This window comes from Kitasatospora sp. NEAU-69, from assembly GCF_057158765.1.
The window spans coordinates 97,754-153,285 of sequence record NZ_JBWXUE010000021.1; the positions used below are offsets into that span (position 1 = coordinate 97,754).

General features: G+C 72.4%; 52 protein-coding genes and 2 pseudogenes (1 of these 54 cut by a window edge). 34 read left to right on the top strand and 20 right to left on the bottom strand.

The features are described 5' to 3' along the window. Nucleotides 1-93: 93 nt before the first annotated feature. The gene (locus AC060L_RS23675) at nt 94-1,608 is read right to left on the bottom strand and encodes a peptide MFS transporter (protein WP_483800885.1); all 1,515 of its coding nucleotides are present in this window, start codon (nt 1,606-1,608) and stop codon (nt 94-96) included. Nucleotides 1,609-2,053: 445 nt separating this feature from the next. Here AC060L_RS23675 and AC060L_RS23680 point away from each other — a divergent pair, with 445 nt between their 5' ends. Together AC060L_RS23680 and AC060L_RS23685 are read left to right on the top strand one after the other, a co-directional pair. Further along, nucleotides 2,054-2,728 (top strand): response regulator transcription factor, encoded by a 675-nt coding sequence (locus AC060L_RS23680; protein WP_483800886.1) that lies wholly within the window; start codon nt 2,054-2,056, stop codon nt 2,726-2,728. 17 nt (nt 2,729-2,745) lie between these two features. Further along, the gene (locus tag AC060L_RS23685; protein ID WP_483800887.1) at nt 2,746-4,011 is read left to right on the top strand and encodes an ATP-binding protein; all 1,266 of its coding nucleotides are present in this window, start codon (nt 2,746-2,748) and stop codon (nt 4,009-4,011) included. A 35-nt stretch (nt 4,012-4,046) separates the two neighbouring features. Here AC060L_RS23685 and AC060L_RS23690 read toward each other — a convergent pair whose 3' ends face one another. Continuing rightward, entirely contained in the window at nt 4,047-4,610 is a 564-nt protein-coding gene (locus tag AC060L_RS23690) for a GtrA family protein (protein ID WP_483800888.1), read from the bottom strand. Nucleotides 4,611-4,907: 297 nt separating this feature from the next. Here AC060L_RS23690 and AC060L_RS23695 point away from each other — a divergent pair, with 297 nt between their 5' ends. From AC060L_RS23695 to AC060L_RS23705, 3 genes are all read left to right on the top strand, one after another. Then, nucleotides 4,908-5,999, top strand: coding sequence for a 5-(carboxyamino)imidazole ribonucleotide synthase (locus AC060L_RS23695; protein ID WP_483800889.1), 1,092 nt, complete (start codon nt 4,908-4,910; stop codon nt 5,997-5,999). Beyond that, nucleotides 5,996-6,529, top strand: a complete 534-nt coding sequence (gene purE, locus AC060L_RS23700; protein WP_483800890.1) for a 5-(carboxyamino)imidazole ribonucleotide mutase — start codon at nt 5,996-5,998, stop codon at nt 6,527-6,529. Before AC060L_RS23695 ends, purE begins: the two co-directional genes overlap by 4 nt. 71 nt (nt 6,530-6,600) lie before the next feature. Further along, a complete protein-coding gene (locus AC060L_RS23705) occupies nt 6,601-7,791 on the top strand; it encodes a dipeptidase (RefSeq protein WP_483800891.1) in 1,191 nt (396 codons plus the stop codon). 34 nt (nt 7,792-7,825) lie between these two features. Here AC060L_RS23705 and AC060L_RS23710 read toward each other — a convergent pair whose 3' ends face one another. After that, a complete protein-coding gene (locus AC060L_RS23710) occupies nt 7,826-8,236 on the bottom strand; it encodes a CoA-binding protein (protein ID WP_483800892.1) in 411 nt (136 codons plus the stop codon). 223 nt (nt 8,237-8,459) lie between these two features. On the opposite strand from AC060L_RS23710, the gene AC060L_RS23715 reads away from it, so the two are divergent. From AC060L_RS23715 to AC060L_RS23730, 4 genes are read left to right on the top strand one after another with little or no spacing between them, the layout of a single operon-like run. Next, a complete protein-coding gene (locus tag AC060L_RS23715; protein WP_483800893.1) occupies nt 8,460-9,368 on the top strand; it encodes an ABC transporter ATP-binding protein in 909 nt (302 codons plus the stop codon). Nucleotides 9,369-9,427: 59 nt separating this feature from the next. After that, on the top strand, nt 9,428-10,189 hold the full coding sequence (locus AC060L_RS23720) for an ABC transporter permease (RefSeq protein WP_483800894.1): 762 nt from the start codon (nt 9,428-9,430) through the stop codon (nt 10,187-10,189). 44 nt (nt 10,190-10,233) lie between these two features. After that, a complete protein-coding gene (locus tag AC060L_RS23725; RefSeq protein WP_483800895.1) occupies nt 10,234-11,571 on the top strand; it encodes a sensor histidine kinase in 1,338 nt (445 codons plus the stop codon). Then, a complete protein-coding gene (locus tag AC060L_RS23730; protein ID WP_483800896.1) occupies nt 11,568-12,200 on the top strand; it encodes a response regulator in 633 nt (210 codons plus the stop codon). Before AC060L_RS23725 ends, AC060L_RS23730 begins: the two co-directional genes overlap by 4 nt. Before the next feature lie 46 nt (nt 12,201-12,246). Here AC060L_RS23730 and AC060L_RS23735 read toward each other — a convergent pair whose 3' ends face one another. After that, on the bottom strand, nt 12,247-13,593 hold the full coding sequence (locus AC060L_RS23735) for a UDP-glucose dehydrogenase family protein (RefSeq protein ID WP_483800897.1): 1,347 nt from the start codon (nt 13,591-13,593) through the stop codon (nt 12,247-12,249). A 186-nt stretch (nt 13,594-13,779) separates the two neighbouring features. On the opposite strand from AC060L_RS23735, the gene AC060L_RS23740 reads away from it, so the two are divergent. Then, complete coding sequence (locus AC060L_RS23740; RefSeq protein WP_483800898.1) at nt 13,780-14,943, top strand: acyl-CoA dehydrogenase family protein; 1,164 nt, start codon at nt 13,780-13,782, stop codon at nt 14,941-14,943. A 196-nt stretch (nt 14,944-15,139) separates the two neighbouring features. Next, nucleotides 15,140-15,832, top strand: a complete 693-nt coding sequence (locus AC060L_RS23745) for a DUF4232 domain-containing protein (protein ID WP_483800899.1) — start codon at nt 15,140-15,142, stop codon at nt 15,830-15,832. Nucleotides 15,833-15,927: 95 nt separating this feature from the next. On the opposite strand, the gene AC060L_RS23750 is transcribed toward AC060L_RS23745, so the two are convergent. Beyond that, a complete protein-coding gene (locus AC060L_RS23750; RefSeq protein WP_483800900.1) occupies nt 15,928-17,292 on the bottom strand; it encodes an LCP family protein in 1,365 nt (454 codons plus the stop codon). Nucleotides 17,293-17,463: 171 nt separating this feature from the next. Here AC060L_RS23750 and AC060L_RS23755 point away from each other — a divergent pair, with 171 nt between their 5' ends. The 5 genes from AC060L_RS23755 to AC060L_RS23775 all read left to right on the top strand — a co-directional run bounded on the left by AC060L_RS23755 (nt 17,464) and on the right by AC060L_RS23775 (nt 23,139). Continuing rightward, the gene (locus AC060L_RS23755; protein ID WP_483800950.1) at nt 17,464-17,541 is read left to right on the top strand and encodes a putative leader peptide; all 78 of its coding nucleotides are present in this window, start codon (nt 17,464-17,466) and stop codon (nt 17,539-17,541) included. Nucleotides 17,542-17,757: 216 nt separating this feature from the next. Next, the gene (gene ssuE, locus AC060L_RS23760) at nt 17,758-18,363 is read left to right on the top strand and encodes an NADPH-dependent FMN reductase (protein ID WP_483800901.1); all 606 of its coding nucleotides are present in this window, start codon (nt 17,758-17,760) and stop codon (nt 18,361-18,363) included. A 230-nt stretch (nt 18,364-18,593) separates the two neighbouring features. Beyond that, the gene (locus AC060L_RS23765; protein WP_483800902.1) at nt 18,594-19,382 is read left to right on the top strand and encodes an ABC transporter ATP-binding protein; all 789 of its coding nucleotides are present in this window, start codon (nt 18,594-18,596) and stop codon (nt 19,380-19,382) included. A gap of 47 nt (nt 19,383-19,429) precedes the next feature. After that, complete coding sequence (locus tag AC060L_RS23770) at nt 19,430-21,979, top strand: ABC transporter permease (RefSeq protein ID WP_483800903.1); 2,550 nt, start codon at nt 19,430-19,432, stop codon at nt 21,977-21,979. Nucleotides 21,980-22,101: 122 nt separating this feature from the next. Further along, entirely contained in the window at nt 22,102-23,139 is a 1,038-nt protein-coding gene (locus AC060L_RS23775; RefSeq protein WP_483800904.1) for a glycosyltransferase family 2 protein, read from the top strand. A 133-nt stretch (nt 23,140-23,272) separates the two neighbouring features. On the opposite strand, the gene AC060L_RS23780 is transcribed toward AC060L_RS23775, so the two are convergent. Together AC060L_RS23780 and AC060L_RS23785 are read right to left on the bottom strand one after the other, a co-directional pair. After that, a complete protein-coding gene (locus tag AC060L_RS23780) occupies nt 23,273-24,952 on the bottom strand; it encodes an LCP family protein (RefSeq protein WP_483800905.1) in 1,680 nt (559 codons plus the stop codon). 244 nt (nt 24,953-25,196) lie between these two features. Next, nucleotides 25,197-25,973 (bottom strand): TIGR03089 family protein, encoded by a 777-nt coding sequence (locus tag AC060L_RS23785; RefSeq protein WP_483800906.1) that lies wholly within the window; start codon nt 25,971-25,973, stop codon nt 25,197-25,199. 146 nt (nt 25,974-26,119) lie between these two features. Here AC060L_RS23785 and AC060L_RS23790 point away from each other — a divergent pair, with 146 nt between their 5' ends. Next, nucleotides 26,120-27,346, top strand: coding sequence for a peptidoglycan recognition protein family protein (locus tag AC060L_RS23790; RefSeq protein ID WP_483800907.1), 1,227 nt, complete (start codon nt 26,120-26,122; stop codon nt 27,344-27,346). 35 nt (nt 27,347-27,381) lie between these two features. Here AC060L_RS23790 and AC060L_RS23795 read toward each other — a convergent pair whose 3' ends face one another. Then, nucleotides 27,382-28,410: a saccharopine dehydrogenase family protein gene (locus tag AC060L_RS23795; RefSeq protein ID WP_483800908.1), complete on the bottom strand. Its 1,029-nt coding sequence runs from the start codon at nt 28,408-28,410 to the stop codon at nt 27,382-27,384. A 110-nt stretch (nt 28,411-28,520) separates the two neighbouring features. On the opposite strand from AC060L_RS23795, the gene AC060L_RS23800 reads away from it, so the two are divergent. Next, nucleotides 28,521-29,480 (top strand): helix-turn-helix domain-containing protein, encoded by a 960-nt coding sequence (locus AC060L_RS23800; protein WP_483800909.1) that lies wholly within the window; start codon nt 28,521-28,523, stop codon nt 29,478-29,480. On the opposite strand, the gene AC060L_RS23805 is transcribed toward AC060L_RS23800, so the two are convergent. Next, a complete protein-coding gene (locus tag AC060L_RS23805; RefSeq protein ID WP_483800910.1) occupies nt 29,473-30,405 on the bottom strand; it encodes a MerR family transcriptional regulator in 933 nt (310 codons plus the stop codon). The genes AC060L_RS23800 and AC060L_RS23805 overlap by 8 nt on opposite strands. Before the next feature lie 101 nt (nt 30,406-30,506). On the opposite strand from AC060L_RS23805, the gene AC060L_RS23810 reads away from it, so the two are divergent. The 4 genes from AC060L_RS23810 (at nt 30,507) to AC060L_RS23825 (ending at nt 35,261) form a co-directional block, all read left to right on the top strand. Next, nucleotides 30,507-32,024 (top strand): alpha/beta fold hydrolase, encoded by a 1,518-nt coding sequence (locus AC060L_RS23810; protein WP_483800911.1) that lies wholly within the window; start codon nt 30,507-30,509, stop codon nt 32,022-32,024. 44 nt (nt 32,025-32,068) lie between these two features. Further along, complete coding sequence (locus tag AC060L_RS23815) at nt 32,069-32,992, top strand: DNA-3-methyladenine glycosylase family protein (RefSeq protein WP_483800912.1); 924 nt, start codon at nt 32,069-32,071, stop codon at nt 32,990-32,992. A gap of 139 nt (nt 32,993-33,131) precedes the next feature. After that, nucleotides 33,132-33,701, top strand: a complete 570-nt coding sequence (locus AC060L_RS23820) for a GNAT family N-acetyltransferase (protein ID WP_483800913.1) — start codon at nt 33,132-33,134, stop codon at nt 33,699-33,701. Between the two features lie 57 nt (nt 33,702-33,758). Further along, nucleotides 33,759-35,261 carry a hypothetical protein gene (locus AC060L_RS23825; RefSeq protein ID WP_483800914.1) on the top strand — a complete coding sequence of 501 codons (1,503 nt, stop codon included), beginning with the start codon at nt 33,759-33,761 and terminating at the stop codon, nt 35,259-35,261. Here AC060L_RS23825 and AC060L_RS23830 read toward each other — a convergent pair. Genes AC060L_RS23830 through AC060L_RS23840 form a run of 3 tightly spaced genes read right to left on the bottom strand, consistent with a single transcriptional unit; the run spans nt 35,258 to nt 36,651 of the window. Beyond that, nucleotides 35,258-35,503: a DUF397 domain-containing protein gene (locus tag AC060L_RS23830; RefSeq protein ID WP_483800915.1), complete on the bottom strand. Its 246-nt coding sequence runs from the start codon at nt 35,501-35,503 to the stop codon at nt 35,258-35,260. The two genes, AC060L_RS23825 and AC060L_RS23830, sit on opposite strands and share 4 nt — an antisense overlap. Nucleotides 35,504-35,540: 37 nt before the next feature. Beyond that, a complete protein-coding gene (locus tag AC060L_RS23835; protein WP_483800916.1) occupies nt 35,541-35,792 on the bottom strand; it encodes a DUF397 domain-containing protein in 252 nt (83 codons plus the stop codon). Continuing rightward, on the bottom strand, nt 35,785-36,651 hold the full coding sequence (locus AC060L_RS23840; RefSeq protein ID WP_483800917.1) for a helix-turn-helix domain-containing protein: 867 nt from the start codon (nt 36,649-36,651) through the stop codon (nt 35,785-35,787). Before AC060L_RS23840 ends, AC060L_RS23835 begins: the two co-directional genes overlap by 8 nt. A 193-nt stretch (nt 36,652-36,844) precedes the next feature. On the opposite strand from AC060L_RS23840, the gene AC060L_RS23845 reads away from it, so the two are divergent. Further along, nucleotides 36,845-37,081: a hypothetical protein gene (locus AC060L_RS23845; protein WP_483800918.1), complete on the top strand. Its 237-nt coding sequence runs from the start codon at nt 36,845-36,847 to the stop codon at nt 37,079-37,081. A 302-nt stretch (nt 37,082-37,383) separates the two neighbouring features. Then, the gene (locus AC060L_RS23850; RefSeq protein ID WP_483800919.1) at nt 37,384-37,584 is read left to right on the top strand and encodes a hypothetical protein; all 201 of its coding nucleotides are present in this window, start codon (nt 37,384-37,386) and stop codon (nt 37,582-37,584) included. Between the two features lie 20 nt (nt 37,585-37,604). Here AC060L_RS23850 and AC060L_RS23855 read toward each other — a convergent pair whose 3' ends face one another. Both AC060L_RS23855 and AC060L_RS23860 read right to left on the bottom strand, forming a co-directional pair. Next, entirely contained in the window at nt 37,605-38,612 is a 1,008-nt protein-coding gene (locus tag AC060L_RS23855) for a carbon-nitrogen hydrolase family protein (protein WP_483800920.1), read from the bottom strand. Between the two features lie 241 nt (nt 38,613-38,853). After that, entirely contained in the window at nt 38,854-39,585 is a 732-nt protein-coding gene (locus AC060L_RS23860; RefSeq protein WP_483800921.1) for a GNAT family N-acetyltransferase, read from the bottom strand. A gap of 157 nt (nt 39,586-39,742) precedes the next feature. Between AC060L_RS23860 and AC060L_RS23865 the strand changes: the two genes are divergently transcribed. After that, nucleotides 39,743-40,648 carry an MBL fold metallo-hydrolase gene (locus tag AC060L_RS23865; protein WP_483800922.1) on the top strand — a complete coding sequence of 302 codons (906 nt, stop codon included), beginning with the start codon at nt 39,743-39,745 and terminating at the stop codon, nt 40,646-40,648. Between the two features lie 102 nt (nt 40,649-40,750). Continuing rightward, nucleotides 40,751-41,578 (top strand): MOSC domain-containing protein, encoded by an 828-nt coding sequence (locus AC060L_RS23870; protein ID WP_483800923.1) that lies wholly within the window; start codon nt 40,751-40,753, stop codon nt 41,576-41,578. Between the two features lie 46 nt (nt 41,579-41,624). Here the strand turns inward: AC060L_RS23870 and AC060L_RS23875 are convergent, their stop codons facing one another. After that, on the bottom strand, nt 41,625-41,987 hold the full coding sequence (locus AC060L_RS23875; RefSeq protein ID WP_483800924.1) for a hypothetical protein: 363 nt from the start codon (nt 41,985-41,987) through the stop codon (nt 41,625-41,627). A 238-nt stretch (nt 41,988-42,225) separates the two neighbouring features. Between AC060L_RS23875 and AC060L_RS23880 the strand changes: the two genes are divergently transcribed. The 3 genes and pseudogenes from AC060L_RS23880 to AC060L_RS23890 form a co-directional block, all read left to right on the top strand. Then, a complete protein-coding gene (locus tag AC060L_RS23880) occupies nt 42,226-42,459 on the top strand; it encodes an RNA polymerase subunit sigma-70 (RefSeq protein WP_483800925.1) in 234 nt (77 codons plus the stop codon). A gap of 2 nt (nt 42,460-42,461) precedes the next feature. Continuing rightward, nucleotides 42,462-42,761 (top strand): annotated as a pseudogene (locus AC060L_RS23885) (Clp protease N-terminal domain-containing protein); the annotation flags it as partial. 87 nt (nt 42,762-42,848) lie between these two features. Beyond that, a pseudogene (locus tag AC060L_RS23890) lies at nt 42,849-43,055 on the top strand (Clp protease N-terminal domain-containing protein); the annotation flags it as partial. A gap of 18 nt (nt 43,056-43,073) precedes the next feature. On the opposite strand, the gene AC060L_RS23895 reads toward AC060L_RS23890, so the two are convergent. From AC060L_RS23895 to AC060L_RS23910, 4 genes are all read right to left on the bottom strand, one after another. After that, nucleotides 43,074-43,436, bottom strand: coding sequence for a peptidase inhibitor family I36 protein (locus tag AC060L_RS23895; RefSeq protein WP_483800926.1), 363 nt, complete (start codon nt 43,434-43,436; stop codon nt 43,074-43,076). A 203-nt stretch (nt 43,437-43,639) separates the two neighbouring features. Further along, entirely contained in the window at nt 43,640-44,974 is a 1,335-nt protein-coding gene (locus AC060L_RS23900; protein WP_483800927.1) for a coenzyme F420-0:L-glutamate ligase, read from the bottom strand. Continuing rightward, nucleotides 44,971-45,930 (bottom strand): 2-phospho-L-lactate transferase, encoded by a 960-nt coding sequence (cofD, locus tag AC060L_RS23905; RefSeq protein WP_483800928.1) that lies wholly within the window; start codon nt 45,928-45,930, stop codon nt 44,971-44,973. Before cofD ends, AC060L_RS23900 begins: the two co-directional genes overlap by 4 nt. 41 nt (nt 45,931-45,971) lie before the next feature. Further along, on the bottom strand, nt 45,972-46,619 hold the full coding sequence (locus AC060L_RS23910; protein WP_483800929.1) for a cysteine dioxygenase: 648 nt from the start codon (nt 46,617-46,619) through the stop codon (nt 45,972-45,974). A 760-nt stretch (nt 46,620-47,379) separates the two neighbouring features. On the opposite strand from AC060L_RS23910, the gene AC060L_RS23915 reads away from it, so the two are divergent. The 3 genes from AC060L_RS23915 to AC060L_RS23925 all read left to right on the top strand — a co-directional run bounded on the left by AC060L_RS23915 (nt 47,380) and on the right by AC060L_RS23925 (nt 53,519). After that, the gene (locus tag AC060L_RS23915) at nt 47,380-47,649 is read left to right on the top strand and encodes a WhiB family transcriptional regulator (protein ID WP_035848588.1); all 270 of its coding nucleotides are present in this window, start codon (nt 47,380-47,382) and stop codon (nt 47,647-47,649) included. Between the two features lie 276 nt (nt 47,650-47,925). Beyond that, a complete protein-coding gene (locus AC060L_RS23920) occupies nt 47,926-51,897 on the top strand; it encodes a glycosyltransferase family 2 protein (RefSeq protein ID WP_483800930.1) in 3,972 nt (1,323 codons plus the stop codon). After that, complete coding sequence (locus AC060L_RS23925) at nt 51,894-53,519, top strand: DUF5719 family protein (protein ID WP_483800931.1); 1,626 nt, start codon at nt 51,894-51,896, stop codon at nt 53,517-53,519. Before AC060L_RS23920 ends, AC060L_RS23925 begins: the two co-directional genes overlap by 4 nt. Before the next feature lie 76 nt (nt 53,520-53,595). Here the strand turns inward: AC060L_RS23925 and AC060L_RS23930 are convergent, their stop codons facing one another. Further along, nucleotides 53,596-54,084: a metallopeptidase family protein gene (locus AC060L_RS23930; protein ID WP_483800932.1), complete on the bottom strand. Its 489-nt coding sequence runs from the start codon at nt 54,082-54,084 to the stop codon at nt 53,596-53,598. Between the two features lie 139 nt (nt 54,085-54,223). Between AC060L_RS23930 and AC060L_RS23935 the strand changes: the two genes are divergently transcribed. Further along, nucleotides 54,224-54,595 carry a DUF3499 domain-containing protein gene (locus tag AC060L_RS23935; RefSeq protein WP_483800933.1) on the top strand — a complete coding sequence of 124 codons (372 nt, stop codon included), beginning with the start codon at nt 54,224-54,226 and terminating at the stop codon, nt 54,593-54,595. Between the two features lie 263 nt (nt 54,596-54,858). Further along, nucleotides 54,859-55,532, top strand: partial view of a phosphomannomutase/phosphoglucomutase gene (locus tag AC060L_RS23940; protein ID WP_483800934.1) — the start only. Its footprint extends 715 nt past the window's final position; the window shows 674 of its 1,389 coding nt (coding positions 1-674); it begins with the start codon at nt 54,859-54,861; its stop codon lies beyond the right edge, outside the window.

A 55,532-nucleotide genomic window follows, 5' to 3' on the forward strand; every position in this document is an offset into this window, starting at 1 on the left:
TGTGGGGGGGGGGGAGCCTTGACCTTGTTACTCCGGTTCGTGGGGCAGTCACCCACTGGGTACCGGCCCGACGCATTGGATCAACAGGTCACATCAGTGCACGTTGCCCATCAGCTTGACGACCTTCTTGCGGTACATCCACAGCGCGACGCCGGCCAGGATGGCCGCCACGCCCTGCACGGCGAAGTACCAGGTGCTGTTCACGGCGTTGTCGCTCATGCCCAGCTGGATGATGGCCGCGGTGCAGTCTCCGGCGGTGACGGCGAGGAACCAGATGCCCATCATCTGGCTGGCGTACTTCGCCGGGGCCAGCTTGGTGGTGACGGACAGGCCGACCGGGGAGAGCGTCAGCTCGCCGACCGTCTGGACCAGGTAGACCAGCGCCAGCCAGAGCGGGCTGACCTTGTGGCCACCGCTGGCCGCCGCGATCGCCAGCATCATGACCAGGAACGAGGCACCGATCAGCAGCAGGCCGATGGCGAACTTCATCGTGGTGCTGGGGTTCTTGGCGCGCTGTGCCAGCCAGACCCAGAGCCAGGCGAAGACCGGGGCCAGCGCCATGATGTACAGCGGGTTCAGCGACTGGAACCAGCTGGACGGGAAGTGCCCGCCGAAGATCGACAGCTTGGTGCTCTGGTCGGCGAAGACGCTCAGCGTGGAGCCGGACTGGTCGTAGATCATCCAGAACACGGCGGCGACCACGAAGAGCCACACGAAGCCGCGGATCTTCGACTGGTCGGTCTCGTCGAGGTCCTTGTCCCGCTTGATCCGGGCGAAGACGATCACCGGGATCGCGATGCCGGCGATCGACAGCGGCCAGACCGCCCAGTCGATGGTGAAGTGGCCGGTGGCCACCACGACGCCGTAGAAGACCACGGCCGCCGCCAGCCAGAGGCCGGCCTTGCGCAGGATCGCGCTCTTCTCGACCGGGGTGATCGGCGAGTTGACGACGCTGCTCTTCGGGCTCAGGTGGCGGGTGCCGAGCAGGTACTGGCCCAGGCCCAGCGCCATGCCGATGCCGGCGAGCGCGAACCCGAGGTGCCAGTTGACGCTCTGGCCGACCGTGCCGATGACCAGCGGCGCCAGGAAGGCACCGAGGTTGATGCCCATGTAGAAGATGGTGAAGCCACCGTCACGACGCGGGTCGTTCGGGCCCTCGTAGAGGTGGCCGACCATGGTCGAGATGTTGGCCTTCAGCAGGCCGGAGCCGACCGCGATGAAGACCAGGCCGACGAAGAACGACGACTCGACCGGCACGGCCAGCAGGAAGTGGCCGATCATGATGATCGCGCCGCCGAAGGCGACCGTCTTGCGGGCGCCGAGGAAGCGGTCGGCGATCCAGCCGCCCGGCAGGGCGAGCAGGTACACCATGGCGTTGTAAACGCTGTAGATCGCGGCCGCGAGTGCGGCCTTCATGCCGAGGCCGCCGTGGGCGACGCCGGCCGTCATGTAGAGCACGAGCAGGGCCCGCATGCCGTAGAAGCTGAACCGCTCCCAGGTCTCCGTCATGAAGAGCGTGGCGAGTCCCCGGGGGTGCCCGAAGAAGGTCTTGCCGCCAGAAGGGGCGACCGGCTGTGCGCCGGCGTCCAAGGTGGTGGTTGACGCCATGAGTGATTTGTTCCTTGCCTGACTGTCTGGGACGCGGCCCCGTCCATAAGGGGGGTGGGACGGGCGCGTCCGAACGCCGGGGAGCTCCTGCTCGCTGCTCGGGCAGGTGGGGTGTCCACGGCGTGTGACACGGGGACTGGACCACTGTACGTCCGGGTTTTCACGACATGGCCGGACAAAGGACATCAAGTCGGTAACGGGCATGTAAGCCGTCGTTCACTTACCTTGCCGCAATCGATGGTACGGCGCCAATCGCTCCTTCGAAGCCAAGGTCGAACAGTGGATTCTTCGGTAGGTCCGGGCGTGTCGCCGAATGAATGCGAGATGTGACCGTTATCCGGTGACTACCGCCTGTGAACTAGTTCACACCCGCAACGCCGACGGTCGGTCACCGGGCCGCCACGCGGGACTGATCGGCCGGGCCCGGGCGGACTACCATCGCCCCATGACCTGTGTGCTGCTCGCCGAGGACGACCCGGCTATCTCGGAACCGCTGGCCCGCGCGCTGCGCCGCGAGGGCTACGAGGTGCTCGTCCGCGAGGACGGTCCCGCCGCCCTGGCGGCAGGGCTGGAGGAGGAGGTCGACCTGGTCGTCCTCGACCTCGGTCTGCCCCACATGGACGGCCTGGAGGTCTGCCGCCGGCTCCGTGCGGACGGCAAGAGCTGCCCGGTCCTCGTGCTCACCGCCCGCGCGGACGAGGTGGACACCGTGGTCGGCCTGGACGCCGGCGCCGACGACTACGTGACGAAGCCGTTCCGCCTGGCCGAACTGCTCGCCCGGGTCCGCGCCCTGCTGCGCCGCGGCAACGTCGACTCGCTCTCCACCGGCGCGCACGGCGTCCGGATCGACATCGAGTCCCATCGCGCCTGGGTCGGCGAGGAGGAACTGACCCTCTCCGCGAAGGAGTTCGAACTGCTCCGGGTGCTGGTCCGGGACGCGGGCCGGGTGGTGACCCGCGAGGACATCATGCGCCAGGTCTGGGACACCACCTGGTGGACCTCCACCAAGACCCTGGACATGCACATCTCCTGGCTGCGCAAGAAGCTCGGCGACGACGCGACCAACCCGCGCTACATCGCCACCGTCCGCGGCGTCGGCTTCCGCTTCGAGAAGAACTGAACTGAGGGCTCCACCGCGTGAAGCGCAGGATGATCAACTCGCTGCTCGGCGTGGTGCTGGTGGTCGTGGTGGTGTTCTGCGTGCCGCTCGCGCTGGTGGAGAAGCAGAGCATCGTCAACTCGGCGCAGGCCCGGGTGGACGCCGCCGCGGTGCGGCTGCTCGGGCTGGTGGAGAGCCGGCCGGCGGCCGGTGAGCCGGTGACCGGGGAGCGGATCAAGTCCCAGGTCACCGAGGGCAGCTACGCCGAGATCCGGATCCCCGGCCAGCCGCTGATCATCGCCGGCACCCGGCCGAGCGGCAGCAACCCGCTGACGGCCAGCGAGGTCGGTGCCGGCGGCGAGACCGTGACGGTCGAACAGTCCCGCTCGGACGTCGATCACGAGATCGGCAACATGCTGCTGCTGCTCGGCCTGGTCGCGCTGCTCGCCGTCCAGGCCGCGGTCGCGCTCGCCGTCTGGCAGGCCCGCCGGCTGGCCCGGCCGCTCACCGACCTCGCCGAGACCGCCGAGCGGCTCGGCTCCGGCGACCCGCGCCCGCGCGACCGCCGCTTCGGCGTGCCCGAACTCGACCGGGTGGCCGAGGTGCTGGACGCCAGCGCCGAGCGGATCGGCCGGATGCTCACCGCCGAGCGACGGCTCGCCGCCGACGCCTCGCACCAGCTGCGCACCCCGCTCACCGCGCTCTCCATGCGGCTGGAGGAGATCACCGCGCTGGCCCACCAGCCGGAGACCGTCCGCGAGGAGGCCACCATCGCGCTGCAGCAGGTCGAGCGGCTGACCGACGTGGTGCAGCGGCTGCTCACCAACCAGCGTGACGCGCACGGCCCCAGCGCGGCCGGTTTCGAGCTGGACGAGGTGATCAAGCAGCAGCGCGAGGAGTGGGCGGCGACCATGCGCAGCTCGGCGCGGCGGCTGGTGATCGAGGGGCTGGCCGGGGTCATCGCGATGGGCACCCCGGGCACGGTCTCCCAGGTGCTGGCCACGCTGATCGAGAACTCGCTGATGCACGGCGCCGGCACGGTCACGCTGCGGGTGCGGCCGTCGGGCGGCTCGGTGGTGGTCGAGGTGCAGGACGAGGGCGCGGGCGTGCCGGCCGAGCTCGGCAACCGGGTGTTCGAACGGACGGTCAGTGGCCGCAACTCCACCGGCATCGGACTCGCCGTCGCGCGGGACCTGGCCGAGGCGGACGGCGGGCGGCTGGAGCTGCTCTCGCTCAAGCCGCCGGTCTTCGCGCTCTTCCTGCCGCGCAGTGAGCGCGGCAGCAGCGGTACGGCTGACGAGTAGGGCGAGTAGTGCGAGTAGGGCCCGGCAGACGGGCTCTAGTGGTTGAGGTACTTCACCGGGTCGCCGTCGGCCAGGAACCGCTCGGCCTGGGCCACCACGACCGGGGAACCCGCCGCCGGCGCGCTCGCCTGGTGCTCGTGCTCGGCCAGCTCCGGCATCGCCTTGAACACCCAGGTGCGGTACGAGAAGAACCGGAACAGCGTGCCCAGCACGGTGCCGACCATCTTGGCGCCGTTGGTCGCGACCGTGCCGTGCAGCCCCAGCTGGTACGTGGCGATCCAGAGGGTGCCGTTCTCGATCAGCATGCCGATGGCGCTGAAGATCAGGAAGAGCGTGATCTCGCGGCGCCGCGAGGCCGCGTCGCTGTCGCGGTAGACCCAGTAGCGGTAGCCGAGGTAGTTGACCACGATCGCCACCAGGGTGCCGATCACCGAGGAGCGCACCGGCGCCCAGCCGGTGGCGTGCAGCACGGCGTTCGTGACGCCGAAGTTCACCGCCATGCCGACGAGCCCGACTATGCCGAACTTCACGACCTCACCGGAGGCGCCGCGCACGCGCTGGAGCAGGGAGGGGCGCCGGTGGGAATTGGTCACGGTCATCCGAGGAGGTCTCCTGTGCCTGGTTGCCGAGCGGGGCGCGTCCGCGCGCGGTCCGGCCGCGCGCCGCGAGTCCCCGTCCCGGCACCTGTGCGGTAGCAGTGCTCAGCGGGGTCCGACCATCCAGGCTACCGGCTTCCGTGCGGCCGTCGAGCGCCGTCGGCCGGCACACGAACGCGCAAGCCGCCCGCGCCCGTGGGCGGACCCCTCCCGACCGGCCGATATCCTGGCAACGTGAGAATTCAGGGCAGCGCCAAATTTCCCGTGGTAGGCATGATCGGCGGCGGGCAGCTCTCCCGCATGGCACACCAGGCGGGGATCCCGCTCGGCGTGCGGTTCAAGGTCCTCGCCGACACCCCGCAGGACTCGGCGGCCCAGGTGGTCGCCGACACCGTGCTCGGCGACTACCGCGATCTGGAGACGTTGCGCCGCTTCGCCGCCGACTGCGACGTGGTGACCTTCGACCACGAGCACGTGCCGACCGAGCACCTGCGCGCGCTCCAGGCCGAGGGCATCGCGGTCCGTCCGGGCCCGGACGCGCTGGTCAACGCGCAGGACAAGGGCGTGATGCGGGCCAAGCTCGACTCGATCGGTGCCCCCTGCCCGCGCCACCGCCTGGTCGCCGACCCGGCCGACGTCACCGCCTTCGCGAACGAGGGCGAGGGCTACCCCGTCGTCCTGAAGACCGTGCGCGGCGGCTACGACGGCAAGGGCGTCTGGGTGGTGGCCGACGAGGAGCAGGCGCGGGACCCGTTCCTGGCCGGCGTCCCGGTGCTGGCCGAGGAGAAGGTGGACTTCCTGCGCGAGCTCGCCGCGAACGTGGTCCGCTCGCCCAGCGGCCAGGCGGTCTCCTACCCGGTGGTGGAGAGCCTCCAGGAGAACGGCGTCTGCGCCGAGGTCACCGCCCCGGCCCCCGACCTGGACTCGGCGCTGGCCGGCGAGGCCCAGGCGCTCGCGCTGCGGATCGCCGGCGAGCTGGACATCACCGGCCACCTGGCCGTCGAGCTGTTCCAGACCCGGGACGGCCGGCTGCTGGTCAACGAGCTCGCGATGCGCCCGCACAACTCCGGCCACTGGTCGATCGACGGCGCGGTCACCTCGCAGTTCGAGAACCACCTGCGGGCGGTGCTCGACCTGCCGCTCGGCGACCCGCGCCCGCGCGCCAAGTGGACCGTGATGGTCAACGTGCTCGGCGGCGACTACCCCGACATGTACCACGCGTTCCTGCACTGCATGGCCCGTGACCCGGGCCTGCGGATCCACATGTACGGCAAGGACGTGAAGCCCGGCCGCAAGGTCGGTCACGTCACCGTCTTCGGGGACGACCTCGAAGACGTGCGCGAGCGGGCGCGGCACGCGGCCGCCTACCTGAGAGGCACGATCACCGAATGACCAGCAGCACCACGCCGCTCGTCGGCATCGCCATGGGTTCCGACTCCGACTGGTCCGTGATGGAGGCCGCCGCCCAGGCGCTCGACGAGTTCGAGGTGCCGTACGAGGTCAACGTGCTCTCCGCGCACCGGATGCCGCGCGAGATGATCGAGTACGGCGAGCAGGCGCACCGGCGCGGCCTGAAGGCGATCATCGCGGGCGCCGGCGGCGCCGCCCACCTGCCGGGCATGCTCGCCTCGGTGACCCCGCTGCCGGTGATCGGCGTCCCGGTGCCGCTGCGCTACCTGGACGGCATGGACAGCCTGCTCTCGATCGTCCAGATGCCGGCCGGCGTGCCGGTCGCCACCGTCTCGGTGGCCGGCGCCCGCAACGCCGGCCTGCTCGCGGTGCGCACGCTCGCCGCGTTCGACCCGGAACTGCTGGAGCGGATGACCGAGTTCCAGGCCGAGCTGAACGCCCAGGCGACCGAGAAGGGCAAGAAGCTGCGCGCCAAGGTCGCGGGCTCGCAGTCCTTCGGCTTCGCCAAGTAGCAGCCGCACGCGCCATGTGCGCCATGTGTGCCACGTGGTAACCGCGGTCGGGACGTAGTAACCATGGGGGCATGACTCCCGAACTTCTCGACCGCGCCCGCCTCCTGCTCGCCGAGTCGCCCGTGGTGGACGGTCACAACGACCTGCCCTGGGCGATGCGCAACCTGGTCGGCTACGACCTGGACGCCCTCGACCTGGCGGCCGATCAGCGCGACAAGCTGCACACCGACCTCGACCGGCTGCGAGCCGGCGGGGTCGGTGCGCAGTTCTGGTCCGTCTACGTCCCCTCCCGCCTCGCGGGGGACGCCGCGGTCAGCGCCACGCTGGAGCAGATCGACTTCGTCCGGGCGCTGGTCGCCCGCTTCCCGGACCGGCTGCGGCTGGCCGCCTCGGCCGACGAGCTGGAGGCCGCCCGGGTCGAGGGCAGGATCGCCTCGCTGATGGGCGCCGAGGGCGGCCACAGCATCAACTCCTCGCCGGCCACGCTGCGTGCGCTGTACGAGCTCGGCGTGCGCTACATGACGCTGACTCACAACGACAACGTGCCGTGGGCCGACTCCGCGACCGACGAGCCGGCCCACGGCGGGCTGACCAGGTTCGGCGAGGAGGTGGTCCGCGAGATGAACCGGCTCGGCATGCTGGTGGACCTCTCGCACACCTCGGCCGACACCATGCGCGCGGCGCTGCGGGTCACCGAGGCGCCGGTGATCTTCTCGCACTCCTCCTCGCGCGCGGTCTGCGCCCACCCGCGCAACATCCCGGACGACGTGCTGGCGCAGCTGCCCGCCAACGGCGGCGTCGCGATGGCCACCTTCGTGCCGCAGTTCGTGCTCGCCGACGCCTGGGAGTGGGTGGAGCGGGCCGGCAAGGCGCTGGAGGCGCGCGGCTTCCACCACCTGGCGCACACCCCGGACGCGATGGAGGTGCTGCACGCCTTCGAGGCCGAGAACCCACGCCCGATCGCGACCGTGGCCACCGTCGCCGACCACCTGGACCACATGCGCGAGGTGGCTGGCATCGACCACCTGGGCCTGGGCGGCGACTACGACGGCACGGCCTTCCTGCCGGCCGGCCTGGAGGACGTCTCCGGCTACCCGAACCTGATCGCCGAGCTGCTCGGGCGCGGCTGGTCCGAGGTCGACCTGGCGAAGCTGACCTGGGGAAACGCGGTGCGGGTGCTGCGCGACGCCGAGGGCGTGGCGCGCGAGCTGCGCCGCACCCGCCGGCCGTCGATCGCCACGCTCGCCCAGCTGGACGGCTGAGCGGCCGGCCGGCCCGGCTGGAACGCGACAGGCGCTAGAGCAGCGGGATCTCGATCGCCGGGCAGACGTCCATCACCATCGTCAGCCCGGCGGCCGTGGTCCGCTGGTAGGCGGCTTCGTCGAGCACGCCCAGCTGGAACCAGACCGCGTCCGCGCCGGCCGCCACCGCCTGGTCGGCGACCTCGCCGGCCAGCTCGCTGTTCACGAAGACGTCCACCACATCGACCTTGAACGGGATCTCGGCGAGCGAGGCGTACCCCTGCTCGCCGAGGACCGTCTCGGCCTTGGGGTGCACAGGCACGATCCGTTTGCCGTACCGCTGCAGCACCTGCGCCACGCCGTACGCCGCGCGGCGCTGGTTGGTGGAGAGGCCCACCACGGCCCAGGTGTCCCCGGTGCCGGTGAGGATCTCGCGGACGGCCGCCTTGTCCCGGTAGTCGCTCATGCCTACTCGAACCGGCCCGGCCGGCGCCGCATTCCTGGCCGGGCACCTCAGGCACTCCAGGCACCCCGGCATCAACCGATCGGTTGATGCCGGGGATCAGCCTGATCGGTCGCCACGCGAGCCTTCCGGTCGATCCGCCGCGCCGCCCCCGCGCGGGATTCTGGTGTCACAGCGAGAGAGCAGCAGGACGCGGCAGCGGGACACAGCAGAGGGGGAACCGGTCATGGCGGTCATCGAGGTCGAGCACCTGAACAAGCGGTACGGGCACGAGACGGCCGTGCACGACGTGTCGTTCCAGGTCGAGCAGGGCGAGATCTTCGGGATCCTCGGCCCGAACGGCGCCGGCAAGACCACCACCGTCGAGTGCCTGGCCGGTCTGCGCAGGCCGGACGGCGGCCGGCTCTCGGTGCTCGGCCTCGACCCGGTCCGCCGGCGCGACGCGCTGCGCCAGGTGCTCGGCGTCCAGCTCCAGGAGAGCGGCCTGCCGGACAAGCTGAAGGTCCGTGAGGCGCTCGACCTGTACGCGTCGTTCTACCGGGACCCGGCCGACCCGGTCGAGCTGATGAACCGGCTCGGTCTGGCCGACAAGGCGGACGCCCGCTACAAGAAGCTCTCCGGCGGCCAGAAGCAGCGCCTGGCGATCGCGTTGGCCATGATCGGCAACCCGAAGGCGGTGGTGCTGGACGAGCTGACCACCGGCCTGGACCCGCACGCCCGCCGCACCACCTGGGAGCTGGTCGAGCAGATCCGCGACGCCGGTGTCACCGTGCTGCTGGTCACCCACTTCATGGAGGAGGCCGAGCGGCTCTGCGACCGGGTCGCGCTGATCGACGGCGGCCGGGTGGTCGCGGTGGACACCCCGGCCGGGCTGGCCGCGCTGGCCGGCCGGCAGCAGCGGATGCGGTTCCGACCGTCGGCCCCGCTGGACGAGGAGGTGCTGCGCTCGCTGCCCGAGGTGACCGGGCTGAGCTGGCACGGGCCGGTGGTCGAGATCACCGGCACCGGGAACCTGGTGCACGTGGTCACCTCGCAGCTGGCCCGCCGGCAGATCATCGCCGCCGACCTGCGGGTCGAACAGGCCAGCCTGGACGACGCGTTCATCGCGCTGACCGCCCACACCGACGCGCACTGACCCGCCCCTTTCCACCCCGCCCTGCCCCGATCGCGCCCCACCTTCAAGGAGCTACTGACATGTCCATGCTTAGCCTGCCCGCCCTGAGCATGCCCCGCCGCGGTTTCCGCACCCTGACCGTCACCCAGGCCAAGCTGCTGCTGCGCGAGCCGGTCGCCGCGATCTGGCTCGGCCTGCCGATCGTGCTGGTGATCCTGTTCGGCAACATCCCGGCCTTCCAGACCGCGGCGGCCACGCTGGGCGGCAAGCGGGTGATCGACGTCTACGTGCCGACGCTCGCCGCGATGGTCCCGCTCTTCCTGGGCTTCACCGCACTGCCGATGACCATGGCCGCCTACCGCGAGAAGGACGTGCTGCGCAGGCTGTCGGTCAGCCCGGTGCCGGCCGCCGGCATGCTCGCCGCGCTGGTCACGGTGATCGCGGGGCTGGCCGCGGCGGGTGTCGCGGTGATCGTGGCGATCGGCGCGCTCGCCTTCCACGTCTCCACCCCGTCGAACCCGGGCGTGGTCCTCGTCTCTTTCCTGCTCGGCGGCACCGCGGTGCTGGCGCTGGGCCTGGTGGTCGCGGCGCGGGCCCGCACCGGTGGCGCCGCCAGCGCGATGGGCGTGCCGCTGATGATCCTCAACTTCTTCGCCAGCGGCCTGTACTTCCCGATCGCCCAGATGCCGCACGTGCTCCAGCGGGTCTGCGAGTTCATCCCGTTCGGCGCGGTGATGGACGCCTGGAGCGGCGAGGGGCAGCTGTGGCAGCACCTGCTCGTGCTGGCCGGCTACACCGTGGTCGCCGGCCTGGTCGCCGCGAAGACCTTCCGATGGGAGTAGGCCCGGCGGCCCCGGGACTTCCGGTCCGCGACAAGATCGCCATCATGGTCACCGTGAACCAGGACCCCAAGACTCCCGCTCCGAAGGCTCCCGTCTCCTCGGACGCTCTCCGCGGCTGGATCAACCGGTACGTCCCCTACGTCGGACTGGCTCTCTCCGCAGTCCTCTCGCTGGCCCTGAGCCCCGGAAGCGCCGGTTTCTCCACGGCGGTCCTGGGGCTTTCGGCGCTCGCCGCGCTCTGGCAGCGGCTGATGGCCGTCAGCTTCGCCGAGAGCGGGCAGCGCCGGGCCAGGGCGGTGGTCTTCTACGTCGGGCTGCTGGTGCTGATCGGCCTGCTGGTGACGCTCAGCCCCTACTTCGGCTTCTTCGCGTTCACCGGCTACCTCCAAGCGGCCGTGCTGCCCCGCAAGCTGTGGCCGCCGGCCATCGTGATCACCGCCGCGATGATCGCCACCACGCAGGTCGGCGGCGTGCAGGCGCTGCACGGCGCGACGCTGGGGCTGTATGCCGGGCTGGTGGTGGTCAACGTCGTGATCGCCGGCGCGCTCACCTACCAGAGCATCGAGGAGGACCAGCGCAGCCGCCAACGGGCCGAGCAGATCGACGAGTTGGCCGAGGTGAACCGGCGGCTGCGGGAGACCATGGCGGAGAACGCCGGCCTGCACGCGCAGTTGGTGGTGCAGGCCAGGGAGGCGGGGGTGCTGGACGAGCGGCAGCGGATGGCCGGCGAGATCCACGACACCATCGCCCAGGGCCTGACCGGCATCGTCACGCAGCTGGAGGCGGCCGAGCGCTTCGACGGCGACCCCGAGCGCCGCGCCCGGCACCGCGAACTCGCCCGCCGGCTGGCCCGGGAGAGCCTGACCGAGGCCCGCCGCTCGGTGCAGGCGCTGCGCCCCGGACCGCTGGTCGAGGCCCATCTGCCGGAGGCCGTCCAGGGCTTGGCCGAGCGCTGGGCGCAGACCTCGGGCGTGCCGGCCCAGGTGACGATCACCGGCGCGCCGTTCACGCTCTCCACCGCGCTGGAGGTGGTGCTGTTCCGGGCCGCCCAGGAGGGCCTGGCCAACATCGCCAAGCACGCCCGCGCCTCGCGCGCCGGTCTCACGCTCTCGTACACCCATGACGTGGTGCTGCTGGACGTCCTGGACGACGGCGCCGGCTTCACCCCGCCCTCCGACGACGCGAACGGGCCCACCGGCGGCGAGAGTTACGGGCTGGCGGCGATGCGCCGCCGGCTCGGCCAGGTCGGCGGCACGCTGGAGATCGAGAGCAGTCCGGGTGAGGGCACCGCGATCAGCGTCAGCGTCCCCGCCCTGCGCGCTCAGCCCACGGCCACGCCAACGGCCACGGCCGGGCCGGTTCCGGTGGAGAATGCGCTGTGACCATTCGTCTGCTGATCGTTGATGACCACCCCATCGTGCGTGACGGCCTGCGCGGCGTCTTCGAGGGCGACCCGGACTTCGAGGTCGTCGGCGAGGCCGGCGACGGCGCCGAGGGGGTGGACCGGGCGCTGGCCCTGACGCCGGACGTGGTGCTGATGGACCTGCGGATGCCCGGCACCGGCGGTGTCGAGGCGATCCGGCAACTGCGCGAGCGGGCACCGGAGCTGCGGGTGCTGGTGCTGACCACCTTCGACACCGACGGGGACGTGCTGCCCGCGATCGAGGCCGGCGCCACCGGCTACCTGCTCAAGGACGCCCCGCGCGACGAGCTGGTGCGTGCCGTGCGGGCGGCCCGGCAGGGCCAGGCCGTGCTCGCGCCGACGGTCGCGCAGAAGCTGCTCGGCCGGATGCGCGAGCCCGCGCCGGCGCCCTCCGAGCTGCTGACGGACCGCGAGCTGGAGGTGCTGCGGCTGGTCGCGGCGGGCAGCACCAACAAGGAGTCGGCCAAGCGGCTCTTCATCAGCGAGGCCACCATCAAGACCCACCTGCTGCACCTCTACGCGAAGCTGGGGGTGCGGGACCGCGCGGCGGCGGTCGCCGAGGGCTACAAGAAGGGCCTGCTGACCTGAGCCCGGTCCGTTTGGCCGTGGCAGCGGCTGCGGACCCGCCCGGTGGCTACTCGGCCGACGGGCGGCCCATCGCGCGGTACGTCCAGCCGGCCTCGCGCCAGCTCGGGCCGTCCAGCACGTTGCGCCCGTCCAGCAGCCGCCGCTCGGCGACCACCGCGCCGAGCGCGACCGGGTCCAGCTCGCGGAACTCCTGCCACTCGGTCAGGTGCAGCACCACGTGCGCACCGGCCGCCGCCTCGTACGGCGAGGCGGCGTAGGACAGGCTCGGGAACATCTTGCGGGCGTTGTCCATCGCCTTCGGGTCGTAGACCGTGACCTGGGCGCCCTGGAGCTGGATCTGGCCGGCCACGTTGAGCGCGGGCGAGTCGCGGATGTCGTCCGAGTTCGGCTTGAACGCGGCGCCGAGCACCGCCACCCGGCGGTCCAGGAAGCCGCCGCCGCACTGCTCGCGGGCCAGCTCGACCATCTTGGAGCGGCGCCGCATGTTGATCGAGTCGACCTCGCGCAGGAAGGTCAGTGCCTGGTCGGCGCCGAGCTCGCCGGCGCGGGCCATGAAGGCCCGGATGTCCTTGGGCAGGCAGCCGCCGCCGAAGCCGAGCCCGGCGTTCAGGAACCGGCCGCCGATCCGCTCGTCGTAGGAGAGCGCCTTGCTGAGCATGTTGACGTCCGCGCCGGCGCTCTCGCAGACCTCGGCCATCGCGTTGATGAAGGAGATCTTGGTGGCCAGGAACGAGTTCGCGGCGGCCTTGACCAGCTCGGCGGTCGCGAAGTCGGTGACCACGAGCGGCACGCCGTCGCCGATCGGCGACGCGTAGACCTCGCGCAGCAGCTCCTCGGCGCGGCCGCCCGGGCGCACGCCGACGACGATCCGGTCCGGGTGCAGCGTGTCGCCGACCGCGTAGCCCTCGCGCAGGAACTCCGGGTTCCAGGCGAGCTCGACGCCCTCGCCGGCCGGCGCCAGCGCGACCAGCCGCTCGGCCATCCGGGCCGCGCTGCCGACCGGGACGGTGGACTTGCCGACCACCAGCGTGGGCCGGGTCAGGTGCGGCGCCAGCGCGTCCACGGCCAGCTCGACGTACGACATGTCGGCCGCGAACTCGCCCTTCTTCTGCGGCGTGTTCACGCAGATGAAGTGCACGTCGGCGAAGTCGGCGACCTCCTGCGAGGAGCTGGTGAAGCGCAGCCGCCCGGTCGAGCCGGGGTGGCCCGCGACGTGCTTGATCAGCAGCTCGGAGAGTCCGGGCTCGTACATCGGGACCTGTCCGGCGGCCAGTGAGGCGAGCTTCTCCGGATCTATGTCCATGCCGAGCACCTCGAAGCCGAGTTCGGCGAGGCAGGCGGCGTGGGTCGCGCCGAGATAGCCGGTGCCGATCACCGAGATGCGCAGGGCCACGGACTTCCCCTTTTACGGGCGAGGGATGGGGTGCCTCCCGGCCGAGCTCGGCGCGGGCGCAGGGACCGATGGTATCCGCTGTCCCGATGTGTCACGCATGTCACGTGAGGTATAGACAGGGCACGGTCCTAGAATGAGGATCTACTTAACGGTAATTAACGTTGTTATCCAGAGGGGCAGCGCATCATGGCGGGCAGTGCAGAGTTCGACCTGTTCAAGCTCTCGGAGGAGCACGAGATGCTCCGTGAGACGGTGCGTGCGCTCGCCGAGGCCAAGATCGCCCCGTTCGCCGCCGACGTCGACGAGCACGGCCGGTTCCCGCAGGAGGCCCGGGACGCGCTGGAGGCCAACGACCTGCACGCCGTGCACGTCCCCGAGGAGTACGGCGGCGCCGGCGCCGACGCGCTCGCCACCGTCCTGGTGATCGAGGAGGTGGCCCGGGTCTGCGCGTCCTCCTCGCTGATCCCGGCCGTCAACAAGCTCGGCTCGCTGCCGGTCCAGCTCTCCGGCTCCGAGGAGCTGAAGGCCAAGTACCTGGGCGCGCTGGCCCGGGGCGAGGGCATGTTCTCGTACTGCCTCTCCGAGCCGGACGCCGGTTCCGACGCGGCCGGCATGAAGACCCGCGCGGTGCGCGACGGTGACTTCTGGGTGCTGAACGGCGTCAAGCGCTGGATCACCAACGCGGGCGTCTCCGAGTACTACACCGTGATGGCCGTCACCGACCCCGAGAAGCGCTCGAAGGGAATCTCGGCCTTCGTGGTCGAGAAGAGCGACGAGGGCGTCTCCTTCGGCGCGCCGGAGAAGAAGCTCGGCATCAAGGGCTCGCCGACCCGCGAGGTCTACCTGGACAACGTCCGGATCCCCGCCGACCGCATGATCGGCGAGGAGGGCACCGGCTTCGCGACCGCGATGAAGACGCTCGACCACACCCGCATCACCATCGCCGCCCAGGCGCTGGGCATCGCCCAGGGCGCCCTCGACTACGCCGCCGGCTACGTCAAGGAGCGCAAGCAGTTCGGCAAGCCGATCGGCGACTTCCAGGGCATCCAGTTCATGCTCGCCGACATGGCGATGAAGCTGGAAGCCGCCCGCCAGCTCACCTACGCCGCCGCCGCCAAGTCGCAGCGCGTGGACGCCGACCTGACCTTCTTCGGTGCCGCCGCGAAGTGCTTCGCCTCGGACGTCGCGATGGAGGTCACCACCGACGCCGTCCAGCTGCTCGGCGGCTACGGCTACACCCGCGACTACCCGGTCGAGCGGATGATGCGCGACGCGAAGATTACGCAGATTTATGAGGGCACCAACCAGGTCCAGCGGATCGTGATGGCGCGCAACCTGCCGTCCGCCTGACCGTTCCACCGCCTGTTGACGGCCGCCCGGCTCCACGCCGGGCGGCCGTCGGCGTTTCCGCAGGCCGGGCGACTCGTGCTGTTACCCAACCAGGACGATCAGGGGCGAACCCGGATGGCGCTCACCACCGTCGTTGACAGTGACCGGACGGGCCGACCGAGCGCCGTCCAACGAGCTGCGAGGAACGATCATGGGGATGGGCAGGGGAGCGGCGATGGCCGCCACGGTGCTGGTGCTTGGGCTGGGCGCGGCGGCCTGCAACGACGACACCTCGTCGACCTCCTCCGCCGGGGCTGCTGCCGCCACCTCACCGGCGGCAGCGGCGGCAGCAGGCGGCTCCGGTGCCTCCGGCGCGGCCCGTACGTCGGCCGCCGCACCGGCCGCCGCCGCGCCCGCCAAGTCGGTCGCGCCCGGGGTGCCGGCCTCCAGCGGCGGGAAGCTCTCCGACCGCTGCCACACCGCCGACCTGAAGGCCGACGTCCAGCTCCAGCCCGATCACCCCGGCTCCGCGATGGTGATCCTCACCAACAAGAGCTCGCGCACCTGCACGGTCTACGGCTACCTCGGCTACGGCGGCCTGCTCGCCGACAACAGCGCGGTGGTGACCGGCAGTTCGCGCGTCGCGCAGCCCGGCCAGCCGGTACAGGCGACGCTCAAGCCGGGCACCTCCGCCTTCTCCGGGCTCAAGTGGGCCTCCTGCGACAAGGGCGACGTGAGCTGCAAGGTGCTGACCGGCATCACCGTGACCCCGCCGGACGAGACCACCCAGCTGGTCGCGAACGTGCTGGGCGTCAACGGCAAGCAGGTCCAGCAGCTGACCGTCTCGCCCGCCGGGTTCACGGTCGGCTCGCTCCAGCCGTCGAACGAGGGCGTGGTCTTCACGTCCTGAGCGAACTGAGCGCACTGAGCGCAGATGCCTGAGGGCCCCGATCCGCAGCGCGGATCGGGGCCCTCAGGCATGCACGGCGATGGTCGGTGGTCGGCTCAGCCGAAGGTCGGCACCGGGGTGTCGTTCTTGATCGCGTCGAAGACCTGCTTGGCCTTCGTCGGATCCCACTTGACCGCCGACTCGCCGGTCGAGGTGTGGTAGTCGGCGTTGCCGATCGGGATCGTGATGCTCTTGCCCCCGCCGCCGCTGACGGTGCGCATCGCCTCGAAGAGCGAGCCGAGGTCGGTCAGCCCGGTGTTCTTGTCCACGATCAGCGTGTTCAGCCCGGAGCCGATCAGCGGGTACAGCTCGAACGGGTTGAGCAGCGTGGCCGGCGAGGCGGCCTGGTGGGCCAGCGCGGAGAGGAACTTCTGCTGGTTGCGCATCCGGCCGAGGTCCTGGTCGGCCATCTGGTGGCGCTGGCGCACGAAGGCGAGCGACTGGGTGCCGTTCAGCGTCTGGCAGCCGGCCTTGAGGTTGAGGCCGGAGTCGGTGTCCTGGATGTCCTTGTCGATGCACATGTGCACGCCGCCGACCGCGTCCACGATCCCGACGAAGCCGGCGAAGCCGACCTCGGCGTAGTGGTCGATGTGGATGCCGGTGTTCTGCTCCACGGTGCGGACCAGCAGCGTGCCGCCGCCGTTGTTGAAGGCCGAGTTGATCTTCGAGGTGGTGGCCGGGATGGTCCGGCCGCTGCCCGAGGTGTCCAGGTGGGCCGGGATCGGCACCCAGGAGTCGCGCGGGATGCTCATCAGCGTGTTCCCGTGCGCGCCGACGTGCAGGATCATCATCGAGTCGCTGCGCTTGCCGTCGTCCGAGCCGGTGTGCAGGTCCTGCTTCTGCGCGTCGGACAGGCCGTCACGGCTGTCCGAGCCGACGATCAGCCAGTTCGTGCCCTTGCCGGCCGCCGGCTGGCCCGGGTAGGAGGCGAGCACGTTCTCCTGGTGCAGCTGGGAGTCGGCCCAGGCATAGGTGCCGACGCCGGTGGCCAGCAGCGCGCCGACCACGCCGAGCGCGACGTACGCGAGGATGCGCCGCCGCGACCGGCGCCGGGGCTTCGCCGAGCCGGCACCGGGCGGGCGCGGCCCGGTGGGCCCACCCGGGCCGGTCGGCCCGCCCGGTCCGCCGGGACCGAGCGGCTGCACGGCGGGCTGTCCGGCCGGCTGTCCGGCAGCCGGGCCGAAGGCCGGCGGACCCGTCGGCGGAGGCGGCACCATGCCCGGCTGTGGTGCGGCCTGCGCCGCCCGGGGCGCGGGCGGCCGTCCGCCGGAGCGCCGCCCGCCGGCCCCGCGCGGGTTGAGTCCGGGCGGCAGCGGCGGCTCGGCGCCGGGGCCCGGCACACCACTGCCATCGGGCATGCCGCCCTGGCCACCACTGCCACTGCCACCGCCGCTCGACCGGCCCTGCTGCCACGTGTTCATGTCCCCGAGGATGCCCGATTCAGTGCGTCTGTCATCCTGCTGCGGCCGCCGTCGGCCTCCTTGTAGCGGACTTGGTGCAGGCGCGGCACCGTTTCGCCGCATGGTCACCGGCGGGCCACCGGGCCGGACGATCCTTGACCGCCCGGAAGCGCCCGTGCTTGCATGAGTGCCATGCACCAGCAGCGGAGTCTCACGCGTCGGCGGCACGTCGACCTGCAGCGTGTCTCCGGCTCGCTCTGTCGCGGCTGACCGCTCGCCGCCTTCCCGCTCCCAGCGCGACCCCGGCCGCACCCGGCCGAACCCGGCTCGGCCCAGCCACGCCCGCGCCCGCCGGGTGCGCCCCCGCCCCCATCGCGCTACCTGTCGCGCCCGGCGCCGCCCGTCCGCGTGCTCAGCTCGCCTGCGCTGCCTGCGCTGCCTGCCCTGCCCTGACTTGCCCGCTTCCGCTCGCCCCGAGGTGAACCCATGGCCACCGTCCTGTCCGTCTCCGGCTCCCCGTCCGCCACCTCCCGCACCACCCGCCTGCTGCGCCACGTCGACGCCCGGCTCGCCGCGTTCGGGCACCGGGTCGTCCCGTTCGACGTGCGCTCGCTGCCCGCCGAACCGCTGCTCCGCGCCGACACCCGGCACCCCGAGATAGCCCACGCGCTGGAGCTGTTCGAGCAGGCGGACGGCGTGGTGATCGGCACCCCGGTCTACAAGGCCGCCTACTCCGGCCTGCTCAAGGCGCTGCTGGACGTGCTGCCGCAGTACGCGCTGGCCGGCAAGACCGTGCTGCCGCTGGCCACCGGCGGCTCCACCGCGCACGTGCTCGCGGTGGACTACGCGCTGCGGCCCGTGCTCTCCTCGATGGGGGCCGCGCACATCACCCAGGGCTGGTTCGTGCTGGACCGGCACATCACCGCCCGCGAGGACGGCACGACCGAGCTGGAACGGGAGAGCGACGTGCTGCTCACACCCGTGGTGGACGCCTTCGCCGCCGCCCTGCCGCAGCCGGTCGCGCCACCGGCTCCGGCCACGCCGGCGCCCCTGGCGGAGCCCGTCCCGGCGGTCCCGGCGGCGCGTTGCTGACACCTCGTCAGCACGTCGGCCACCTGCCCCGTGACCCGCCCCTGAGCCGTCCCTTAGGCCCTTGGGAGGACTCCCCTAGGGGGAGGATTCGGGGGACCCGTACAACTCTGGTTGCTGCCGCTCCTCCCGGCGGATGACGATCCCTCGTCCGCCGGAGCTTAAGTTGTCCTTATCACCCTGTTGCCGCACGTCGGTGGCAGGTCGGGGGACACCAGACCAAGGAGCGACCAGTGACGACGGCACCCACGGCCGTGCAGACTTCCGAGAACCCGGGCGGCCCGGCCGCCAACGCCGCGGCGGCGCGGCAGGTGACCAAGGCGTACGGCACGGGGGAGACCCGGGTGACGGCGCTGGACGCGGTCGATGTGGACATCCAGCGCGGTCGCTTCACCGCGATCATGGGTCCGTCCGGTTCGGGCAAGTCGACACTGATGCACTGCCTGGCCGGGCTGGACACGGTGACCGAGGGTCGCATCTGGATCGGCGACACCGAGATCACCGGGCTGAAGGACAAGCAGCTGACCAAGCTGCGCCGGGACAAGATCGGCTTCATCTTCCAGGCGTTCAACCTGCTGCCGACGCTGAACGCGCTGGAGAACATCACGCTGCCGATGGACATAGCCGGCCGCAAGCCCGACCAGGCCTGGCTCGACCAGGTCGTCGAGACCGTCGGCCTGGCCGACCGGCTCAAGCACCGGCCGACCGAGCTGTCGGGCGGTCAGCAGCAGCGCGTCGCGGTGGCCCGGGCCCTGGCCGCCCGTCCGGAGATCATCTTCGGTGACGAGCCGACCGGTAACCTCGACTCGCGCTCGGGCGCCGAGGTGCTGACCTTCCTGCGCCGCTCGGTGGACGAGCTGGCGCAGACCATCGTCATGGTCACCCACGACCCGGTGGCGGCGAGCTACGCGGACCGGGTGCTCTTCCTGGCCGACGGCGTGATCGTGGACGAGATGCACGCCCCGACCGCCGACTCCGTCCTCGAACGCATGCGCCGTTTCGACGGCAAGCGCACCAGCTGAGACGGGGTCAGGACTCGATGCTGCTCAAAACCTCACTCCGGAGCTTCATGGCCCACAAGGGCCGGATGGTGCTCTCCCTGATCGCGATCGTGCTGTCGGTCGCGTTCGTCTCCGGCACGCTGGTGTTCTCCAACACCGCCACCAGCACCTTCGACAAGCTCTTCGCCGCGACCGCCTCCGACCTCTCGGTCACCCAGGCGCCGGTGAAGAAGGGCAACGACAACGGCCAGCAGCAGGACGGCGCGAAGCCGCTGACCGTGCCCGCCTCGGCGGTCCAGCAGGTCGCGGCCCAGAAGGGCGTCAAGCTCGCCAACGGCGAGGTCCAGATCAGCAGCGCGACGCTGGTCGACCCGAAGACCAACAAGGCGGCCGGTCCGGTCGGCGGTGCTCCGACGATCGTCGGCGCCTGGGTCACCGACCCGCGCACCCCGATGAAGATCACCTCGGGCAGCGCGCCCAGCGGCTCCGGGCAGACGATGATCGACGCGGACACCGCGTCGAAGAACAAGTTCACCGTCGGCTCCAAGGTCCGGGTGATCGACGAGCTCGGCACCTTCGACTACACCGTCTCCGGCATCGCCACCTTCACCGGCACCAACCCCGGTGCGGCGCTCGTCTTCCTGGACGTCCCGACCGCCCAGCACGACCTGCTCGGCGCCTCGGACGTCTACACCTCGGTCTCCGCCTTCGGCGACGGCAGCGTCTCGAACGACCAGCTCAAGAGCGAGGTCGTCGCGGCGCTCGGCAGTGGCTACCAGGTCAAGACGGCCGCCGAGCAGACCGCCGACGACAAGAAGGGCATCGGCAGCGTCCTCGACTTCATGAAGTACGCGATGCTCGGCTTCGCCGGCATCTCGCTGCTGGTCGGCGGCTTCCTGATCATCAACACCTTCTCGATGCTGGTCGCCCAGCGGACCCGTGAGATCGGTCTGCTGCGGGCGCTCGGCGGCAGCCGCAGCCAGGTCAACCGCTCGGTGCTGATCGAGGCGCTGCTGCTCGGTGTGATCGGCTCCACGCTCGGCATGCTGGCCGGCCTCGGCATCGCGCAGCTGCTGATCGCGCTGATGAAGATGGTCGGGATGAACCTCTCCTCCTCGCTGGAGGTCGGCGCGAGCGTCCCGATTGCCTCGTACGCGGTCGGCATCATCATCACCCTGCTCTCCGCCTGGATCCCGGCCCGCCGGGCCGGCAAGGTCTCCCCGATGGCCGCGCTGCGCGACCACGGGACCCCGGCCGAGGGTGCCTCCAACAAGGTCCGGATCGGCATCGGCCTGGTGGTCACCGCGCTCGGCGCGGCGCTGCTGGTGGCCGGCGCGATGGCGAAGAGCGCGAGCACCGGTGGCTCGGACCTCGGCCTGGGCGCGCTGCTCACGCTGATCGGCTTCGTGGTGCTCGGCCCGCTGCTCGCCACCTCGCTGATCCGGGTGCTCGGCTCGGTGCTGCCGGCGCTGTTCGGCCCGTCCGGCAAGCTCGCCCAGCGCAACGCGATGCGCAACCCGCGCCGCACCGGCGCGACGGCCGCCGCACTGATGATCGGCCTGGCCGTGGTCACCGGTACCTCGGTGATCGCCTCCTCGATGGTCGCCTCGCTCGACGCACAGCTCGACTCGCAGTTCGGCGCGGACTACATCGTCTCGTCCAACCAGACCGGTGTGACGCCGGCCATGGTGACCGCCGCCAGGGGCGCCGCCGGGATCGCGCACATCACCGAGGAGAAGGTCCTCCAGGCCACCATCACGGCGCCGGACGGCAAGACCACCGACACCGGAGTGGTGGCGGTCTCGCCGACCTTCACGCAGGACTTCCGGTTCCCGGTCACGGCCGGCAGCCCGGACGGCGCGATCAGCGGCGGCGGCATCTCGGTGGACCAGAACTTCGCGAAGGACCACAACCTGAAGGTCGGCGACAAGCTGACCCTCGACTACGGCAAGAACCACACCCAGTCGCTGCCGATCGGGGTGATCACCACCGAGGGGAGCTCCTTCTTCGACAAGCAGTTCTACCTCGGCCTCGCGACGCTCACCCAGGCGATCCCGGCCGACCAGCAGCCGACCGATGCGGCCTTCTTCGGCAAGGCCGCGGCCGGCGCCGACCACGCGAAGACCTTCACGGCCCTGCAGGACTCGGTCAGCGCCTACCCGCAGCTGAAGGTGCAGGACCAGGCGGGCATGAAGAAGCTGGTCGAGAGCAGTGTGGACTCGCTGCTCTACCTGATCTACGGCCTGCTGATCCTCGCGATCCTGGTCGCGGTGCTCGGCGTGATCAACACGCTGGCGCTCTCGGTGGTCGAGCGGACCCGGGAGATCGGCCTGCTGCGGGCGATCGGCCTGTCCCGGGTGCAGCTGCGCCGGATGATCTACCAGGAGTCGATCGTGATCGCGCTCTTCGGTGCGGTGCTGGGCACCTGCCTCGGCCTGGCCTGGGGCATCACCGGTCAGCGGGTGCTGCGCGGGCAGGGGCTCGACCTGCTGAGCGTGCCGGTGCTCCAGATCGTCATGGTGCTGATCGGCTCCGCCGTGGTCGGCCTGATCGCCGCGCTGCTGCCCGCCTTCCGGGCCGGTCGGATGAACGTCCTGGGGGCCATCGCCTCGGGCTGATCACCCGTCACCGCACGCGCACTACACAGCACGGTCATCGGGCCGGGCGCCTCCGCAGGGGAGAGGCGCCCGGCCCGGTGCGTTCAGCTCGGGTTCAGGACCGTCCGGTACCGTTGCCCACGATGAACACCAAGGCTGCTGAGGAGCTGCCGGCGGTCTCCGTGATCATGCCGGTGCTCGACGAGGAACGACACCTTCGCACCGCCGTCCGGCGCATCCTGGAACAGGAGTACGCCGGCGCGATGGAGGTGGTGATCGCACTCGGCCCGTCCACCGACCGGACCGACGCGATCGCCGCCGAGCTGGCCGCCGAGGATCCGCGGGTGCGCACCGTGCCGAATCCGACCGGCCGCACCCCGGCCGGGCTGAACGCCGCGATCCGTGCGTCGAGCCACCCGATAGTGGTCCGGGTCGACGGACACGGCCTGCTGACTCCGGGCTACATCGACACCGCGGTGCGGCTGCTCGGCGAGATGGACGCCGCCAACGTCGGCGGCATCATGCACGCCGAGGGCGAGACCGAGTGGGAGAAGGCGGTCGCCGCCGCGATGACCTCCAAGATCGGCGTCGGCAACGCGGCCTTCCACACCGGTGGCCTGGCCGGCGCGGCCGACACCGTCTACCTCGGCGTCTTCCGCCGCGAGGTGCTGGAGCGACTCGGCGGCTACAACGAGGAGTTCATCCGCGCCCAGGACTGGGAGCTGAACTACCGGATCCGCCAGGACGGCGGCCTGATCTGGTTCACCCCGCAGCTGCGGGTCACCTACCGGCCGCGGCCGAGCGTGCGGGCGCTGGCCAAGCAGTACAAGGACTACGGCCGTTGGCGCCGGGTGGTGACCCGCTACCACCGCGGCTCGGTGAACCTGCGCTACCTGGCCCCGCCGGCCGCGCTGCTCGGCGTGCTGCTCGGCCTGGTGCTCGGGGTGGCCGTGCACCCGGCGTTCCTGGTGCTGCCGGGGGGTTACCTGGCCGGCATCCTCGGCGGCTCGGTGGTCGAGGGGCGCGGGCTCTCCGGCAAGGCCCGGATGCAGCTCCCGGTCGCGCTGGCCACCATGCACATGAGCTGGGGCTTCGGCTTCCTGACCTCGCCGCGCAAGCTGGCCCGCCGGGTGATCGCCAGCACCGCGCCGGAGCCGATCGTGCGGCAGCGGACGCCCTGACACCGGCTGCGGCAGCGTCGCACTGAGCCCCCGTCACTGAGCCCCGCGTCTGACCCCCATCACTGATCCCCCGTCGGAAGCCGACGGGGGATCAGTGCGTCGCGGGGCAGCAGGTAATCCTTTCGGGGGACTCCTACTGGTCCAGCGTGCCGGTCCAGCCCTGGACGCAGCCGGTCTCGGCGCCGGTGTGCACGGTGGCGCCGCCGGGAGCCTGGCTCGCGGTGGGGTCCGGGCTCGGCACCTCGGCGGTCGGCGTGGCGGCCGCGGGCGGCTGGTAGTCCGTGCCGAAGTCCACCACCAGGCCGTCGCCGCTACCGCCCTGCTGCACCGCCGAGTCGGGCAGGCCGAGCGCCTTGGCCACCGCCTCGGCGGCGGCCCGCTGGTCGGCCCGCGGGTAACGGACGGTGCTGGTGGTCACGCCGTCCGGGGCGCCGGTGCCGGCCGTCGCGTCGTACTGCAGGTCGGTCAGCGTCCTGGCCGCGTTGGTGGCCAGCAGCGGGGTGTCGGTGCTGTTCAGCACGGTCACCGAGACCGTGCTCGGGTCGACGGAGGCCGCCGGGGCGGAGCCGCTCGCGCCGGCGCCCGGGCTGTTGCTTGCGGCGCTGCTCGCGGTGCTGCTTGCGCTGCTGCCGGCGCTCGCGCTCGGGCTGGCGGCCGCCGTCGGTGCGCCCGAGGCGGCGCCGGCCGCCTCCGCGCCGGTGAGCGGCTTGTCGTCCCTGATCAGCGCGAAGAGCTGGTCGGCCGCCGGCTGGGTGAACGCGGCCTTGGCCCGGAACTCCGGGTTCGGGTCGTCCGGCGTGTAGTGCATCTCGGGCTGGACGAAGGCCACCGAGCCGGGGCTGATGTTCCGCAGCTCGCTGCCCAGCTCGACCAGCTTGGTGGTCCCCGCGATCGCGTCGTCCACCGTGATCGACTTGGTCGCCGCCTCGATCACCGGGAACGCCGTGGTCGGGTCGAGCAGCGTCCCGGCGCTGGTCACCTTGCGCAGCAGCGAGCTCAGATAGGCGCGCTGCATGCTGAAGCGGCCCAGCGAGCTGCCGTCCTGGACGGCCATCCGGGTCCGGACGAAGGCCAGCCCCTGCTCGCCGTCCAGGTTGTGCTGCCCGGCCGAGAGGTCCAGGTGCGACTCGGGGTCGTGGATCGGCCCGCAGAGGTTCACCGGCACCCCGCCGACCGCGTCGGTGAGGTCCTTGACGCCCTGGAAGTTGACCAGCGCGTAGTGGTCGATCTTCAGCTGGGTGATCGACTCGACGGTGCTGGTCACGCAGCCGGGGCCGCCACGGCCGAGCGACTCGTTCAACGGGCGGTGGGTGGCCGCCGGGTACACCTGGCCGGTCTGCGGGTCCTTGCACTCCGGCAGATCGACCAGGGTGTCGCGGGGCAGGCTGAGCGCGACCGCCGAGCGCCGGTCGGGGGCCACGTGCAGCAGGATGTTCACATCGTTGTTGCCGACCCCGGTGTTGTCCACGTCTCCGTACGCGCCGGCCAGGTTGGCCCGGCTGTCGGTGCCGATGATCAGGATGTTCATCGCGGTCCGGCCGGCCGTGTCGGTCGGGCCCGGAGCGGGCGGCGGGACGGCCGGATCGCCGGCCCGCAGCGGGGCGTGCTTGATGTTGGAGTCGAGGTGCTTCAGGTAGAGGTAGCCGGCGCCGCAGCTGGCCAGCATCACGCCGCCGGTGGTGAGGGCGACGGGCTTGAGCCAGCGCCGGATGCCGGACCGCTGCTGCTTGTGGGCGACGGCTCGTCCGGTGCCGCCGGCCGCGGCGGTTCCGGACGGGCCGGCGCCCGCCGGTATGCCCTCGTTCGTCGTCATCGGTTGTCCCCACCCCCTGTGGCTAGCCCAAACGTGGCTTGCCCGTACCGGGAACCTACCCCGTGGCGGGGACACTTCAGCGATTTGTTACATAACCAGAACGGTCCACCGGAACGCCTCGAACGGCCGAAAGGTGTCACTCCGGTGGCTTAAATCCGCCAGGAGTTTGGCGGGCCCCCGACCGGCCCCCCGACCGGTCGTCGCCTGATCCCTGATCCCTGACTTCTGGATCCCTGACTCGGCCTCAGCCGACCCGCAGGGTCACCCGCTCGGACTCGATCCGGGACCGCCACTGATCCTCCGTCAGCGCCGCCGAGTTCCGGCACAGCACCACCGAGGCGCCGGCCGCCAGCGGCGCGAGCAGCCCGGCCTCCAGGCCCGCCCAGCTGTCGTAGGAGAGCGTGCTGAGCACCCGCGAGCCGTGCTCCAGCCCCAGCCGGGCCGCGCCCTCGCGGGCCAGCTGCACGGTCTGCTCGCCGCTCAGCTTCAGCGGCAGCCCGTCCACCGAGGTCTCCAGCGCCGCCGCCTGCGGGTCCACCGGCGAGTACGGCGCGAAGCGGTCGCCCTGGCCGGGCACCTCGGCGGCGTAGTCGAGGAACCCGTCGGGGCGCTGCGGGAACCGCCCGCCCAGCGGGCGCAGCGCCAGCGCCACCCGTTCGCCGGAGCAGGCCTGTGCGGCCTCCAGCCCCTCCGGGCCGCTGACCACCAGCTGCGCCTCGGCCGGGTCGCCGGCCGGCGCCGCGGTCACGCCCACCGACCAGCAGGCCAGCAGCCAGACCGCGGTCTGCCAGTGCGCCGGCAGCAGCAGCGCGGCCCGGTCGTCGGGGCCCGCGTTCAGCTCGTCCTGCAGCAGGTTGGCGGTCTTGGCGACCCAGTTGTCGAAGGTCTTCACGGACAGTTCGACCCGTTCCCCCGAGAGGTCGTCATAGAACGTGACGAGGGGGCGGGCAGGGTCCTCACCGAGGGCGGCTCGCAGCAGCTCGGCGGGGGTACGGGCGTCGGCAGCGAATGGCGCAGTCATGGTGCTTCCAAATGTACGGCCTGGCGGGGATCGGAGGGGAGAGGGGCCCGCGCCCGGCCGCACGGTGCTGACCTTGTCGAATACCCGTCAGAAACCGTGTCGGGGACGGGTGGCGAGCTCGGCGGTCAGCATCCATCATCCGATTTATGCGGATTTCACTCGCCTCCCTGATCGGTACCGGCTGCGCCGCGGCGCTGCTGCTGCAGGCCACCGCCTCTCACGCCGTCCCCACGGCAGCGGCGTCCCCCTCGCCACGGCCGGCCCACGTCAGCACGCTGGCGTTGGAGCCGCTCGCCGCCGTCACCCGCTCGGCGGGTGGCGCGGCCCGCGGCCTGACCGCCCGCGGCACCACCGGATTCTCACTCCTCGGCGTCAGCTGGGACGACCCGGGCGCCGTGCTGCACGGCACCGTCCGGGTCCGGACCCACGCGGCGGGCCACGGCGGCTGGAGCGACTGGCGCGAGCTGGTCGCCGACTCGGAGGACCAGCCGGACCCCGCCGAGCGCACCGGCCCACGGGCCCGCGGTGCGACCGCGCCGCTCTGGGTCGGGCCCAGCGACGGCGTCCAGGTCCGGGTCGCGGGCGGTGGGTCGCTGCCGTCCGGACTGCGGGTCGAGCTGGTCGACCCGGGCGAGGGCCGGGTGGCCGACGCGCCGGTCGAGCTCCCCGCCGAGCCGGCCGCGCAGGCCCGCCCCGATGCCGCGGCCGGCGTCCCGTTCGCCCGTCCGGTGGCCGGCCGGGTGCTGCCCGCCGCGCCGCGCGACCATTCGGCCCCCCGCCCCGGCATCGTCACCCGGGCCGGCTGGGGCGCCGACGAGTCGCTGCGCGAGCCGGGCTTCGTCTACACGGGCGACGTCCGGGTCGTCTTCGTGCACCACACCGACACCGGCAACGACTACGCCTGCTCCGACAGCCCCAAGATCATCCGCTCGATCTACCAGTACCACGTGGTGAGCAACGGCTGGCGCGACATCGGCTACAACTTCCTGGTCGACCGCTGCGGCACCATCTTCGAGGGCCGAGCGGGAGGCGTCGCCCAGCCGGTGCTCGGCGCGCACACGCTCGGCTTCAACACCGACTCCTCGGGCGTGGCGGCGATCGGCACCTACCAGGACGCCACCCCGCCGGACGCGCAGATCGGCGGCATCGAGAAGATCGCCGCCTGGAAGCTCGGCCTGACCGGCCAGAACGCGCTCGGCCACGCCACCCTGACCTCCGCCAGCGACGGCAGCCTCTACCCCGCCGGCACCTCGCACACCTTCGACGCCATCTCCGGCCACCGCGACGCCTTCGCCACCGACTGCCCGGGCGACGACCTGTACTCCCGCCTCGGCGACATCCGCAACTGGTCCGCCCACCTCCAGGGCCGCTAGCCCGCACCCGCACCCCGCTCCCTGGAGCTGCCCTGCTACGCGGGCAGTTCCAGGGAGATGTGCGAGGAGAGTGCGCGGAGGAAGTCGGGCGCGTCGAAGATCTCGCCGGCGGAGGCGACGCCGACCGCCTTGGTCCGTCCCGTGAGGACGCGGTCAACCGCCTCCACCACGAGTGGCGCGGTGACGGCGTAGATGTCCTGGCCCCTTGCCACGGCGCGCCGCTCGGTCTCGCCGGAGCGCACCACCACGTCGACGAGGAAGGTCTGTGCGGACCGACCGGCTGCGTCGACCGCGGCCGGCGTCGGCGTCTCCGGGGCCGACACCTGCCTGGCTGCCTCGACCGTCATGTAGGTGCGCACCTCGGGGATGGCGAGGTGGCTGGGCACGGTGATGACGTCGGCCATGGTGAACTCCGCGATGACGGCCCGGGCTCCCATCGGCTCGGGGAAGGCCCACTCCACGGTCGACGGGTCGTCATGGCGCTTCTCCAGCTGCCCCTTCGTGAAGACGAGGCGTCCGCCGCCCCGCCGTTCCCGGGAGACCGCACCCGCCGTCCGCGTTCCGGCGGTGGGGTGCCAGCTGTTCAGCCCGTACGCGATGTGCGCCTCGTCGGCCGCCGTCCAGTCGCCCATCGCCGCGGTGACCAGCAGGTCCCCGAGGCCGCCGTAGAAGGCCATCGCCGGGACGATCACCACTCCTGCGGCGCGGGCACGGTCGGTGAAGTGCGTGAACGTGTCGGAGTTGGCCTCCAGCTCGGCCGCCACGTCCAGGTACGGGATCCCGGCGCGCAGTGCCGCCTCGATCAGCGGGGCGGCCGTGGTGGCGAAGGGCCCGGCGCAGTTGATCACGGCCGCCGCACCGGCCAGCGCGAGGTCGAGCGAGGCCGGGTCATCGACCGACGCCGGGCGGGCGTCGAAGCCGGTCTCGGCCGCCAGCGCGCTCAGCTTGTCGGCGTCGCGGCCGGCGAGGACCGGGACGAACCCGCGATCCCGCAACTGCGCCACCACGAAGCGCCCGGTGTGCCCGTACGCGCCGAACACCGTCACTGTGAGTCCCGTTGCCATGGTCTTCCCCGTACTCGAAACGATCTGCTGTGGTCTGTCACGGACATCCTGACGATCGCGGGCACCCCGCGGTGAGTATCCGAAACGCCATCACCCATACAGTTCCGGACATGGGAACCGTCGCGCTGGCCGTCACCGACGGCATGCTGCATCTCGAACTGGCCATGGCGTGCGATGTCTTCGGCGCCGATCTGACCGGTGTGGCCGACCCCTGGTACCGCTTCTCCGTCTGCGGGCCGAGCGCCGTGCGGGTCGGCCGGTTCCGGGTGGAGCCCGATCACGGACTCGACCGGCTCGCGCATGCCGACACCGTGATCGTCCCGGGCTGGGCCGACGTCGACGTGGATCCGCCCGCCGAGCTGCTGGAGGCGGTCCGCGCGGCCCACCAGGCCGGCGCGCGCGTGGCATCGCTCTGCACCGGCGCGTTCGTGCTGGCCGCCGCCGGCCTGCTGGACGGACGGCGTGCGACCACGCACTGGGCACACACCGGGGCCCTGGCCGCCCGCTACCCGCGCGTGACGGTCGACCCGGACGTGCTCTACGTGGACAACGGCAGCGTGCTCACCTCCGCCGGCAAGGCGGCCGCGATGGACCTGTGCCTGCACCTGGTCCGCCTCGACCACGGCTCGTCGGTCGCCAACACCCTCGCCCGCCGCCTGGTCGTGCCGCCGCACCGGGACGGTGGCCAGGCCCAGTTCATCACCACCCCGGTCCCCGAACCGGGCAACCACCCGCTCGCCGAGCTGTTCCCCTGGGTGATCGAACGGCTGGACCGTCCGCTGACCGTGGAGGACCTGGCCCGCCAGGCGCGGATGAGCTCGCGCAACCTGGGCCGCCACTTCAAGTCGGTGACCGGCACCACCCCACTGCAATGGCTGCTGGTCCAACGGATCCGCCACGCCCAGGAGTTGCTGGAGACCACCGACGACCTCATCGACACCGTCGCGGCGGCCACCGGCCTGGGGACGGCCACGACGCTGCGCCGGCACTTCAACCGCACGGTCGGCGTGCCACCGGACACCTACCGCCGCACCTTCCGCGCGCGGACCCGCCCCGCCCCGCTCAGCTGAGCTGCGCTGCCAGGGCCGCGCACAGCCAGTCGTGAGTGGCCCCGGGCGTGGGCACGAGGGTCCCGTCGCCCGGCCCGGCGAGCTCCGCCACGAGCTGCCAGTAACGGTCGATCCGCGGATCCGCAGCCAGCTGCCTGCTGAGCCCCAGCCGCAGCCCAGGCGTGTCCCGCACCCCGCGCGAGTCGGCGTACGCGGCGACGAAGCAGTCGAGCGCCTCACCCGCCTCCGGCGCCCGCCGCGCCCGCAGCTGCGCCGCGGCCAGCCCGTACGCCTCGATCAGCCCCTGGTAGAGCACCTCCGGCCGGTACCCCAGCTCCCGTCGGTGCGCCGCGGGCTGCCCCCGGTCGGCGTCCGTGCGTCCGTCACAGCTGCCGGTGACGAGGGCGTGCAGCCGGGCGAACGCGATCACCTGGTCCGGGGTCGGATCCGCCGGCGGCTGCGGGACGGCGTGGTCGAGGAACGTGGAGACAAGTCGGGCCGGCATCCGCGCGGGCAGCCAGGCCCGCCAGAACCGCGCCAGCGCGGCCGTGCTGGGCGGCGCGGCCACCGCGCCGACGAGCCGCAGCCGGTCGGCGCGCTCCTCGCTGCTGCAGTCCCTGAGCGACTGGAGCGCGGCCTCCCGCCAGCGCAGCGCGGCCATCCGTGAGCCGAGCTCCTGCAACTGCCCGGCGATGACGTCCTCCAGCACGTCGTCCATCGCGTCCTCCTGGCCGAGGACCCGGCCGAGCACCCGGCCGATCTCCGGGACCGGCAGGTCGAGGGCGCGCAGCGAGCGGATCAGGCGGAGCCGGTCGAGCGCCTCGGCGCCGTACCGGCGATGGCCCCCGGCGCTGCGCCCGGCCTCCGGCAGCAGGCCGCGGTCCGAGTAGAAGCGGACGGTCTTGACGGTGACGCCGGCCTGTTCGGCGAGCTCTCCGATGCTCAATGTGCTGTCGGGTATCAAGGCTTGAACCTCCCTCAGGGGGAGTTCCTACCGTACCGGTGAACGTACCGAGCCCGACCGGATCATCAGAGGAGAAGACGATCATGACGGCGATCACGACGACGGCGTTCGTGCTGGTGCCGGGCAGTCACACCGGCGGCTGGATCTGGCAGCAGACGGCCGACCGGCTGGAGCAGTCGGGAGCCGAGGCGCACCCGGTGACCCTCACCGGCATGGGAGACGGCCACCGCCCGGCCGACTCCGACCCGGGCTCCGACCCGGACCTCGACACGCACATCGAGGACCTGCTGCGGCTGATCGACCGGATCGACGCGCCTGAGGTGGTGCTGGTCGGCCACGACTACGGCATCCACCCCGCCTGGGGCGCCGCCGCCCGGCGTCCGGAGCGGATCGCCCGGATCATCCACGTGGACGTGGGCCTCCCGCTGGACGGCGAGCCGGCCGTCGAGCTGGTGCCCGACCGGACGATCCTCGACCGGCTGGGCGACCGGCAGTTGCCGCCGCCCGCCCTCGACCAGTGGCAGCGGTGGGGCAGCACCGCCGGCGTCCCCGCCGAGGCGCTCGCCCGGCTCACCCGCCTCGCCGTGCCGCAACCGCGCGGCACCCTCACCCAGCCGCTGCGCCTCTCCGGGGCCGCCGCCGGGCTGCCGACGACCGGGCTGCTCTGCACCGCCAACGGCGCGACCATCGCCGTGGTCGAGGCCATGGTGCGGCTCGGCCACCCGCGCTTCCAGCCGCTCGCCGACCCGCGCGTGACGTTCTTCGAACTCGACACCGGGCACTGGCCGATGCTCTCCGCCCCGGCCGAGCTGGCCGAGCTGCTCCTGCGCGCGGCCGCAGGGGAGGGCCACCGAGTTGCCGTGAAGTCGGACGGGCCGCCGCCCCACCTCCGCCCGTTCCTGCTGGACCCGCCGGAGCGGCCGCGCGAGCGCCTGGAGCACATCGATCTCCACCTGCCCGACATCGACCGCCCGGCCCCGGCCGTGCTGCTCGTGCACGGCGGTCCCGTTCCCGCCGGCGTCCGGCCCACGCCACGCGACTGGCCGGGCTTCGTCGGCTACGGCCGCTACCTGGCCGGCCTCGGCGCCGTCGGCGTGACGCTGGACCACCGACTTCACAACGTCGGCGAGGCCGACTTCCAGCGCGCGGCGGACGATCTGGCGGCGGCCGTCGAGCTCGTCCGAGCCGATCCGCGCGTCGATGCGGACCGCATCGCGCTCTGGGGCTTCTCCGCCGGCGGGCTGCTGCTGGCGGACTGGCTCGCCGCGCCGCCGCCGTGGCTGCGCTGCGTGGCCGCGACCTACCCCGCGCTGGCGCCGCTGCCGCCCTGGGGGCTCACCGACCCCCGGTTCCGCCCGGCCGACGCGGTGCGCGCCGCCGGCCGCCTGCCGATCGTGCTGACCCGGGTGGAGCTGGACCGTCCCGAGATCGCGGCGACGGCCGAGCAGTTCCTGGCCGCCGCCGGGGAGTGCGATGCAAACGTCGAGGTGATCGACGTCCAGGGCGGCCACCACGGGTTCGAGACCATCGACCACACCGAGCCGGCCCGGCAGGCCGTCGCCCGCGCGGCCGCCTCGGTGCTGGACCACCTGCGGAGCTAAGGCCGTCCCGCTCTGCTGTCTCACTGGCGCGGCAGACTGGGCGGGTGACCGACAACCCCATCGAACGCGTGTGGCTCCCCGGCTACCCGCTCGACCTGCACCACACCCTCGCCCCGCTGCGCTACGGACCGGGCGACCCCGCCTGCCGCACCACCGGCGACGGCGCGGTCTGGCGCACCTCGCGCACCCCGGCGGGCGCGGGCACGCTGCGCATCGTCGCGCGGTACGGCGAGGTGCGGGCGCAGGGCTGGGGGCCGGGGGCGGGCTGGCTGCTGGAGCGACTGCCGGTGATGCTGGGCGACACCGACAACCCGTCAGACCTGCCGCCGCTCCCGCCCGGCCGGGTGCGTGAGGCCCAGCACGCGCACCCGGGCCTGCGGCTCTGCCGGACCGGCCTGGTGATGGAGTCGCTGATCCCGGCCGTCCTGGGCCAGAAGGTCACCTCGGACGAGGCGTACCGCGCCTGGCGCCTACTGCTGCGCGACTTCGGCACGCCGGCGCCGGGCCCGGCCGCCGAGCTGGGCATGCGGCTGCCGCCGTCCGCCCGGGAGTGGACGCTGATCCCGTCCTGGGAGTGGCACAAGGCGGGCGTGGACCCGCAGCGCTCGGCCACCATCCAGCGCGCGGTCCGGCTCGCGCCCCGGCTGGAGGAGGCGTCCGGCCTCGCGCACGCGCAGGCGTACGCCCGCCTCACCGTCGTCCCGGGCATCGGCGAGTGGACGGCGGCCGAGACGCTCCAGCGCAGCAACGGCGACCCGGACGCCGTCTCGGTCGGCGACTACCACCTCAAGAACATCGTCGGCTGGGCCCTGGCCGGCCGCCCCCGCTCGGATGACGCCGAGATGCTGGCGCTGCTGGAGCCGTACGCCGGCCACCGGCACCGGGTCTGCCGGTTGATCGGCCTCACCGGCCTGCGCCCGCCCAAGTACGGCCCGAGGCTGAGCCCGAACGATCACCGATCGAGGTGAGGCCGACCGGCCGACTGATCGGTGAGTGGCAAATCCGATTGCCGGAGCGCGGGACGGGCGCGCAGAATCGCTGGCGTGATCCCTCAACGTCGCGACCGCCACCGTCCGGACACCGCCACACACGTTGAGGATCACTGCCTTGAGCTATGTCATACGTGAGTACACCCCCACCGACGAGACCGGCTGGCTGCGCTGCCGGGTGCTCTCGTTCCTGAGCACCGCCTACTTCGACGATGTCCTGACGTCCAAGCCCGTGGTCCCCGGGCCAGGCTTCGAGCTGGTGGCGGTGGAGGAGTCCGGTGCCGTCGTCGGGATCATGGACGTCACCGTCGAGGGCGAGCTGGCGACCGTCGACACCGTCGCCGTCCACCCCGACCATCAGCACGGGGGCATCGGCCGCGCCCTGCTCGCCGAGGCCCGGAGCCGCCTCGGAGCGCTCGGCGTGCCGACGCTGGACGCCTGGACCAGGGACGATCCGGACACGCTGCGCTGGTACCGGGCCATGGGCTTCGCGGAGAGCGAGCACTACCTCCACGTCTACGCGAACTTCTACACCGACGCCGCCGAGCCGGACCGGGCCATCGCCGAACGGCGCCCGGGGCTGCGGCCGATGATCGCCTTCCTGCACGCCAACCTGCGGGACGAGGCGACGATGCGTGAGCAGTTCGCCCGCGTGCACGTCTGCCGCCGCTTCGCCTTGGCGCCCTGAGCCGGCGTCGCGTCCGGCCCACACCGGGCGCTCAGGACTCGCGGTTACCATCCACGGATGAGGAGCACCGGCGAGCCGGGGCGGTCGCTGCCGTCCCCACCTGCACCGACGTGGTGGCGGACGCGCTGCGCGGCGCTCGTCCTGGTCGGGCTCGCCATGCTGCTGGCCGCTGCCGTTCGCCTCCCCCTGCTGCACCTGCCGCTGGATCCGGACGAGGGCGGCTACGCCTACCTGGCGGCGAAGTGGGCGGGCGGCGCGCGCCTGTACTCACCCGCCGCCTGGGTCGACCGGCCGCAGGGGCTGATGCTGCTCTTCCGGCTGGTGACCGACCTGTCGTACTCCGCGACGGCGCTTCGGGTCGGCGCGGTGGTCGCCGCCGTCGTCCTCACCGCCGGGGCGGCGGGGGCGGCCTGGGCGCTGGCGGGGCGGCGGGCAGCGGTCGTGGCCGGGCTGCTCGTGGCGGTGGTCAGCGCCGGACCGTACGTCGAGGGCTACGAGTTCAACGGCGAGCTGATCGGGTCGGCGGTGGGCACGGTGGGCGTCGCGCTGGCCTTCTGGTGGCAGCGACGCGCGGCCCCGGCGCGCTGGCTGGTGCCGGTCGGGGTGCTCTGCGGCGTCGCGCCGTTGATCAAGCAGTCCGCAGTGGATTCGCTGGTGGCGTTGGCCGCCGTCGCCGCGATGGCCACCGGGCGACGGGCCCGCGCGCTGATCGCGGCGGGCGCGGGCGCGGCGCTCCCGCTGGCGGCCGCGGCCGTGCACGGTGCGGTGACCGGCTGGTCCGACTGGTACTTCGCGGTTGTCGGCTTCCAGAGCGCGATCGCGGCGACCAGCGGACCGGGGGCCCGGCTCGGCCCGGACTGGCAGACGTTCCTGCACGTCGCGCCGGACCTGCTCGGGCTGGTCGTGGTCGGCCTGCTCGGCTGCGTGACGGTGCTGGTCGCGCGGAACCGCCGCCTGCCGCTGCTGCTCTGGTGCGCCGCTGCCGTGGCGGCGGTGCTCGGCGGGCCGTACGCGCATCCGCACTACTGGGTCCAGACGATCGCCCCGCTCGCGGTGCTCGCCGCCGTGGCGGTGACCCGGCTGCCGATGCGCGTGCGTCCGGGCGGCGGCCGCGCGCTGGTGTCCGTTGCGCTGGTGGCGGCCGCTGTCGCGGGCCCCCTCGTGGTCCAGGTCGAGCTGGCGACGAAGACACCGGAGCAGCGGGTAGCCAGCGTCATCAAGGACCAACGCCTGCTGGTGAACGGGCAGATCGCGAGGTGGCTGCGGACCAACACCGCGCCCAGCGACACTGTTTTCGCGTTCACCGCCTCCGCAGATCTGTACTTGCTCGCCGACCGTTCGACGGGTTTCCCCTACCTGTGGAACTCGGCGTTCCAGGCCATCCCGTCCGCCGGCCCGAGACTGGCCGCCTGGCTCGACGGGGCTGTGGGACCGCGCTGGGTGGTCCTCTACGACCCGCCGAGTTCGTTCGACCCCTCGGGCCGGCTGCAGGGGATCGTGGATCACCGGTACAGCCCGGCCGCGGTCGTCGATGGCGTGACGATCCTGCGGCGGGACTAGGGGAGGAGGTTCTGCTGGCCGTCCTGGATGGCGCGGGTGTAGGCGGTGTACTCGGCGATGGTCCAGTAGAGCTTGGGGCCCTCGGGGTCGGTGGAGTCGCGCATGGCGTAGCCCGCGATGGCACCGGAGATGAGGATGGGGGTTACCTCGACGCACTCGCCGCTGTTGTCCTGGCCGCTCCGGTCGGACTTGTGCCAGACGTTGTCGGAGAGATCGGCAGCGCGGAGCAGGCTCTTGTCCATGTCATTTCTCCTTGGGCTCTACAGACCCCCGACGAGCTCAGTTGAGGGGGAGGAGGTTCTGCTGGCCGTCCTGGATGGCGCGGGTGTAGGCGGTGTACTCGGCGATGGTCCAGTAGAGCTTGGGGCCCTCGGGGTCGGTGGAGTCGCGCATGGCGTAGCCCGCGATGGCACCGGAGACGAGGATGGGGGTTACCTCGACGCACTCATCGCTGCCGCCGTTGCCACTCAGGCGGGACTTGTGCCAGACGTTGCTGGAGAGGTCTGCGGAGCGGAGCGCGCGCTTATCCATGTCGAATGTCCTTGATCACGTTTTCGATTAGTGCCGCTGACTCTAGTGGTGTAGCCGCGAACCCGGCCATGTAGTCATAGTGTCGGCGCGCATATCGCACGGTCTTTGGGTCCTCTGAGAAGGCCATGCCACCTGCGATATCAGCGTGCCGGATGCTTGGTTCACTCGCGAAGTCGAAGAGCGAGAAGGGCGACGGCACGCTCGCTGCCACGGGAGCTTCCTTCGGGATGACACGGATAGTGATGTTGGGCCGTGCGGACATCTCCAGCAGATGGGTCAACTGCGTCCGCATCACCTCCGGGCCGCCAGGGTTCTCGCGTAGGACCCCCTCGGTGATCAGGGTGTCCAGGACGAGCGGTCGCTGTCGCGTGAGCACTGCGCTTCGGCGGTGACGAACCTCGGCGCGCATGCTCGTCAGGGACTTGCCGAACTCCAGCTCTTGGAAGCGAAACAGCGCACTGATGTAGTCCGGCGTTTGGAGGAGGCCGGGAACGGAGCCGCTGGCGTAGAACCAGAGCTTCTCCGCGATGTCCTCCAGCTCGATCAGGCGCACCAGCTCCTTCGACAGGTCTGGGTACTCCGCCCACCAGACCGCCGCGGCCTCCTGTGCCCTGAAGTACAGCGCCTCCATTGCCGCGCGCGTCTTCGCATCGACCTTGTACAGCTTCAGCATGATGGTGAGCTGACGGGCCGTCGGCCACTGTCCGCCGCGCTCGATCACCGACACGAGGTCACGGCTCTTGCCGATCGCCTCGCCGACAGCCTTCTGCGTCACGCGCGGCTTGGTCGCCTCGCGGAGCTGTTGCAGCTGCCGTCCGTAGGCACGCAGCGACCGGGCCGCTTCCGGGTTGATCGACACGCGTCCCCTCCCAGGCTGTGGATCTCGTTCCGGAGAAGAAGCGTATCTCCCAAGCGAGTTCAGCGGGTCACTCACAAGAGTGAAGTGCTGGCTCTTTCGCGCGAAAACCTTGCGATAGGCAGTCGCGCGACCCACACTCGTTCTCACCAGTCGAATCCGGCTGACCACGCTAAGTAGTAGCGAGGAGCTGACCATGGTCGACCCCGTCGAAACCCCCCTCCCCACCGAGCAGCAAGCCGCCACCGCCGCAGCCGACTTCATCGCCACGCTCGGCGAAGGCGGCATCCTCCTCCCCTCCGTCGGCGTCGACTGGCCGCTCGTCACCGGCGCCTATCTCGTCACGCTCGGTCGGGCCCGTCCCGACGTCGTCTCCGCCATCACCGCGCTGCTCCGCGAAGGACTGAACGCCCGTGACCAGCAGAAGAGTTGAAACCGATCACGACCGACAGCTCCGCGAAGCCCGCGCGGCCGCCGAGCGGGCCGCCGACTCGATGGTGGACGCCCTGGCGCTGGCTGTGCTCCCGCCCATCGCCGGTCTCGCGGCCTGCCGCATCACCGTCACGCCGTACGGCGTCCACATCGAGCTCGGCGGCTGCGGGGTCCACGCGCTCCAGTCGCTCGCCGACTACGTCGCTGCTCACGCGCGTTGCGAGGGCCGTGTCGTCCCGGGCCGTGACGTGCCCGCTTGGTTGGCCGAACTGTCCGCTGTGCAGCACGAATTGAGGTCGAGTAATGACCGCCAGGCGCAAGAGTCTGATGACCCTGCGGGTGTACCGGATCACCAGCACCGGCAAGCGGAAGCAGCTCTCCCGCTGCACCGTCCGCCTCGGGGAGCCCTACCAGCGCCCGATCACCATGGCCTGGCCCCCGTGCGCGTGCCCCCGCTGCCTCCCGCCGCAGGAGCAGCCGGCCCAGCCCGTTGACCAGGCGTGACCGGCCGCCCCTATCGCCCTCTAGAACGCGGCGCGGTCCTCGCTGCGCGGGTCGGTCACGAAGTGCGGGTCGTAGACGCCCTCGCGCGCGGTGCGCCGCCACGGGCGGGCGAGGTGGACGGCGACCTCGACGTCCTCCGCACTGTCATCGAGGTCGACCACCACCATGCCGGCCGTCCCGTCCGCCGGACCGCGGGCCAGCCACTGCCCGCTCGGCGCGATCACGCCCGACGGCGCACTCGTGCCGTACTGCGCGGGCACCGCGAAGCTCACCCAGTAGCCGTTGGTCGCCGCGTGCCCCTGCGCCTCGGTGGCGAAGACGCCGCCGTCGCCCGGTGCGCCACCCGTCGAGGAGAAGAGCACGCAGTCGACGTCGAGCCGCTCGTACTCGCCGAACAGCTCGGGAAAGTGCACCTCCATGCCGAGCAGGCAGCCGAACCGCACGCCGTCCACCTCGAAGGTGACCGGCGTCGAGCCCGGCGTGTAGAGGTGCGAGACCTTGGTGTTGGAGAGCAGGCGCTCGTCGTAGCGCGTGACCACCTTCCCCTGGTCGGAGATCACGTACAGGCTGTTGTGCGGCCGGTGCGGCGCGGTCAGCCGGTGCACCGAGCCGAGCACCACCCAGAGGCCGAGCTCGCGCGCCAACTCCGCTGTGGTGCCGAGCTCCTGGTGCAGCACGTGCCACGCGAACCGGTCCCAGTCCGCGGCGCCGACCTGCTCCGGGCCGTCCGCGGAGAGCAGTCGCTTGTGGGGCGCGCAGGTGGCGCCCTCGGGGAAGTGCACGACCCGTGCGCCGGCCGCCCGCGCCTCGCGCATCAGCTGGCGCAGGTCGCGCCCGCTCTCGCGGAACTCGGCGGCGCTGCGCGGATCCTCGCGGACGATCGTCTGCGCCACCGCGAGCCGGACGCGCTTGGGCCCGAGACGGGCCGCGCGCGTCGGACGGAGGCGATGCAGGGCCGTCGTGTAGGACTCGCCGGTCTTGGCGGCGCGGGCGCGCACCAGTCGCTTGAAATGCTTGTTCGCGGTCATCGCTCTGTTGGCCTTCCACGCCCCGAACGGAGTCCCCCGGCAACCACGTCCGAGACGCTCGGACCATGCGGACAGCAGCCTGAGACAACAGCCCCTTTGCCTCCGTATGAGACCGCGCCGGGGGCGGTCGGGGGAGGTTGGGCGTAGGCCACGCCGCTAGCCAGACTGCCCGTGACCACCGGCCACTGTCAACCGCCATCGACCCGCAGTGCGCAGCGCGCCCTCCGCCACCACGGCGAGGTCAGGACAGGTGCAGCCACCAGGTGATGCCCTCCCCGATCCGGGTGAACCCGCAGCTGGAGTAGAGCAGTTCCCCCTCGGGCGTCGCGTTCAGCACCGCGTGCGTGGCCCCGGCCTCACCCGCCGCGGCACAGACCGCCCGCAGCAGCCCGGTGCCCAGGCCACGGCGGCGGAACGACTCCCAGACCGCCATGTCGAACACCCCGGCCAGCTCCCCGCCCGACGCCGCGTCCAGGAACGACCAGGCCCGACCGGCGAACCGCCGGGAACCAGGACCGTGGGGATCCCGGGTGTAGGCCGCGGCGTACCAGGCACCCGCCCCCGGCAGCCGTGTCAGCGCCAACTGCGCCCGATAGTCGGCGAACTCCCCGCCGTAGTCCTCGGAATCCTGCTGCAACTGGATCCGCGCATCGGGCTCGCCGCGCAGCCCGGCGATCGGCGCCGTCATCCACCACGGCGCCCAGCCCCGTTGGAACCCGGCGTCGGCCAGCGCCCCGGCGTCGACGTCCGTGGAGAGCCAGGCCCCGACCACGGGGACCCCGGCCCGCCGCGCCCGCTCGACGCCGCGCGCCACGGCATCGGACGGCAGTGAGCGGGGGAACAGCAGGTTCTGGCCGTCGGGCCCATCGACCCAGGTCAGCGGGCCGTCCGTCCACACCTGCCCGCCCAGCGCCTCGGCCCGGGTGCGGAACCAACTCGTCTGGACCTGCTCGCAGTCGGCCACGGTTATCACCGAACGATCCTGACAGCCCACCATCGGGCCGAGCAAGGTCAGAGCAGCGGCCGGTCGTAAGTACAAGACCCGTTCCCTCTTCCACTTTCCGGACGCTGCCAGGTACTCCTGAAGGTGAGCGCCCGGTCGGCGGGCGCTCGACGGACGGGAGATTCCCATGAGCGACGAACGGGATGTGCGTGACGAAGGATTCGAGAACGGCTGGCGGGTGGACGAGCGCTGCACGAACTGCGACGTCGCCCGCCAGCTCGCCCCCGGCCTGATCGGCGAGGTGGATCGCCGCTCGGTCGTCCTGCGCCAGCCGGAGAGCGAGACCGAGAGCAGGCTGCTGAACGCCGCCGCGCACGCCTGCCCGACCCGGTCGATCCGGCCCCCGGCCGGGCGGCTGGATCCGGCGCTCGACCCGTTCCCGATGGCCCTGGACGACACCGTGCACCTGTGCGGACACAACTCCACGCACACCGCCGGGGCCAACTCCTACCTGCTGCGCCGCCCCGACGGCACCGTGATGATGGTGGACACGCCGCGCTGGAGCGCCTCGCTGGCCACGCGGTACGAGGCGCTGGGCCGCGTCACCGATGTCCTGCTCACCCACCGTGACCACGCCGCGCACGGCCGCCGGTACGCCGACCACTTCGGCGCCCGGCTGTGGATCCACGAGGGCGACCTCGCCGCCGCCCCGGACGCCGATGTCGTCCTGCGCGGCACCGAGCCGACCGAGATCGCCGACGGGGTGACCGCCCTCCCGCTCCCCGGGCACACCCAGGGCAGCGTGCTCTACCTCGCGGACGGGCGGTACTGCTTCAGCGGCGACAGCTTCTACTGGTCACGCACGACGGCGGACATCGAGGTGGCCGAGAGCGTCACCTGGTACTCCATCGAGGTGCTGGCCGACTCGCTGGCCCGGACCGCCGACCTGCTGCGCTTCGAGTGGCTGCTGCCGGGCCACGGCGACCGCCGGCGCCTGCCCGCCGACGAGATGGCCGAGCGGGTCCGCCGGCTCACCGCGCGCACCCGGGAACTCCGGCCCCGCCCGGTCGACTTCACCGCGCTGCGCTGGTAGTGGCCGGGTCGTCCCTAAACTCGCGTGTGAGTCCGGGGGCGTTCCTGGAGAATGTCCGCGATCCGCGCGACCGGTGCGGTGGACCGGCAGCGGGGGCGGCATATGAGCAGGGTTCTTGAGCTGACGTACTACCCCGTCAAGGGGTGTGCGGGCATCTCGGTGGACACGGCGGTGGTGGGACCGGCCGGTCTCGCGCACGACCGGAGTTTCATGGTCGTCGGCGAGGACGGCGTCTTCCGCAGCCAGCGGCGCGATCCCAGGATGGCGCTGATCCGCCCCGAGATCGACGCGGCCGGGGAGCACCTGCTGCTCCGCGCAACCGGCGTGGAGTCGGTCGGCATCGCGGTGGACACCGTCGCGGCCCGGCGTGACGTCGAGCTGTTCGGCAACCCCTACCAGGGCATCGACCAGGGCGAGCCGGCCGCCGAGTGGCTGTCGGCGGTGCTGGGCGCGCCGAGCCGGCTGGTCCGGGTGCCGCCGGAGCACGGGCGAGTGACCGACGGCCGGATACCGGGCACCTCCGGCTACGCCGACAGCTGCGCCGTGCACATCGTCTCCCGCTCCGCCCTGGACCAGCTGAACGAGCGGCTGGCCGAGCGCGGTGCGAAGCCGCTGCCGATGGACCGCTTCCGCCCGAACATCGTGGTCCCCGGCTGGGACGAGCTGCATGCCGAGGACCGCGCGGACCGCCTCACGATCGGTGACGTCGAGCTGGGCTACGCGAAGTTGGCCATTCGCTGCGCCGTGACGATGGTCGACCAGGAGGCCGGGACGAAGGACGGCCCCGAACCGCTCCGCACGCTCGCCGACTACCGCCGGGCGGCGCAGGGCGGCGTCGCCTTCGGTTCGAAGTTCGTCGTGCTGCAGCCGGGCAAGCTGTCCGTCGGCGACGAGGTCCGTGTCACCTCCTGGGCCGAGTCCGAGCTGTAGCCCGGTACGGCCGTCAGCAGCAGCTCAGCAGGGACTCAGCAGGGACTCAGCAGGGAGTCACCTGGGCCGAGCTGTTCAGGTTGGCCTCGTTGACGAACGCCGCGGTGTTCCCGTAGTGGTCGCCGCCGGCCCCGGCACGCTCCAGCACCATGTCCCAGGGGCCGTCCGTCTCGGAGACGTAGCAGACGTCGGCGAGGTCGTCCCCAGGGTGCGCGGTGCCTACCGCGAAGGTGTCGTTGTGCGGCGCCGACCGGAGCACCGTGTCGGCCCGCACACTGGTGCCGAACCCGATGCCCCGGGTCACCGCACCGGCCCGCGGCGCCGGTGAACTCGCCTGCGCCGCCGGGATGGTGAGAACGGCGGTGGCCAGGCACACGGTGATGGCGGCAATCTTCAGGTAGCGCTTCATGAGGGGGACTCCCATGCCGGGGCTGATGTTGCGTGCACAAATCTATGGACCGTGCCGCCATTCGGCCGCCATCGCCCCGCACTCGTAAGGGTGAAGCCGATACTGCTTCAGTAGTGTTATCTGCCTTTGCCTGTAGGCGAGTTGGCGCACCTGGCGCAGGGGCCTCGGTGGCAACGAGGTCGCGAACCGCTGTCAACGATGGTTGACAGGCGCAGGCTGTCAACCTACATTGACAAGCATGAGTGAGACTAGGACGCTCGCGGATGCCGCGAGCAGCCGCGACCCCGCAGTGGGTCTGAAGGCCGTTCGCGCCCTGCATGATCTCGCCGACCGGCTGGAGGACCTTCAGGTGGGCAACGCCCGTGCGCTGGGCTGGACTTGGCAGATGATCGCCGACTGCCTCGGGGTGAGCCGACAGGCGGTCCACAAGAAGCATGGCGGTGGCCGGTTCGGCCGCGGAAAGGGAGTCTGACGATGTTCGAACGATTCACCGGACACGCCCGGCGTGTCGTGGTCCTCGCGCAGGAGGAGTCACGGATGCTCGGCCACCGCGACACCGGCACCGACCACCTCCTGCTCGGCCTGCTCGGGCTGCGCGAAGATGCGGTGGTCGCACTGCTGGCCGCCGACGGGCTCGACCTGCACGGCATGCGCACGGCCGTTCAGCGGATGCGCCACCTGCCCGCGCCCGAACTGGACGCCGCGGCCCTGGACACGATCGGAATCGATCTGGACGCCGTCCGCGAGAAGGTGGAGGCCGCGTTCGGGGTGGGTGCACTCAGCGGCGCGGCGAGTGCCGCCGACCGACGCCGCCTCGGCGGCAGGCGGGGAGTGTGGGGCCACATCCCGTTCACCGACGACGCCAAGAAGGCGCTGGAGTTCTCGCTCCGGGAGTCCCTCGCCCTCAAGCAGCGCCACATCGCGGCCGGTCACCTGCTTCTCGGCCTGCTCCGCGCCGAGGACACGCCCGCCGTCCGCCTGATCCGCGACCACGGCGTGGATCCGGCCGCCCTGCGTGACCGCGTCCGGGCCGCGCTGGCGGCCCAGGCGCGCCCGGCCGCCGGCTGAGGCCGGCGGTTCCCGCGCTCAGCAGGCCCCCGGGCCGACGCCGTCGATCCGGCCGCCGAAGTCGCCGAGGTACTGCGAGCGCCAGTCGCCACTGAAGACGTTGCGCTTCTCGACCGGCTGCCAGTTGATGAAGCAGGCCCTGGTGTTCGCCACGAACGAGCCGACGTGGTCGTGCAGGTTCGGCGGCATGTCCCGGTAGCCGGCGCCGCTGGTCCACTCCCAGGTGTCGCCGGAGAAGCCCTCCTCGCTCCAGAAGCAGATCGAACCGCCGTTGCACGGCGGCGGGTTGTCGGCCGGGCGGGCGACCGCGGGCGTGCTCGGTAGGACGAGTGCGGTCAGCGAGAGGGCCGCTGCGATGGACCAGGTGCGAAGCTTCATCATGACGGGGCTCCTTCACGGCTGCTCCGGACGGATCCGGGGGCAGGGGACAGGGGCGGCATCGACGAACGCCGAGCTCCCGACCATGGTCGTCAGTGTGCGCACAGACGCGCCAGGCCGGGTGACGCCATGTCACCCGGCCCAGCTAATAAGTCGTTCAAGATGCGTTGACGAACGATCCGTCCGAGAGCCGGCCCGCCAGCAGCTCAGCGCACCGCGACGAACGCCTCGACGTCCCGCTCCGGCCGGTCCCGCGGCGGCTCGACCTGGCGGCCGACCGCCACCGCGCCCATCGGGTCCCAGCCCTCGGGCAGCGCGAGCACCTCGCGCACCACGTCCCGGCAGAACATCGTGGACGACACCCACGCCGTCCCGTACCCCTCGCCCGCGAGCGTGACGAGCAGGTTCTGCACCGCGGCGCCCATCGCCACCGTGAACATCTCCCGCTCGGCGCCCGCCCGCCGCGCGTCCGGGTAGCTGTGCGAGCCCTCGGTCACCAGGCAGGGGATCACCAGGTACGGCGCCTTGCGCAGCACGTCGCCGCGGGCCGTCCGGCGGGCGATCCTGGCCTCGTCCCAGCCGTCCAGCTCGCGCAGGTCGCGCTGCCAGGCGCCGAGCATCGCGTCCAGCAGCCCGGTGCGCGCCTGCTCGGACTCCAGCAGCACGAAGCGCCACGGCGTGGTGTGGTGCGGCGCCGGCGCGGTGACGGCGGCCGCGACCGCGCGCCGCACGGCGTCCGGGTGCACCGGCTCGTCGCTGAACTCGCGCACGGTCCGGCGCATCGTCACCGCCGCGCGCACCGCCTCCGAGGTGCCGAGCCGGAACATGTCGTCCTCGAGCGGCCGGATCACCGGGCGGATCCCGGCGCCGTCGCCTGCCGTGACGAGCGCCGGCAGGCCGCGGACGATCGCCACCGGTGTCCCGGTGGCCTTGCCCTTGACCAGGTCGCCGGCCGCGGCCAGCTCGTCGGCCAGGCAGCGGACGGTGACGGCGAGTTCGTTGCCGTGGCTGTCCACCCGGCCGCGGTGGTCCTCCAGCACGTCGAGGCCGGCCGCGCCGATCGCGACATCGGTCAGGCCGTTGCGCCAGGGGCGGCCGAAGGTGTCGGTGAGGAGCACGGCGACCTGGCGGCCGGTCAGCTCGTGGATCCGGGCCCGGATCGCGCGGGCCGAGGCGTCGGGGTCGAGCGGCAGCAGCAGGACGGTGCCGGGCGGGGTGTTCGACGCGTCGACGCCCGCCGCCGCCATCACCAGGCCCTGGCGGTTCTCCACGATCCGGGTGCGCCCGCGCCGGGCGACCACCCGCACCGCCTCCGCGTCTATCGCCGCCTCGCGGTCCTCGGCGTGGACCAGCCGGCCCTCGGCCTTGCTGACGATCTTCGAGGTGACCAGCAGGATGTCGCCGGAGCGCAGTTCGACGGCCTTGGCGATCAGCGCGCCGAGGTCGGCGTCCGGCTCGATCTCGGGCAGCCCGAGCACCGGCAGCACCTCCAGCGCGGCCGGCTCCGGCTCCTCGAACGCAGGGGTCGTGCTCGGCGTCATGCCCGGACCTCCGCCGCCAGTTCCAGCGCCGTGCGCGCCATCGCGGCCGTCGCCGCCGGGTCGCTCATCAGCAGCGGAACGGCCCGGCAGCTGATCCCGGCGGCCTCGACCGCCGCGACCGAGGCCGCGTCCGCCTCGTCGACCAGCCAGCCGTCCAGCAGCGAGGCGCCGTAGTGCAGCGCGACCGCGGCGGCCGAGGCCTCGACGCCGACCGCCGCGAGCACCTTGTCCGCCATGCCGCGCACCGGCGCGCCGCCGATGATCGGCGACAGGCCGACGACCGGCGCCGGCGCGGCCGCGACCGCCGCCCGGATCCCCGGCACGGCGAGGATGGTGCCGATGCTCACGACCGGGTTGGACGGCGGGAAGAGGATCACGTCCGCCGCGGCGATCGCCTCCAGCACGCCGGGCGCCGGCTTCGCGGTCTCCGCGCCGATCGGGATGATCGCCTCGGCGGTGACGGCTGCGTGCAGTCGCACCCAGTACTCCTGGAAGTGCACCGCCCGGCTGCCCGCCTCGTCGGTGATCCGGACGTGCGTCTCCACCCGGTCGTCGCTCATCGGCAGCAGCCGCACGCCCGGCTGCCACCGGTCGCACAGCGCCTCGGTGACCGCGCTCAGCGGATAGCCGGCGCCGAGCATCTGGGTGCGCACGATGTGGGTGGCGAAGTCCTTGTCGCCGAGCCCGAACCAGGACGGCCCGACGCCGTACGCGGCGAGCTCCTCCTTGACCGCGAAGCTCTCCTCGGCCCGGCCCCAGCCCTGCTCCTCGTGGATGCCCCCGCCGAGGGTGTACATCACGGTGTCCAGGTCGGGGCAGACCTTCAGCCCGAAGAGGTGGATGTCGTCGCCGGTGTTGCCGATGACGGTGATCTCGTCGTCGGGCGCGACCACGTCCTTCAGTCCGCGCAGGAAGCGCGCGCCCCCGATCCCGCCTGCCAGTGCCACGATACGCATGCGCTCATCCTGCCAGGCCGGGCGCTATGCGCAGGCGCGATTCAGGACCCCTGGCCGTGCTCGAACTCGTGCTCCCGCTCCGGCACGGCCGTGCCGTACTGGTTCATCTCGGTCAGGCCGGGGGAGTAGAGGTGGATGCTGACGGCCGGCTCCAGCGCGCCGTTCACCACCTCGTGCAGGTAGCCGGAGGAGAAGACGCGCTGTCCGCCGGGGCGCAGCGTCCGGGTGCCCTCGCCCGCGTGCGTGAGCGAGCGCTCCACCAGCTCGCCCTGAACCACCGTCATGACACCGGACGACTCGCCGTGGTCGTGGAACCCGCTGCTCTGGCCGGGCAGCCAGCTGAGCAGCCAGACCTCGTAACCGGGGCCGGTCTCCAGCCGGGAGTACCAGCGGGTGAGCGCGTCGTAGCGGACCAGCGGCTCCCAGCGGGCGCGGTCGGCGGCGATCTCGCGGACCAGCTGCGCGTAGCCGGCCACCGTGCTCGGGTGGCGGGGCAGGTCGGTGCGGGCCAGGTGCGGGAAGGCCAGCGGGTCACCGGCGATGCTGAGGTCGCTCAGGCCGTCGGCCCACAGCCGGCCCGGCTCCTGCTGAGCGGGCAGAACGGGCTGCGCGATGGTGATCTGCTGGGTGCGCGTCGCGAGCTTGTTGCGGTCGCGGTTGCGCTTGCGGGGACGGAGTCGGTTGCGCATCGGGGATCCTCGGCGGCTGGTCGGCTGTCAGGGGCGGTGATCAGCCGGATCCGCGAGAGGTGGGTCAGACGCGCGGGCGGCCTCGGTGGTCCTGGGAGGCGCGCCGAGGTCGAGAGAGTTCGACGAGTTTGAGAAGGCCGGCGCGCCTAGCGACAACAGGAGCAGCGACGGCAACACAGAGCGCTCGCGGCACGCCGGAGCAGCACGTGGCGGCTCTGCGGGGCGAAGGACGACTCTGACATGCCTTACAGGAGACCGGATCGCGGGGCGGATTGTCAAACAGCCCTATCGGACATACGGGTGAGATAAGGGGCGAAGCGCCAGATCAGGTGATAAGTCAGCCTCTAGGTTTCAATGACCGGATAGCCGGGAAGGCAGGCCGTTGACCAGGTTGATCCCCTGTCAGAGCGCCGCGCCGGCGGCCGCATCCGTACCGGGTCGGCTGCCGTGCTCCCGGGCACTCTGGCCCGGAAGCGGGTCGGTGGCAACCGGATCGGCACGGCTTACGTCTCCTCTGCACGGGGGTGTCGCCGGGTCCGGACCGGGGCTCGTGGGCTGCGAGCTGCGGAAAGTCCGTTCTGTCCGGATATGTACACTATTTGTAGTGGCTTGGTTCCGGGGAGTGAATTAGCGACCCAATACCAGAGCTCGGCTTGACTGAGCCAGAGTGACGCACATGTAATTTCAGTCGTGTCGTACAGCCGAACCAGGTGGCGGCACCACGCACGGGGACGCCAAGAGGGGCAGAGGAGGCGCGCCAATGAGCGAGCTCTTTGAGCTGTTGATCGGTGAGGACATCGAGGAAGAAGAGGAACTCGGCTGGCAGGAGCGCGCTCTGTGCGCGCAGACCGACCCGGAGTCGTTCTTCCCCGAGAAGGGCGGGTCCACCCGCGAGGCCAAGAAGGTCTGCCTGGCCTGCGAGGTGCGATCCGAATGCCTTGAGTACGCCCTCGCCAACGACGAGCGTTTCGGAATCTGGGGAGGACTCTCCGAGCGCGAGCGCCGACGGCTCAAGAAGAGCGCGGTCTGACCGAGTCGGTCCGGGCCGGTCCGGGTTCTGCATTTCTCTTTGCAGAATCTCTGCAGTTTTCACCGTAGTTGTGCAAGCGCCTCGCCCGAGACGGCGGGGCGCTTCTGCTTTTCCGTGCGGGCTCCCGCCCGTTGCCCACCGCAGGTCGGTGTGCCGGGGTGCGCAGCAGTTCACCGGCACCGGCCCAGCACCCGACCGGGTGGAAACCGCACTCAGCTGAAGCCGTTAGTGTGGTGCGCCACCTGCCGTCCACCGGAACCGGGGCCCGCGCACTCGATGACTGCCTACAGCCACCCGAACGGCTTCCCAGACCAGCCGTCGTCCGGCCTGCCATCGCCCGCGGGTCCGCCGCGCGGCGGCCGGTTCGGCGGGGAGTCCCGGCCGCCCGCGTACCCGCGCCACCTGGTCACCGCGGTCGTCGTCTCGCACGACGGCGCCCGCTGGCTGCCGCAGGCGCTGGCCGGCCTGCTCGGCCAGGACCGTCAGGTGCAGCGGATCCTCGCGGTGGACACCGGCAGCACCGACACCTCCCCGCAGCTGCTGAGCGACACGCTCGGCGACTGGCTGCCGGAGAGCGGCCCGATCGTGCTCGGCCGCCGGGCCGGCTTCGGCACCGCCGTCGCCGAGGCCGTCTTCAACAGCCCGCCGCTGCGCCCCGAGGACCTCCCGTACAGCCTCGACCCGTCCGGCTACGACCCGGTCACGGGCGGCTGGGACGACTTCGGCGACCCGCTCGCCTCCGAGGACGACCTCAACTCCGGCGGCCCGCGCGAGACCCGGCCGGTCGAGTGGCTCTGGCTGCTGCACGACGACTGCGAACCGCAGACCGACGCGCTGCGCCGACTCCTCCAGGTCGCCGACAGCACGCCGTCCGCCGCCGTGATCGGCCCGAAGCTGCGCAGCTGGTACGACCGCCGCCAGCTCCTCGAAGTCGGCGTCACCATCGCCCGCTCGGGCCGGCGCTGGACCGGCCTGGACCGCCGCGAGCAGGACCAGGGTCAGCACGACCAGGTCCGCCCGGTGCTGGCCGTCTCCAGCGCGGGCATGCTGGTGCGCCGCGACGTCTTCGAACAGCTCGGCGGCTTCGACAAGGCGCTGCCGCTGATGCGCGACGACACCGACTTCTGCTGGCGGGTCAACGCGGCCGGCCACCGGGTCGTGATCGCCCCCGACGCGGTGCTGCGGCACGCCGAGGCCGCCAGCCGCGAGCGCCGCCAGATCGACTGCGGCGCCGCCCACCCGCACCGGGTGGACAAGGCCGGCGCGGTCTACACGCTGCTCGCCAACTCCCGCGGGGTGGTCCTCCCGTACGTCCTGCTGCGGCTGGTGCTCGGCACGCTGCTGCGGGTGCTGGCCAACCTGGTCGGCAAGGACCCGCGGCAGGCCTTCGACGAGATCGCCGGCCTCAACCACGAGCTGATCCGGCTGCCCCGGCTGCTGGCCGCCCGCAAGCAGCGGGCCCGCACCCGCTCCTACGACGCGCTCGACGACCGCGCGCTCTTCCCGCCGCCCGGCGCCACCGCCCGGCTCGCGATCGAGGGCGTGGTCGGCTCGCTGGGCATCGGCGGCGCCGACGACAACTCGATCGGCCGGCACGGCTCGGCCGAGTCCAGCGGCGGCGACGAGGACAACGAGGTCCTCGAGGTCGAGCAGTTCGCGCTGATCAAGAAGCTGTCCCGGCGTCCGGCGCCGGTGCTCTTCGCCGCGCTGCTGGTCTTCGCGCTGATCGCGGGCCGCAACCTGCTCGGCAGCGGCTCGCTGCTCGGCGGTGCGCTGCTGCCCCCCGCTGACGGCGCGTCGGGCCTGTGGGACATGTACGCCGGCAGCTGGCACCCGGTCGGCACCGGCTCCACCGCGACCGCCCCGCCGTACCTCGCGGTGCTCTCGATCCTGTCCTGGATGCTCTTCGACCACGCCGACCTCGCGGTCACGCTGCTGCTGTTGCTCTGCGTCCCGCTCTCCGCGGTCAGTGCATACCTGGTCTCCCGTCCGCTGCTCGGCTCCAAGCTGGTCCGTGCCTGGGCCAGCGCCGGTTACGCGCTGCTGCCCGCCGCGACCGGCGCGATCGCCCAGGGCCGGATCGGCACCGCGGTGCTCGCCGTGCTGCTGCCGCCGCTGGCCCGGGCCGCCGCCGTCTCGGCCGGCCTCGGCATCCGCACCGAGACCGCCGCCCGGGGCGCCCGCCCCGGCTGGCGGTCCACCTGGATGACCGTCCTGCTGCTCACGCTCTGCACCGCCTTCGTGCCGCTGACCTGGGCGATCGCCGTGCCGCTGTCGCTCGCCGCGCTCGCCGCGGCGGTGCTGCGCGGTGGCGCCTACGGTCGCGGACTCGAAGCGCTGCGGCTGCTCGGCCCGCGCATCGCGGTGATCCTCGGCCTGCCGGTGCTGGTGCTCGCGCCCTGGTCCGTCGAGGTGCTCAGCCACCCGTCCCGGCTGCTGCTGGAGGCCGGGCTGCCCGGCTTCAACGGCCACCGGGCCGGCGCCGCCGGCCTGCTGATGCTCAACCCGGGTGGCTCCGGCGTGCCGCCGGTCTGGCTCTCGGCGGGCGTGGTGCTCGCCGCGCTGGCCGCCCTGCTGCGCGCCGACCGCCGCCGCGCGGTGCTCGCCGCCTGGGGCGCGGCCGCCGCCGGCCTGGTCTTCGCGGTCGTGGTGGCAGGTACCAGCGTGACCCCGGCCGACGGCGGCCCGCCGGTCGCCGCCTGGGCGGGCCCGGCCACGCTGCTGGCCGGCATCGCGCTGCTCGCCGCGGCCGCGATCGGCGCGGACGGCGCGAACGCCCGAGTCGCCGGCATCGCGTTCGGCTGGCGCCAGCCGGTCGCCGCGCTGGTGCTCGCCGGCGCCGTGCTCGCACCGCTGGGCACCGCGTTCTGGTGGGCGGTCAGCGGCGCGGACGGTCCGGTGCGGCGCAGCTCGGCCGGCCAGCTGCCGGCCTTCATCGCCGCCGAGGCCGCCACCAGCGACCGCTCCCGCACGCTGGTGCTGACCGGCGACTCCGGGGCCAACTCGGTGCGCTTCGCGCTGGTCCGCGGCTCCGGTCTGACGCTCGGCCAGGCCGAGGGCACCGTGAGCACCGGCGGCACCACCAGCGGCCCGCTGACCGCCCTGGTCGGCAGCCTGCTGGCCGGCTCCGGCGCCGACCAGGCGAGCGCCCTGGCCCGTTACGGCGTCTCGTACCTGATGGTCGAGGACCCGCTGATCGGCAAGGTCGAGGACGTCCTGGACACCACCCCCGGCCTGGTCAAGCTGAGCCAGGACAGCGGCACCGCGCTCTGGCAGGTGAACGGCGTGCCGACCTCGCGGGTGCAGATCACCGCGCCGAACACGCCGCCGGTGCCCGTCCCGTCCGGCGTCGAGTCGGCCAAGGCGAACATCCCGGCCGGTCCGGCCGGCCGGGTGCTGCGGCTGGCCGAGCAGGCCGACCCGGGCTGGCGGGCCACGCTGAACGGCACCGCGCTCAAGCCGGTCACGCTGGACGGCTGGGCGCAGGGCTTCCAGCTGCCGGCCGGCGGCGGCACCCTCTCGGTCACCCGGTCGGGCGCTCTGGTGCACACCGGCTGGGTCTGGCTCCAGCTGCTGATCGGCCTGACCGTGCTGGTGCTCGCACTGCCCGGTCGGCGCAGCACCAAGGACGACGACCTGCCCGACGAGGTGCTGGCCGCCGCCGCACTGGCCGCCCAGGCGCAGGCCGCGGCCCCCGCGCCCGGCAGCCGCCGGGCCCGCCGGATGGCCGAGCGCGGTGAGGGCGAGGAGGACGGCGCCGAGCCGGACCCGGGCGTCTACGGCGCGCCGGACTTCCCGCAGCAGGCCGCCGCCGAGCCGTTCCCGGCCGAGCCGGCCGGTTTCGCCGACCCGTACGGCCGCCAGGAGTACCAGCAGGACTACCAGCCGGCCGACCAGTACGGCTACGACCCGTACGCCGCCCAGCAGCCGTACGAGGCGTACGCGCCGCAGCCCCAGTACGCGGGGGAGCAGCCGTACCAGGGCGAGCAGTACGCCGAGCAGCCGTACCAGGGCGACCAGTTCCAGGGCGAGGAGTACGGCGCCGAGCCGTACGCCGGCCAGGAGTTCCAGCCGACCGACCCGTACGGCAGTCCCTACGCGTCGCCGCCGCCACCGCCGCCGCAGGGCCAGCCGTACGGCTACGGCTACCCGGACGAGCAGCAGGGCTGGCAGCCCGGCCAGCCGCACCCGTACGAGCCCGAGGACCCGTCCTACCGTCCGCACCACGACGGAGCTGACCCGCGATGAAGCTTCCCGCCCTCTCGGCCGACCGCCCGGCCGGCGGCAGCCGCACCGGCCTCTCGCTGCTGGCCTGCGCCGCCGTGCTCGGGCTGGTCTTCGGCGTCGCCGAGCTGCGCCCGCCGGCGAACCCGGCCGGCCCGCCGCCCGCGCCGGCGGCCAACGCCCAGGTCGAGCGCACCGCCGTGGTCTGCCCGCAGCCGATGCAGGGGCTGACCGGCAACACCCAGATCACCGCGCTCACCCCCGGCACCGGGGGACCGGCCGCCGGCGGCAGCGCGACCGTCCAGGACGTGCTGCAGGCCGCGACGCCTGCGCCCGCCGCACCGGGCTCGTCGCCGTCCGGATCGCCGTCCGGGTCGGCTTCCGCGTCGGCACCGGCCTCGGCGCCCGCTCCGGCCCCGAGCCAGAGCCCGGCCGCGAACGCCCGCCTCTCGCTGGCCAAGCCCGGCGTGCCGGTCAGCGTCCCGGCCGCCGACGGCGAGAACGCACCGGGCACGCTCGCGGTCGCCACCGGCGGCTACGCCCCCGGTTTCACCGTCACCCAGGTCACCACCGTCACCGACCCGCACGGCCAGGGCATGTCCGGAGTGACCTGCACGCCGGCCGGGACCAGCTTCTGGTTCGCCGGTGCCAGCACGGCCGCCAACCGGGACGACTACGTCAGCCTGACCAACGTCGAGTCCACCGCCGCCGTGGTGGACCTGCGGCTGTACGGCCCGCAGGGTCCGATCGAGAGCGACGCCGCGACCGGCATCACGGTGCCGCCGAACAGCTCCCTCTCGGTGCTGCTCTCCACCCTGGCCACGGACCAGCTGACCGACCTCGCCGTCCAGGTGAGCGCGCGCAGCGGCCGGGTCGGCGCCTACCTGCACGCCTCCGACGGCTCGGCCGGCTCCGACTGGATCCCGGCCTCGCTGCCGCCGGCGCCGACCGCGGTGCTGCCCGGCATGCCCGGCGACCTCTCCGGTGCCCGGCTGATCGTCGCGGCGCCGGGCAGCGACGACGACGCCGACCTCAAGATCCAGCTCTCCGGCCCGAACGGCTGGTTCACCCCGGCCGGCTTCGAGACCATCCACGTCAAGGCGGGCATGGTCAACGCGGTCGACCTCGGCGGCAAGATCACCCGCGGTCAGGTCTCCGCGCTGCGGCTGACCCCGAGCGACCCGCAGCACCCCACCCCGATCGTGGCCACCCTGCGGATCGACCGCTCGAACGCCGGCAAGTCGGACTCGACCTGGCTGACCGGCAGCGCGCCGGTCGGCAAGCGGGCGACCGTCGCCGACACCCGGGCCGGCGGCCCGTCCTCGGTGATCCTCACCGCGACCGACGCCGCCGCCACGGTCCACCTGACCGCCTCGGCCGGCACCGGCGGCGGCACGCCGGCCACCAAGGACGTGCAGATCGCGGCCGGTGCCACGGTCACCCTGCCGGCACCCGAGCCGGGCGGCGCGAACGGGTCCTACGGCCTGACCGTGGAGACCGTCTCAGGCGGCCCGGTGGTGGCGGCCCGGGAGCTCGCGGTGAACAGCAAGGACGTCCCGATGTTCACCATCCAGGCGCTGGTCGACGACCACAGCTTCGTGAAGGTGCCGCACGCCGATCAGGACCCCGGTGTGCTGGTCCACTGACCGGCGCGTCCGGCCGTCCGTCGGATGCCTGCCCGCCGTCAGGCCGCCGGCTGAGCCCCGCTCAGCCGGCGCGCCGTCACTCCTCGTCGTAGCGAGGGTCGATGGCGTCCGGCGAGAGCCCGAGCAGTTCGGCGACCTGCTCGATCAGCACCTCGTGCACCAGCGCCGCCCGGTCCTCGCGCGCCTTGGCGCGGATCTCCACCGGCCGGCGGTAGATCACGATCATGCTCTTGCGGCCCTGCCGAGCCGGCAGCACCCGGCCCAGCGGCACCCCGCCGCCGGGCGCCGGCTCGGGCTCGCCGGGCTCGGGCTCCGGCACCTCGTCGACCGCGAACTCGACGTCGATCAGCTGTGGCCAGCGCCGTTCCAGGCGCTCCACCGACTCGCGGACGTAGTCCTCGAAGAGCTCGGAGCGGCTCAGCGAGATCGGGATCTGCGGCGGCGCGAGCGGGCCGCGCAGGCCGCGTCCGTGCCGGTCGCGGCGCCGGGCACCGCGCGGCGGCCCTGCGGGCGGCTGCGCGCCGGACGGCTGCGGGGCGGGCGGTGGCGGTGCGGAGCTGTCCATATCAGTGACGAGCCTAGTCCTTGGAGGCCAGGAAGTGGACCACGCGAACACCAATCCGAGGGCGCTCGGACGCGACACGAACCGCCTCACCGGACCACCTCTTAGCCAGTCGGCCCCCGGTGCGGTACCGTCCACCCTCGTGAGCCCTGTACGTCGTTGTTCGCGGACCGCGTGCGGCCGACCGGCCGTGGCGACGCTGACGTACGTGTACGCCGACTCCACGGCGGTACTGGGCCCGCTCGCCACCTACGCCGAGCCGCACTGCTACGACCTGTGCGCCGAGCACGCCGAGCGGCTGACCGCGCCGCGCGGCTGGGAGGTGGTCCGGCTCGCGACCGACGTCGGCCCGCTGCGCCGCAGCAGCGACGACCTGGAGGCGCTGGCCAACGCGGTGCGCGAGGCCGCCCGTCCGCAGGAGCGCGGACCCCGCCCGGTCAGACCCGGCGACGGCGATCCGAGCGAGGCCGGCCGACGCGGCCACCTCCGCGTGCTCCGCTCACCGGACAACTGACGCAGCACGGCAACTGACGCAGCAGGGCAACTGACCCAGCACGGCAGCTGACGCAGCACAGCCACCGACGCGGCGCAGCGCTGCTGAGCGTCCACCAGGTGACCGGCCGACAGCTCGGCGTTCCCTCCCGGCAACCCGCACCCGGTACGCTGCTCCCCTGCCCAGGCGTGCACCCGTACGGATTCCGCGCCCGAGGCGACGTACAGTGACCGTGACCGAGGGCTGACCGGCCCGTTCAGTACACAGACCAGGGTGGAGCCGCAGTGCGCGACCTCAAGCAGCTCGTGAAGGCGTACGACGTCCGAGGCGTCGTCCCGGACCAGTGGGACGAGAACCTGTCCCGCGCCTTCGGTGCGGCGTTCGTGCAGGTCACCGGCGCGACCGCGATCGTGGTCGGCCACGACATGCGCCCCTCCTCGCCGAGCCTGAGCCGGGCCTTCGCCGAGGGCGCGGCCGCCCGTGGCGCCGACGTCACCGAGATCGGCCTCTGCTCCACCGACCAGCTGTACTACGCGAGCGGCAAGCTGGACCTGCCCGGCGCGATGTTCACCGCGAGCCACAACCCGGCGCAGTACAACGGCATCAAGCTCTGCCGCAAGGGCGCGGCGCCGGTCGGCGAGAACACCGGCCTGGCCGAGATCCGCGAGCTGGTCCAGAGCTGGATCAACGAGGACGACACCGTCACGATCCCGGCCGTCGAGGACGTGAAGACCGGCGTGCTGACCCAGCAGGACACCCTGCGCGGTTACGCCGACCACCTGCTCGGCCTGGTCGACCTGACGCAGATCCGCCCGCTCAAGGTCGCGGTGGACGCGGGCAACGGCATGGGCGGCCACACCGTCCCGACCGTCTTCGCCGGCCTGCCGCTGGACGTCGTCCCGATGTACTTCGAGCTCGATGGCACCTTCCCGAACCACGAGGCCAACCCGCTCGACCC

Coding starts and splice junctions, on each gene's coding strand:
- AC060L_RS23855 (WP_483800920.1), bottom strand. CDS start 38,612: ATGACCGCGAACAAGCATTTCAAGCGACTGGTGCGCGCCCGCGCCGCC.
- AC060L_RS23750 (WP_483800900.1), bottom strand. CDS start 17,292: ATGAACACGTGGCAGCAGGGCCGGTCGAGCGGCGGTGGCAGTGGCAGT.
- AC060L_RS23775 (WP_483800904.1), top strand. CDS start 22,102: ATGAACACCAAGGCTGCTGAGGAGCTGCCGGCGGTCTCCGTGATCATG.
- AC060L_RS23865 (WP_483800922.1), top strand. CDS start 39,743: ATGAGCGACGAACGGGATGTGCGTGACGAAGGATTCGAGAACGGCTGG.
- AC060L_RS23800 (WP_483800909.1), top strand. CDS start 28,521: ATGGGAACCGTCGCGCTGGCCGTCACCGACGGCATGCTGCATCTCGAA.
- AC060L_RS23740 (WP_483800898.1), top strand. CDS start 13,780: ATGGCGGGCAGTGCAGAGTTCGACCTGTTCAAGCTCTCGGAGGAGCAC.
- AC060L_RS23850 (WP_483800919.1), top strand. CDS start 37,384: ATGACCGCCAGGCGCAAGAGTCTGATGACCCTGCGGGTGTACCGGATC.
- purE (WP_483800890.1), top strand. CDS start 5,996: ATGACCAGCAGCACCACGCCGCTCGTCGGCATCGCCATGGGTTCCGAC.
- AC060L_RS23930 (WP_483800932.1), bottom strand. CDS start 54,084: ATGGACAGCTCCGCACCGCCACCGCCCGCCCCGCAGCCGTCCGGCGCG.
- AC060L_RS23710 (WP_483800892.1), bottom strand. CDS start 8,236: ATGAGCGACTACCGGGACAAGGCGGCCGTCCGCGAGATCCTCACCGGC.
- AC060L_RS23785 (WP_483800906.1), bottom strand. CDS start 25,973: ATGACTGCGCCATTCGCTGCCGACGCCCGTACCCCCGCCGAGCTGCTG.
- AC060L_RS23780 (WP_483800905.1), bottom strand. CDS start 24,952: ATGACGACGAACGAGGGCATACCGGCGGGCGCCGGCCCGTCCGGAACC.
- AC060L_RS23845 (WP_483800918.1), top strand. CDS start 36,845: ATGGTCGACCCCGTCGAAACCCCCCTCCCCACCGAGCAGCAAGCCGCC.
- AC060L_RS23900 (WP_483800927.1), bottom strand. CDS start 44,974: ATGACGCCGAGCACGACCCCTGCGTTCGAGGAGCCGGAGCCGGCCGCG.
- ssuE (WP_483800901.1), top strand. CDS start 17,758: ATGGCCACCGTCCTGTCCGTCTCCGGCTCCCCGTCCGCCACCTCCCGC.
- AC060L_RS23695 (WP_483800889.1), top strand. CDS start 4,908: ATGGCACACCAGGCGGGGATCCCGCTCGGCGTGCGGTTCAAGGTCCTC.
- AC060L_RS23835 (WP_483800916.1), bottom strand. CDS start 35,792: ATGGATAAGCGCGCGCTCCGCTCCGCAGACCTCTCCAGCAACGTCTGG.
- AC060L_RS23925 (WP_483800931.1), top strand. CDS start 51,894: ATGAAGCTTCCCGCCCTCTCGGCCGACCGCCCGGCCGGCGGCAGCCGC.
- AC060L_RS23830 (WP_483800915.1), bottom strand. CDS start 35,503: ATGGACAAGAGCCTGCTCCGCGCTGCCGATCTCTCCGACAACGTCTGG.
- cofD (WP_483800928.1), bottom strand. CDS start 45,930: ATGCGTATCGTGGCACTGGCAGGCGGGATCGGGGGCGCGCGCTTCCTG.
- AC060L_RS23675 (WP_483800885.1), bottom strand. CDS start 1,608: ATGGCGTCAACCACCACCTTGGACGCCGGCGCACAGCCGGTCGCCCCT.
- AC060L_RS23745 (WP_483800899.1), top strand. CDS start 15,140: ATGGGCAGGGGAGCGGCGATGGCCGCCACGGTGCTGGTGCTTGGGCTG.
- AC060L_RS23770 (WP_483800903.1), top strand. CDS start 19,430: ATGGCCCACAAGGGCCGGATGGTGCTCTCCCTGATCGCGATCGTGCTG.
- AC060L_RS23790 (WP_483800907.1), top strand. CDS start 26,120: ATGCGGATTTCACTCGCCTCCCTGATCGGTACCGGCTGCGCCGCGGCG.
- AC060L_RS23725 (WP_483800895.1), top strand. CDS start 10,234: ATGGTCACCGTGAACCAGGACCCCAAGACTCCCGCTCCGAAGGCTCCC.
- AC060L_RS23920 (WP_483800930.1), top strand. CDS start 47,926: ATGACTGCCTACAGCCACCCGAACGGCTTCCCAGACCAGCCGTCGTCC.
- AC060L_RS23915 (WP_035848588.1), top strand. CDS start 47,380: ATGAGCGAGCTCTTTGAGCTGTTGATCGGTGAGGACATCGAGGAAGAA.
- AC060L_RS23690 (WP_483800888.1), bottom strand. CDS start 4,610: ATGACCGTGACCAATTCCCACCGGCGCCCCTCCCTGCTCCAGCGCGTG.
- AC060L_RS23715 (WP_483800893.1), top strand. CDS start 8,460: ATGGCGGTCATCGAGGTCGAGCACCTGAACAAGCGGTACGGGCACGAG.
- AC060L_RS23795 (WP_483800908.1), bottom strand. CDS start 28,410: ATGGCAACGGGACTCACAGTGACGGTGTTCGGCGCGTACGGGCACACC.
- AC060L_RS23705 (WP_483800891.1), top strand. CDS start 6,601: ATGACTCCCGAACTTCTCGACCGCGCCCGCCTCCTGCTCGCCGAGTCG.
- AC060L_RS23825 (WP_483800914.1), top strand. CDS start 33,759: ATGAGGAGCACCGGCGAGCCGGGGCGGTCGCTGCCGTCCCCACCTGCA.
- AC060L_RS23880 (WP_483800925.1), top strand. CDS start 42,226: ATGAGTGAGACTAGGACGCTCGCGGATGCCGCGAGCAGCCGCGACCCC.
- AC060L_RS23680 (WP_483800886.1), top strand. CDS start 2,054: ATGACCTGTGTGCTGCTCGCCGAGGACGACCCGGCTATCTCGGAACCG.
- AC060L_RS23810 (WP_483800911.1), top strand. CDS start 30,507: ATGACGGCGATCACGACGACGGCGTTCGTGCTGGTGCCGGGCAGTCAC.
- AC060L_RS23870 (WP_483800923.1), top strand. CDS start 40,751: ATGAGCAGGGTTCTTGAGCTGACGTACTACCCCGTCAAGGGGTGTGCG.
- AC060L_RS23895 (WP_483800926.1), bottom strand. CDS start 43,436: ATGATGAAGCTTCGCACCTGGTCCATCGCAGCGGCCCTCTCGCTGACC.
- AC060L_RS23910 (WP_483800929.1), bottom strand. CDS start 46,619: ATGCGCAACCGACTCCGTCCCCGCAAGCGCAACCGCGACCGCAACAAG.
- AC060L_RS23720 (WP_483800894.1), top strand. CDS start 9,428: ATGTCCATGCTTAGCCTGCCCGCCCTGAGCATGCCCCGCCGCGGTTTC.
- AC060L_RS23875 (WP_483800924.1), bottom strand. CDS start 41,987: ATGAAGCGCTACCTGAAGATTGCCGCCATCACCGTGTGCCTGGCCACC.
- AC060L_RS23755 (WP_483800950.1), top strand. CDS start 17,464: ATGCACCAGCAGCGGAGTCTCACGCGTCGGCGGCACGTCGACCTGCAG.